Annotated in this window: 40 protein-coding genes and 1 pseudogene; 24 read left to right on the forward strand and 17 right to left on the reverse strand. The window is 58.9% G+C overall.

Annotation, left to right across the window (positions count from 1 at the left end):
- On the forward strand, positions 1-250 hold a 250-nt coding region (locus Q5H31_RS03915), incomplete at its 5' end, for a hypothetical protein (protein ID WP_302457523.1).
- 81 nt (positions 251-331) lie between these two features.
- Complete coding sequence (locus Q5H31_RS03920; RefSeq protein ID WP_055680710.1) at positions 332-1,093, forward strand: Sir2 family NAD-dependent protein deacetylase; 762 nt, start codon at positions 332-334, stop codon at positions 1,091-1,093.
- Positions 1,094-1,193: 100 nt separating this feature from the next.
- Here the strand turns inward: Q5H31_RS03920 and ilvA are convergent, their stop codons facing one another.
- The 5 genes from ilvA to Q5H31_RS03945 all read right to left on the reverse strand — a co-directional run bounded on the left by ilvA (position 1,194) and on the right by Q5H31_RS03945 (position 7,909).
- A complete protein-coding gene (gene ilvA, locus Q5H31_RS03925) occupies positions 1,194-2,459 on the reverse strand; it encodes a threonine ammonia-lyase (RefSeq protein WP_302457524.1) in 1,266 nt (421 codons plus the stop codon).
- Between the two features lie 160 nt (positions 2,460-2,619).
- The gene (locus Q5H31_RS03930) at positions 2,620-4,440 is read right to left on the reverse strand and encodes an alpha-glucosidase (protein ID WP_151913348.1); all 1,821 of its coding nucleotides are present in this window, start codon (positions 4,438-4,440) and stop codon (positions 2,620-2,622) included.
- A gap of 320 nt (positions 4,441-4,760) precedes the next feature.
- Positions 4,761-5,651, reverse strand: coding sequence for a carbohydrate ABC transporter permease (locus Q5H31_RS03935; RefSeq protein WP_003806499.1), 891 nt, complete (start codon positions 5,649-5,651; stop codon positions 4,761-4,763).
- Positions 5,652-5,669: 18 nt separating this feature from the next.
- Complete coding sequence (locus tag Q5H31_RS03940; RefSeq protein WP_003806502.1) at positions 5,670-6,602, reverse strand: carbohydrate ABC transporter permease; 933 nt, start codon at positions 6,600-6,602, stop codon at positions 5,670-5,672.
- A 14-nt stretch (positions 6,603-6,616) separates the two neighbouring features.
- Positions 6,617-7,909: an ABC transporter substrate-binding protein gene (locus Q5H31_RS03945; protein WP_070122888.1), complete on the reverse strand. Its 1,293-nt coding sequence runs from the start codon at positions 7,907-7,909 to the stop codon at positions 6,617-6,619.
- A 185-nt stretch (positions 7,910-8,094) separates the two neighbouring features.
- On the opposite strand from Q5H31_RS03945, the gene Q5H31_RS03950 reads away from it, so the two are divergent.
- Positions 8,095-9,333, forward strand: a complete 1,239-nt coding sequence (locus Q5H31_RS03950; protein WP_070122887.1) for an ROK family protein — start codon at positions 8,095-8,097, stop codon at positions 9,331-9,333.
- 119 nt (positions 9,334-9,452) lie between these two features.
- Here the strand turns inward: Q5H31_RS03950 and Q5H31_RS03955 are convergent, their stop codons facing one another.
- Together Q5H31_RS03955 and Q5H31_RS03960 are read right to left on the reverse strand one after the other, a co-directional pair.
- Positions 9,453-11,747, reverse strand: coding sequence for an alpha-galactosidase (locus tag Q5H31_RS03955; RefSeq protein ID WP_302457525.1), 2,295 nt, complete (start codon positions 11,745-11,747; stop codon positions 9,453-9,455).
- 105 nt (positions 11,748-11,852) lie between these two features.
- The gene (locus Q5H31_RS03960) at positions 11,853-12,302 is read right to left on the reverse strand and encodes a nucleoside deaminase (RefSeq protein ID WP_046999744.1); all 450 of its coding nucleotides are present in this window, start codon (positions 12,300-12,302) and stop codon (positions 11,853-11,855) included.
- A 180-nt stretch (positions 12,303-12,482) separates the two neighbouring features.
- Here Q5H31_RS03960 and Q5H31_RS03965 point away from each other — a divergent pair, with 180 nt between their 5' ends.
- The 3 genes from Q5H31_RS03965 (at position 12,483) to Q5H31_RS03975 (ending at position 16,704) form a co-directional block, all read left to right on the forward strand.
- Positions 12,483-14,567: a sodium:proton antiporter gene (locus tag Q5H31_RS03965; RefSeq protein ID WP_151912695.1), complete on the forward strand. Its 2,085-nt coding sequence runs from the start codon at positions 12,483-12,485 to the stop codon at positions 14,565-14,567.
- Between the two features lie 447 nt (positions 14,568-15,014).
- Positions 15,015-15,548: a hypothetical protein gene (locus Q5H31_RS03970; RefSeq protein ID WP_117779990.1), complete on the forward strand. Its 534-nt coding sequence runs from the start codon at positions 15,015-15,017 to the stop codon at positions 15,546-15,548.
- Between the two features lie 376 nt (positions 15,549-15,924).
- On the forward strand, positions 15,925-16,704 hold the full coding sequence (locus Q5H31_RS03975) for an alpha/beta hydrolase (RefSeq protein ID WP_055309305.1): 780 nt from the start codon (positions 15,925-15,927) through the stop codon (positions 16,702-16,704).
- Between the two features lie 25 nt (positions 16,705-16,729).
- Here the strand turns inward: Q5H31_RS03975 and dcd are convergent, their stop codons facing one another.
- Positions 16,730-17,311 (reverse strand): dCTP deaminase, encoded by a 582-nt coding sequence (gene dcd, locus Q5H31_RS03980; RefSeq protein ID WP_011743875.1) that lies wholly within the window; start codon positions 17,309-17,311, stop codon positions 16,730-16,732.
- 192 nt (positions 17,312-17,503) lie between these two features.
- Positions 17,504-20,581 carry a cation-translocating P-type ATPase gene (locus Q5H31_RS03985; protein ID WP_302457526.1) on the reverse strand — a complete coding sequence of 1,026 codons (3,078 nt, stop codon included), beginning with the start codon at positions 20,579-20,581 and terminating at the stop codon, positions 17,504-17,506.
- A gap of 355 nt (positions 20,582-20,936) precedes the next feature.
- Between Q5H31_RS03985 and bgaC the strand changes: the two genes are divergently transcribed.
- The 8 genes from bgaC (at position 20,937) to Q5H31_RS04025 (ending at position 31,708) form a co-directional block, all read left to right on the forward strand.
- Positions 20,937-24,086: a beta-galactosidase BgaC gene (bgaC, locus tag Q5H31_RS03990; protein WP_302457527.1), complete on the forward strand. Its 3,150-nt coding sequence runs from the start codon at positions 20,937-20,939 to the stop codon at positions 24,084-24,086.
- 178 nt (positions 24,087-24,264) lie between these two features.
- A complete protein-coding gene (locus Q5H31_RS03995) occupies positions 24,265-25,122 on the forward strand; it encodes an HdeD family acid-resistance protein (protein ID WP_229027879.1) in 858 nt (285 codons plus the stop codon).
- A gap of 160 nt (positions 25,123-25,282) precedes the next feature.
- Positions 25,283-26,314 carry a LacI family DNA-binding transcriptional regulator gene (locus tag Q5H31_RS04000; protein WP_055055051.1) on the forward strand — a complete coding sequence of 344 codons (1,032 nt, stop codon included), beginning with the start codon at positions 25,283-25,285 and terminating at the stop codon, positions 26,312-26,314.
- A gap of 254 nt (positions 26,315-26,568) precedes the next feature.
- Positions 26,569-27,876, forward strand: coding sequence for an ABC transporter substrate-binding protein (locus Q5H31_RS04005; RefSeq protein ID WP_003806526.1), 1,308 nt, complete (start codon positions 26,569-26,571; stop codon positions 27,874-27,876).
- A gap of 180 nt (positions 27,877-28,056) precedes the next feature.
- On the forward strand, positions 28,057-28,992 hold the full coding sequence (locus Q5H31_RS04010; RefSeq protein ID WP_302457528.1) for a carbohydrate ABC transporter permease: 936 nt from the start codon (positions 28,057-28,059) through the stop codon (positions 28,990-28,992).
- Positions 28,993-29,053: 61 nt separating this feature from the next.
- Positions 29,054-29,932 carry a carbohydrate ABC transporter permease gene (locus tag Q5H31_RS04015; RefSeq protein WP_003806530.1) on the forward strand — a complete coding sequence of 293 codons (879 nt, stop codon included), beginning with the start codon at positions 29,054-29,056 and terminating at the stop codon, positions 29,930-29,932.
- A 186-nt stretch (positions 29,933-30,118) separates the two neighbouring features.
- Complete coding sequence (locus tag Q5H31_RS04020; RefSeq protein WP_003806531.1) at positions 30,119-31,249, forward strand: glycoside hydrolase family 172 protein; 1,131 nt, start codon at positions 30,119-30,121, stop codon at positions 31,247-31,249.
- Positions 31,250-31,582: 333 nt separating this feature from the next.
- Complete coding sequence (locus tag Q5H31_RS04025; RefSeq protein WP_256134736.1) at positions 31,583-31,708, forward strand: hypothetical protein; 126 nt, start codon at positions 31,583-31,585, stop codon at positions 31,706-31,708.
- 384 nt (positions 31,709-32,092) lie between these two features.
- Here Q5H31_RS04025 and Q5H31_RS04030 read toward each other — a convergent pair whose 3' ends face one another.
- Positions 32,093-33,391, reverse strand: coding sequence for an MFS transporter (locus tag Q5H31_RS04030; RefSeq protein WP_055680701.1), 1,299 nt, complete (start codon positions 33,389-33,391; stop codon positions 32,093-32,095).
- Positions 33,392-33,469: 78 nt separating this feature from the next.
- Between Q5H31_RS04030 and rlmB the strand changes: the two genes are divergently transcribed.
- Positions 33,470-34,462 carry a 23S rRNA (guanosine(2251)-2'-O)-methyltransferase RlmB gene (rlmB, locus tag Q5H31_RS04035; RefSeq protein ID WP_021913545.1) on the forward strand — a complete coding sequence of 331 codons (993 nt, stop codon included), beginning with the start codon at positions 33,470-33,472 and terminating at the stop codon, positions 34,460-34,462.
- Between the two features lie 69 nt (positions 34,463-34,531).
- Here rlmB and Q5H31_RS04040 read toward each other — a convergent pair whose 3' ends face one another.
- Positions 34,532-35,941, reverse strand: coding sequence for a DUF4032 domain-containing protein (locus Q5H31_RS04040; RefSeq protein WP_033500195.1), 1,410 nt, complete (start codon positions 35,939-35,941; stop codon positions 34,532-34,534).
- Between the two features lie 246 nt (positions 35,942-36,187).
- On the reverse strand, positions 36,188-37,315 hold the full coding sequence (locus tag Q5H31_RS04045; protein WP_003806539.1) for an ABC transporter ATP-binding protein: 1,128 nt from the start codon (positions 37,313-37,315) through the stop codon (positions 36,188-36,190).
- Positions 37,316-37,641: 326 nt separating this feature from the next.
- On the opposite strand from Q5H31_RS04045, the gene Q5H31_RS04050 reads away from it, so the two are divergent.
- Positions 37,642-38,358, forward strand: a complete 717-nt coding sequence (locus Q5H31_RS04050; protein WP_236836844.1) for a LytTR family DNA-binding domain-containing protein — start codon at positions 37,642-37,644, stop codon at positions 38,356-38,358.
- Positions 38,359-38,441: 83 nt separating this feature from the next.
- Positions 38,442-39,809: an ATP-binding protein gene (locus Q5H31_RS04055; protein WP_302457529.1), complete on the forward strand. Its 1,368-nt coding sequence runs from the start codon at positions 38,442-38,444 to the stop codon at positions 39,807-39,809.
- A 42-nt stretch (positions 39,810-39,851) separates the two neighbouring features.
- On the opposite strand, the gene Q5H31_RS04060 is transcribed toward Q5H31_RS04055, so the two are convergent.
- On the reverse strand, positions 39,852-41,162 hold the full coding sequence (locus Q5H31_RS04060; protein WP_302457530.1) for a chloride channel protein: 1,311 nt from the start codon (positions 41,160-41,162) through the stop codon (positions 39,852-39,854).
- A gap of 397 nt (positions 41,163-41,559) precedes the next feature.
- On the opposite strand from Q5H31_RS04060, the pseudogene Q5H31_RS04065 reads away from it, so the two are divergent.
- From Q5H31_RS04065 to Q5H31_RS04075, 3 genes and pseudogenes are all read left to right on the forward strand, one after another.
- Positions 41,560-41,688, forward strand: a pseudogene (locus Q5H31_RS04065) (pyridoxal phosphate-dependent aminotransferase); the annotation flags it as partial.
- Between the two features lie 357 nt (positions 41,689-42,045).
- Positions 42,046-42,975: an alpha/beta hydrolase gene (locus tag Q5H31_RS04070; protein WP_195570379.1), complete on the forward strand. Its 930-nt coding sequence runs from the start codon at positions 42,046-42,048 to the stop codon at positions 42,973-42,975.
- Between the two features lie 20 nt (positions 42,976-42,995).
- The gene (locus Q5H31_RS04075; protein ID WP_227561805.1) at positions 42,996-44,237 is read left to right on the forward strand and encodes an MFS transporter; all 1,242 of its coding nucleotides are present in this window, start codon (positions 42,996-42,998) and stop codon (positions 44,235-44,237) included.
- On the opposite strand, the gene Q5H31_RS04080 is transcribed toward Q5H31_RS04075, so the two are convergent.
- Entirely contained in the window at positions 44,234-45,205 is a 972-nt protein-coding gene (locus Q5H31_RS04080; RefSeq protein WP_003806552.1) for a sugar-binding transcriptional regulator, read from the reverse strand. The genes Q5H31_RS04075 and Q5H31_RS04080 overlap by 4 nt on opposite strands.
- 238 nt (positions 45,206-45,443) lie before the next feature.
- Here Q5H31_RS04080 and Q5H31_RS04085 point away from each other — a divergent pair, with 238 nt between their 5' ends.
- The gene (locus Q5H31_RS04085) at positions 45,444-47,369 is read left to right on the forward strand and encodes an alpha/beta hydrolase (protein WP_171025003.1); all 1,926 of its coding nucleotides are present in this window, start codon (positions 45,444-45,446) and stop codon (positions 47,367-47,369) included.
- Positions 47,370-47,536: 167 nt separating this feature from the next.
- Here Q5H31_RS04085 and Q5H31_RS04090 read toward each other — a convergent pair whose 3' ends face one another.
- Together Q5H31_RS04090 and Q5H31_RS04095 are read right to left on the reverse strand one after the other, a co-directional pair.
- Positions 47,537-48,127, reverse strand: a complete 591-nt coding sequence (locus Q5H31_RS04090) for a GtrA family protein (RefSeq protein WP_003806555.1) — start codon at positions 48,125-48,127, stop codon at positions 47,537-47,539.
- Positions 48,120-50,555 (reverse strand): glycoside hydrolase family 3 C-terminal domain-containing protein, encoded by a 2,436-nt coding sequence (locus Q5H31_RS04095; protein WP_039776019.1) that lies wholly within the window; start codon positions 50,553-50,555, stop codon positions 48,120-48,122. Before Q5H31_RS04095 ends, Q5H31_RS04090 begins: the two co-directional genes overlap by 8 nt.
- A gap of 479 nt (positions 50,556-51,034) precedes the next feature.
- On the opposite strand from Q5H31_RS04095, the gene Q5H31_RS04100 reads away from it, so the two are divergent.
- Positions 51,035-52,327: an MFS transporter gene (locus tag Q5H31_RS04100; protein ID WP_085347024.1), complete on the forward strand. Its 1,293-nt coding sequence runs from the start codon at positions 51,035-51,037 to the stop codon at positions 52,325-52,327.
- Between the two features lie 84 nt (positions 52,328-52,411).
- Positions 52,412-54,937: a glycoside hydrolase family 31 protein gene (locus tag Q5H31_RS04105; RefSeq protein WP_085347025.1), complete on the forward strand. Its 2,526-nt coding sequence runs from the start codon at positions 52,412-52,414 to the stop codon at positions 54,935-54,937.
- 300 nt (positions 54,938-55,237) lie between these two features.
- On the opposite strand, the gene Q5H31_RS04110 is transcribed toward Q5H31_RS04105, so the two are convergent.
- Positions 55,238-55,939, reverse strand: coding sequence for a phosphatase PAP2 family protein (locus tag Q5H31_RS04110; protein ID WP_117320310.1), 702 nt, complete (start codon positions 55,937-55,939; stop codon positions 55,238-55,240).
- A gap of 213 nt (positions 55,940-56,152) precedes the next feature.
- On the opposite strand from Q5H31_RS04110, the gene Q5H31_RS04115 reads away from it, so the two are divergent.
- On the forward strand, positions 56,153-56,590 hold the full coding sequence (locus Q5H31_RS04115) for a GNAT family N-acetyltransferase (RefSeq protein ID WP_117320311.1): 438 nt from the start codon (positions 56,153-56,155) through the stop codon (positions 56,588-56,590).
- The last annotated feature ends 1,081 nt before the right edge of the window (positions 56,591-57,671 follow it).

Below are 57,671 nucleotides of genomic sequence, written 5' to 3' on the forward strand. Positions count from 1 at the left end.
ACTCACCCACCTCGCAATCCGGAACCATCCGGACCACTCGCTGAGCGGCAGCAAGGGATTAACTTACACGAACCCGTCCACTTGCGCAAATCGGCATTCCGCAAACCCCGTAAAAACCCTTGCGGCGCAACGCATTCATCGGCGTGTCGAAAACCGCCTATCGCACGCCACATCATCGCAGAAATGCTTCAAACAAGCCTCAAAACGGCCTGAAATTCATCAGAAAAACCTGTCTACGGGCGTGTCGTGAGCCTGCAACGGTTTCCAAATACGGTCGGAAAGCCGAAAAAGACGCATACGGAGGAAACCGCGCGGTGGTATGTATGGAGGTATGAGCAAAAAAATCGCAGTATTAACGGGCGCAGGCATCTCCACGTCCGCAGGCATCCCTGACTTCCGTGGACCGGACGGCGTCTGGACCAAACATCCCGAGCAAATGAACGTGTACGACATCGACGCGTTCCTAGCCAATAAGGAAGACCGCGAGTATTCCTGGCGCTGGCAAAAGGAATCGCCAGTATGGAACGCGCAGCCGGGCACCGCACACAAAGCGCTCGTCAAGCTGGAACAGGCAGGGCTGCTGACGCTGCTCGCCACGCAGAATTTCGACGCACTCCATGAAAAAGCAGGCAACAGCAGCAACGTCATCGTCAATCTGCACGGAACCATCGGCACCTCGCACTGCATGAAGTGCCACGCGAAATACGACACCGCCGAAATCATGGCGAACCTCAACAACGAGCCGGATCCGCACTGCCATCGCAAGCTGCCATACAGCGGCAATATGCCATGCAATGGGCTGATCAAAACCGACGTCGTCTACTTTGGCGAAGCGCTGCCGGATGGTGCGATTGAAAAGTCATACCGTCTGGCGGCGCAGGCCGACGAATTGTGGGTGATCGGCTCCACGCTGGAAGTGATGCCGGCGGCGAGCATTGTGCCGGTCGCGGCACAGGCGGGCGTGCCGATCACCATCATGAACATGGGACGCACGCAATACGATCGCTTGGCCACACGGCTTATCCGCGACGATATTGCGATTGCGCTGCCGCAGTTGGTCGACGAGACAATCGCCGCGGAACAGGGCAAATAACACCGAATGAACAAGCAAGGCTCCTCAACCTGATTGGGTTTGAGGAGCCTTCTTTGATGCGGAAGATATGCGAGAATCCGCGCTTATCCACCGTGGGAAATCAGTAGATGCGCTTGGGCCGGAAACCGGCCGCGCGCATCGCGTCAAGGATGCGGTCGATGTGCTCAGGGCCGTTGGTTTCAACGGTGACGCCCAAGGAAACCGAATCAGTGTAATGGCTGGAAGCCTTGAACTGGTCGTGATCGAGTGCGATGACGTTAGCGCGCTGTTCGGCCAGGATCGTGGCCACCTTGACCAGCTGGCCCGGAGTATCCGGAAGCTCCACCTCGAAGTTCATGATGCGGCCGCGCGCGATCATGCCCTTCTGAATCACCGCGCTGATGGAGACCGTGTCCTCGTTGCCGCCGGAAAGAATCGGCACCACCACATGCGGGCCCTGCGCCTCAGCGAACTTGCGAGAACGCAGATTCAGATGCTCGAGCGCAGCCAAGGACACGGCACCAGCAGCCTCAACCACCAGCTTGTGCTTCTCCAGCATGAGCAGAATCATCTCGTTGATGTCACGCTCGGTGACGGTGACCAGGTCATCAAGGAATTCGTTGAGCAGCGCGAACGTGAGATCGCCCGGGCGCTTCACGGCAACGCCTTCGGCCGACGTGCGCACCTGATCCGCAGCCACCACATGACCTGCGGCCAGCGAGTTCTTCCAAGCGGGGCTTCCCTCCGGAATGGCGCCGATCACACGCACTTCCGGCTTGAATGTCTTGATGGCGAGCGCCACGCCGGCGCCCAGACCGCCGCCGCCCAAGGGCACGACCACGTCGGTGACGTTCGGCACGTCTTCGAGGATCTCAAGACCGATGGTGCCTTGGCCGCACAGCACCTCATAATCATCGAACGGGGGCACGTAGATCATGCCTTCGTTGTCGCTCAGTTCCTGCGCGTGGGCGGCGGATTCGTCGAACACCTCGCCGCACAGCACCACGTCCGCGCCGTACGCTTTGGTGGCATCCACCTTCAGCGGCGGAGTGATCTGCGGCATGCAGATGGTGGCCTTCGCGCCACGTTCACGGGCCGCGTACGCCACACCCTGCGCATGGTTGCCTGCGGAAGCGGTGACGATGCCATGCGCAAGCTGCTCGTCGGACAACGATGCGATCTTGTTATACGCGCCACGAATCTTGAATGACCCAGTGACCTGGAGATTCTCCGGCTTGAGCAGAATCTCATGTCCGGTCATCTCGGACAGCACCGGGGACGGAATAATCTCCGTGTGGCGTGCGGTGCCCTTCAGTCGTTCGGCGGCCAGTTTCAATTCAGCGGCATGATCACGCCGCAATGCTTTGAGCACCTCGTTTTGTTCCATGGACGTTATTGTAAGCGCACGTCTGCCGAAAATGCCGTGCGATTGCCGAATCGCAATCGAATCCCGGCCGTGCCTCAGAATCGCACGGAAAAAGAAACGTCCGACAGGTTTCGTGATGAACCTGCCGGACGTTCCGCAGAGAGTTATAGGGAAAGATCGATCAGAGCTGAATCACGACTCCCTCCCAGCGAGCGAGCTCGCCACGAGCGATCGATTTAACACTATGCATAGCATCATAGGTGCTGAGCAGTACTTGCGGATCGGACACGCCGTCGGAAAGCAGCTCCGCCACGTCCGAAGGCAGCGCCGCGGACCTGTCGGTGAGGTTGACCACGACAAGAATCGTGTCGTCGCCATTGGTGCGCGTGAAAGCATACACCTGATCGCTGTCGGCGGCGAGCAGATGCCATTCGCCAGTGGAGATGGTGGCGCTGTTGTGCCGCATGGCGATGAGCTTCTTGTAGAACGTGTACACGGAATCCGGATCGTCGAATTCCTCGGCCGCGTTGATTTCCACATGATTCGGGTTGACGCTGATCCATGGTTCGACGGGCGCGTCTGGCGCGGTGAAGCCGGCGTATTTGGAGGCGTCCCACTGCATGGGGGTGCGCGCGTTGTCGCGGCCGATGAGGGCGAGGGCGGCCATCATGGATTCGGACGACTGGCACTTGGCTTCCTCCACGCGCTGGCGATAGCCATTGAGGGCCTCCAAATCGCGGTACTGTTCCAGCTTGGTGAAGTGGGCGTTGGTCATACCCAGCTCCTCGCCTTCGTAAATGTACGGAGTGCCACGATGCATGTGCAGCACCATGCCGAACGCCTTGGCGCTCAGCTCGCGCGAATCGCGGTCGGAGTCGTTGCCCCAACGGGAGACCACGCGCGGCTGGTCATGATTGCAGAAGAACAGGCTGGCCCAACCGGCCTTCCTCACGGCCTCCTGCTGCTCGGTCATACGGTCGCGCAGGTTTTTGACCTCGAACGGCACGGTATTCCACTTGGAGCCTTCCTGGTCGATGCCGACATGGTCGAACAGGAATAGCATGTCAAGTTCCTTGTTGGCCGGATCGGTGACGTGCTCGTTACGGGCCGGGGTGATGCCCGGAGCCTCGCCCACGTTGATGTAGCCTTCACGGCCTTCGAATACCTCACGGCGCATTTCGGCGAGGAACTCGTCGATGCGCGGACCGTCGGAGCAGAACGGGAACGGGCTGGAATAGCCTTCCTCGCCGACCGGCAGATCGGCGATTTCGGAACCGTCCTCGCCCGGCAGCCTGCCGTTCTTGTCGACGGTCTTGGAGATCTGGGTGATCACGTCCATGCGGAAGCCGTCGATGCCGCGATCCATCCACCAATTCATCATCTTGTAGACGGCCTTGCGCACCTCGGGATTCTCCCAGTTGAGGTCGGGCTGCTTCTTGGAGTACTGGTGGAAGAAGTATTCGCCGCGCTTCGGGTCGTACTCCCATGCGGAGCCGCCGAAGTAGGAGCCCCACTGGTTCGGCTCGGCGCCCGGAGTGCCCGGCTCATGGCCCGGCTTGGCGGGACGCCACCAATACCAATCCGCATGAGGATCGTTCTTGTCGCGGGAAGCCTGGAACCAGGCGTGCTCGTCGGACGTGTGGTTCACGACCAGGTCCATGATGACCTTCAGGCCGCGCTTGTGCGCTTCGGCAAGCAGCTCGTCCATATCGGCCATCGTGCCGAACAGCGGATCGATGTCCTGGTAGTCGGAGATGTCGTAGCCGTTGTCGTCCTGCGGGGACTTGAAGACCGGGGACAGCCACAGCACGTCCACGCCAAGGTCGGCAAGATAGTCGAGGCGGCTGGTGATGCCCTTCAGATCGCCGATGCCGTCGCCATTGGAATCCTGGAAGGAACGGGGATAGATCTGGTAGACCACCGCGTTGGCCCACCATGGATTCGGGGTGGCGCCATTCGAACGGACGTTGTCAGGAAGAGTGGAACGATTGAAATTCGTCATCGCGATTGAGCTCCTTTGCCTAAGTGGAATGGATGAACTTTGCTATATCCCATGGTACGTAAAGCGTTTTTTCTTTCTTGCCTGCGGCGCGTTTTGCAAAGCAGGAAATGAAAGATATATTGCAAGCGGGATGCGCCCTTCGGAATCACATCAATGCATACGAAAAGCAGGAATCCTCGAAAAAGGGGAAACGAGGATTCCCGCTCGGCGCTGTGAAGAAGTTTTACTTCACAAGCAGACGGCCTACGGCCGCGTTGTTCCTGCCTTCGCTCGCCTATCGGCTCGCTCAGGAGGAACCTATGAACAGTCCACAGGACTGTTCACTTAACGGCTCCTCTCATCACACCACCGACGACCCACTTTTGGGCGAAGATGTAGACGATGAGGACCGGGGCCATGGCCATCAGGTAGGAGGCGAAAGCCATCGGGTAGTTCGACGTGAACTGGCTCTGGAACACGTACTGTGCCAACGGAATCGTCTGGTTGCTCTGATCGGTCAGCGTGATCAACGGCAGAAGGAAGTCGTTCCACGCCCACAGCGCGGTCAGAATCGCAATCGTCGCGTTAATCGGGCCCATCAACGGGAAAATAATCGTCCAGAAAATGCGCCAGGTCGAAGCGCCGTCGATGCGCGCCGCCTCTTCCAACGAAATCGGAATCGAACGGATGAAGCCGATCGCGATGAACAGGTTCGTGCCGATGCCGAGAATCGTGTACAGAATGATCAGACCGAGCTGGTTGTCCAGGTGCAGGGTGCCCATTTCCTTGGCGATCGGCAGCATGACGACGGTGAACGGCACGAACATCATGGCCAGGAAGAAGTAGTACAGGAAGCGGAAGAACCGCTTATCCATGTTCCTTGCCACGGCGTACGCGACGAACGTGTTCGTCAGCAGCGTCAGCACCACAGCGCACACGGTGATGATCGCGGAATTGAGCGCGGCCTTCGGATAGTTCACCTTGTTCCACGCGTCCGCGAAATTATGCCATTCCCACGTGGTCGGCAGGCTGAACGTGCCCGCTTCGCCCGGCGTCTTCAGCGCGGTGACGACGGCGAAGTATAGCGGCACGAGCACCGTCAGGCTCAGCACGGCGACGGCCGCCGTCAGCCACCAGTTGATGCTGTGGTCCTTGCGGATCTTCTCCGGCTTCGCTTGCGATTGTCCGCTTTGCGCGGCGGCCGGCTTGGTTGCAACAGTTGCGCTAGTCATGATTTCTTCCCCTTACTCTCAGACCTTTTCCTTGCCGCTGAAGAACTTCAGCTGCACGAATGCGAGGATTGCCAGCACGATGAAGAACGTGACCGCGTTCGCCATCTGGTAGGAGTATTCGCCGTTGCCCAGGCCGTTCTGGAAGATCAGGTAGGAGACGGTTTCGGTCTTGGAATCCGGACCGCCCTTGGTCAATGCCATGACCTGGTCGAACGCGCCGAGCGAGTTCTTGAGGCTCAGCACCATGTTGATGGTGAAGAACGGGCCAATCAGCGGGAACGTGATCTGCCAGAAGTTCTGCCAGGCGTTCACGCCGTCGATGGACGCGGCCTCATAGATTTCGTTGTCGATGGTCTGCAGACCCGCCAAGTACAGCAGCGTGGAGTAGGCCACACCCTGCCAGATGGACAGGAACACGATCGGGAACCATGCCAGATCCGGATTGGAGATCATGGACGTGGACAGCCAATCGATGTGCAGCGCCTGGCCGAGAGCCGGCAGCGGGGTCATGAAGATGTACTTGAACACGTAGCCGATGACCAGCACCGACAGGGTGTACGGAATGAAGAAGATGGCTCGGAAGCCGTTCTTGAAGGCGATTTTGGAGTTCAGCAGCACCGCCAGGAACATGCCGAGGATGTTCGTGCCGAGCGTGATCAGAATCGCGATGAAAATCGTGAACAGATACGCGTGGCCGACGCGTGCGTCCTGGAACATCGCGATGTAGTTCTTGAAGCCGATGAACTTGTAATCACCGTAACCCTGCGAATTGGTGAACGAGTACATCGCGCCCTGCAGGAACGGCAGGTACAGGAAGATGCACACGAGAATCATCGCGGGAATGGTCATCCAGTAGAACGCCGGATCGACCTTGCGCTTGGAGTATTTCGAAACCTTCTTCGGCTTCTTTGCGGCGGCCTTGTCAGCCTTGGCCGAGATATTGCCAGTCATTGTCGTTCCTCCCCTCACCTAAAGTTCCTGGCTTCGATCTTGTCGTATTCCGACTGCATGCTGTTCAGGAATCGTTTAGTATTGCCCGACTGCACCAACGTCTGCAGGAAACCGGCGAGGTTGATGCTTGCCGGCACGTAGTGGTCACAGAAATCAGCCAGCTTGCCGGCCTTGTAGAAGTCGAGCACGCCATTCAACGCTTCATCGCCGACGTACGTATCCTTGTACGGGGTGAACGCAGACTGCTGCTTGGAGTAGTCCTTCACGTTCTCCTCGCTCATCAGGAAGTCGACGAATTCGCGAGCCTCGGTGTAATGCTTCGTATGCGCGCCGATCGTCAGCATCACGTCGTCGCCGGCGGTCAGCTGCTGTTCCTTGACGTTGTCGGTGGCCGGCATCTGCGCGAACCGCAGATTGGCGTCCTTGTTGATCAGACGGATCTGCGGAATCGCGTACGTGCCGAGCGGCAGAATCGCGGCCTTGCCGGAAGCGATGTCCTGCGTAGCCTGCTGGTAGGTGACGGCCGGATTCTTCTGCGTGTAGTTCTGGTAAATTTCAATCAGCTTGCCGCTGACGGGCGTCCACAAGTCGGAGAAGGTCTTGCTGCCGTCCTTGAGATACGCGTATTCCGATTCCGGCACCAGCGTCGAATTCAGCGATGCAAGCGGCGCCTGCAACGTCCACGGATCGGCGGTGCTCGCCTCAACCGGCGTGACGCCCTTGGCCTTGAGCCGCTTGAGCAGCGCGATGAATTCGCTCCACGTCTGCGGCGGATTGTCCGGATCCTCGCCGGCCTGCTTCCACACATCGGCGTTGATGATGTAGCCGCTTGCGTTGCCCGCGTACGGAATACCGTACAGACGCTTCTTGGACTTGTCGGTGGTCTGCACGAGGCTCTTCGCGATGTTCACCATGCCCGGATTGAGCTCGTCGACGATCTCGTCGTCGGTGAAATCGTGGAAGACGCCCGCTTCGGCGAGCATGCCGTAATTGATGTCGCCGTTGATGGTGATGACGTCGGGTTCGCGGTTCTTCACCAGTCGCGTGCGCAGATCGGTGGTGGCGTCCGACGAATTGTTGACATTGACTTTGATGTTGGAATGGGTTTTCTCGAATTCACGCGCCTTGGCGGTGAACCAATCCGCCGCCTCGGACTTGAATTGGAAGAAATCCAAGGTGACCGTGCCGGCGGTGCTGTTGCCGCAGCCCGCGAGCCCAACCGTCAGCACAATCGCGCATGCAGCCGTAATAGCACGGCCCGCGATCCGCCTGAAGGTGCCTGTGTTGGCATTGGAATCAGGTTTCATTCTCTCGACTCCTTTGTATTTTCCTTTTTCACGGCAGGCCGGCTTCATTACCAGCCTCCGTTGCTTTTTAATTGTAGAATCGGCTTGTTTTCATTCCCAGTTTCCGCGCGCCCGCACTGTACGGAAATAAAAAACGGTTATTTTGTTATTCTTGGAAAGAAAATAGACGGTAAGGACGGTCCGATATGGCGATTTCCCCGATTCCACACTGGTTTGAAGGCTCGGAGTACACGCATAAGGTTGCGGCCTGCATTATGAAGTACGGTCCGATTTCGCGCATCACGCTGGCACAGATCCTTGGCCTTTCGCAAGGCGCGGTATCGCGCATCACCAGTGATTTGATTTACGCTGGCGTGATCGAAGAGACGCCGATGGCACCGGGACAGGGCGGCAGGCTGCCGAAGGATTTCGTACGGAAAAATTCCCAAAAAGCGGCGCAGAAGTCGGGACAGAAAGAAAATACGGAACGCCGCGGCCGCCCGCAGACCGGATTGCGCATCGTGGCCAACGCACGCACGTTCGTCGGTATGAAAATCAACACCACCCATATCACCGCCGTGGCCGTGAACGCGATCGGACAGATCGTGACCGGCTGCCATGACCTGCCGCTCGACGACGATTCGCCGGAATCGGTGGTCGACGTCATCAAACAGCTGACCATGGATTGCGCCGACGAGGCGGTCATGTCGGGCCTGCCCGCACCGTGCGCGGTCGGCGTCTCATTGGGCGGACATATCACGGACGATTCGGTGACGACGTTCGCACCGTTCCTGCACTGGTCGAAGCCGGTGGAATTTTCGGCGATGATTCGCAAGGCGACCGGCCTGCCGACCGGCATTTACAACGATATCGATTCGTTGGCGGTGGACGCATGCCTGTTCGGCTCGGGCGTCGGATTGAACAGTTTCGCCGTGGTGACGATCGGCATCGGCGTAGGCTACTCGCTCACCGTGAACGGCGAGCCTGTCAACAATCCCGATAAAAGCTACGGACTGGTCGGGCACATTCTTGTCGATCCGGACGGACCGCGCTGCATTTCCGGACATAAGGGATGCGCGACGTGCCTGACTGACAATTCGATCGCAACGGAATATTCGAAGATAATCGGCCGGCCGGCCACATTCGACGAATTCGCGGCCGCCGCGCGCGCCAGCAAAACACAGGCCACGAATCTGGTGAACCGCACCTGCTTCCGGTTGGGCACGCTGATCGCGACCATCGCCAATCTTGCCATGCCCGACAAAATCATGATCGCCGGCGAATCGTCGTTCATCGCGAAACTCGGCGTGGGCGACCTGCGCAACGGCATCAATATGTACCGGCACAGCCAGGCGGCGCCGGTCGATTTCGAAATCGCCGACCACGACTGGGCGATGTGGGGCAAAGCCGCCGCCGCGCAGGCGATTCGGCAGTATGTGGGCTGACTACGCAGACCGATACAGCCGATACATAGGCTGATTACACGATTTGCCGGCGCTGAAGGGGGTCAGTGCCGGCAAATCAAAAATAAATCGGAAGCGAATCAGAAAGTAAACCAGTTACTTCAGACGCGCACCACCTTGAACAGGACGGCTTGCGCCGGATGAATTGCCGGCGGACGGATGCCGTAGGTGGCGAGCGCGCGGCCGGTCATCTTCACACCGTCGGCGGTCCACCAGCCGAGCGGGCTCTGGCCGTTGCCGATGTCCTGCTTGGCCAGGTCGAGGCTCACGTCGAGCGGGGATACCTCGTATACGGCGTCCGGATCGAGGCCGGGCAGCTTCACGGGAGCGGCCGGGTAGGTCTGCGACGTGGTCAGCTGCGTGAAGCGGTAGATCGCGGCAGCCTTGTTCGGCATGACGCAGCCGTCCACGCGCACGGCCGGATCGGCGGCGTCGGAATGCACCGCGGTGTCGACGGCGAACCATTCGCGATGCTTTTTGAATTCGGCCGTCCATTCGGCGAGCTTGTCGATGTCCTCCTGCGGTTCCTTGAGCAGATTCCATTCGATGCCCATGTGGCCGAAGAAGGCCATGGCCATGCGCATCTCCTGGGAGGTGGCGCGGTGCGTGGAATGCGCCGGGGAAGCGCCCACGTGCTCTCCGATCATCTCCGGCGGCACGAGCAGCGACGTGTAGCGCTGGATGTCGGCGCGTTCCACCGGGTCGACGCAGTCGGAACCCCAGATACGATCGGCGACTTCGAGGATACCGAGGTCGACGCGGCCGCCGCCGGACGAGCAGCTTTCGATTTCCAGACCGGGATGGGCCGCTTTCAGGTCGGTGAAGATCCGATACACGGCGAGCGTCTGGTTGTGCACGGCGGGACGTCCGGTGCGCGGCGACACCGCTTCGGTGACGTATTTGTTGTGATCCCATTTGATGTAGTCGATGCCGAGTTCGCCGACGAGCTTGTCCATGGCGCCGTAGATGTACGCGTACGCGTCAGGATTGGTGAGATCGACGACCTGCTGAGTGCGCCCCTGCATCGGCAGACGGTTGGCGGTGGGCTTCAGCACCCAGTCCGGGTGGGCGCGGAACATATCGGAGTCCGGGTTGACCATTTCCGGCTCGAACCACAGGCCGAATTCGAGGCCCTTGCCGTGCACGTAGTCGGCGAGCGCCTTCAGGGACTTGTCTCCGTCGGGCCAGACGTCCTGTGAGATCTGCCAATCGCCCAGACCGGCGGTGTCGTCTCGGCGGGCACCGAACCAGCCATCATCCACGACGAAGCGTTCCACGCCGCTTTCCACGGCCTTGTCTGCGAGCGCGGTCAGGGTGTCGTAATCGTGGTTGAAGTAGACGGCTTCCCATGTGTTGAGGATGACCGGACGCGGTTTGGGCGCGATGCCATGGTCCACGAGCCAGTCGCGGTGCACGCGGCGGATGTAACCGTGGAAGCGTGAGGCGACTTCGTTGAGCCCCTCGCCGTAAGAGCCGACGAGCCATGGCGTGGTGTAGCTTTCACCGTGTTCCAGACCGACTTCGCCGCCGAAGAGCACTTCGCCGCCACCGATCACGCCAGTGGTGTAGGGCAGTCGTTCCGCGGACAGCACGCTGTTGCCGCTCCATGCCACGTGCGCGGAGTAGACGTTGCCGTGGGTGAAACCGAAGCCGTGTTCGCCAACGCTGAGCAGCAGGGTGGCGTCGAAGTCGGGGCGGCCGATCATGGAGGATTTGGCGAAGCGCCCTATGGTGAAGTCCTGGCGCTGTGGGGAACGCTCACGCAGATGGTGACCGGTGGTGGTGAGGATCTCGTTGGCGTCGGCGGGCACGCTGAATGCAAGTTCGATCTTGCCGATCTCGAGTCGTCCCTCGCCGGTGTTCGTCACCTCCGCATGCTGGCGGATGAGGCCGGTTTCATCGAGCTCACAGGTCCACGTAAGTTTCACGCATTGTTCCACGTCCTCGGCAGTGACGGTGACGGTAGGCGTCTGCTTGGGCTCGGAGGCCACGCTCCAGCTGGGGTAGCCGTCTTTTTCGGCCATGGTGTAGGTTTTGCCGGCGGCCACGGTTTCGGCTTTGATGTCGGTGACCTGGAACTTGCAGAACAGTTCCACGCCGTCACGGCGCACGTCGAAACGGTCAGAGCCGGACCACGCTTCGGACTGTGTCGGCAGCACGCTCGGCCATGCGGTGTAGTCGAGGGCTCCGGAAACACGCTGCGGAGCGAGCGCGTCGAACGTGTTGATCACGGTTTCCGGTGCGGTGAGCGGGCGACCCCAATGCACGAATCTCGGCAAATCGCTGCCGGGGAACACCAGAGCAAAAGCTGCGGCGGCAGCCGGCTGCTCGGCATACACGGCGGTAAGGGGTGTGCCGTTGGAAGCGGTGCCGTGGAAAGTCTGAATGAGCGTCATTGCAGCATCCTTTTCTTGCGATTCTTGGTTGGTATGACGCTTTGATGATACTGCATACCGCTTTTCTTCCCATCGCCCTGCGTGTTTGTTTCTTTCGGAAAGTAATTAGCGTCGGCGCGCGAAGAAATCGGTCATCAATCGCCCGCATTCCGCTTCGCGCACACCGCCAATCACTTCCGGTACAAGTCCGACGTGCGGATCGCGGGGAATATCCCATACCGAACCGCATGCACCCAACTTGGCATCCCACGCACCGAACACAATACGTCCGATATGCGTCTGCAGACAGGCACCGGCGCACATAGGGCACGGCTCCAACGTAACGACAAGCGTGCAATCAGCGAGATTCCAAGTGTCAAGCGAGGCGGCCGCTTCAGCCATCGCCTTGACTTCGGCGTGGGCAAGCGGATCGGCATACGTCTCACGCAGGTTCCGCCCGCGGCCAATCACTCGGCCGTCAGCGGCAAGCACGACGGCACCGACCGGCACCTCGCCATCCGCGGCGGCTTCGCGGGCCAGCGCGATCGCCGGTTCCATATCATCGTCCCATCGCATACGCCACAGTGTAGCGGCGGCCATACGACCGCTCCGCACGACTGGTCCGCACGTCCGACCTGCATGCCCGACCTGCGCACCCAACCGAAGCGGCACGAACGTCAGCCCATGGCGAAACACGCTCATAACCGCCTCTTGGTAGGCTGGAAAAGGTTGGGAAATACGCGCGAAGGAGGCACGTTGGCGGTATTCGAGTTGATTCTATGCATCATCGCTGCCGTCGTATTATCCTCCTTCTTAAGTCGTTTCATACCCAAGGTCTCCACGCCGCTCGTGCAGATCGCGTTGGGCGCGCTGGCGTCACAGCTGCCGTTCTTTCCGGACGTGACGCTCAGCCCTGAACTGTTCATGGTGCTGTTCATCGCGCCGCTGCTGTATTTGGAAGCGCATGAGATTGACAAAACCGAGCTACTGAAATCCGTCAAACTGTCATTGTCGCTGGCGATCGGCCTGGCGATCGCGACCATGGTGGCGGTCGGTTTCGCATTGCACACCGTCTGGCCGGCGATTCCGCTCGCTGCGGCACTTGCGCTCGGTGCCGCGCTCGGGCCGACCGATGCGGTCGCAGTGTCGTCGCTCGGCAAGGAGGCGGCGCTGACCGAACGCCAAACGAGCGTACTGAAGGGTGAATCGTTGTTCAACGACGCTTCCGGTATCGTCGGCTTCCAGTTCGCCATCGCGGCGGCGGTCAGCGGCGTGTTCGAAGTGGGCGAATCGGCCGCGCAATTCGTGATCTCGTTCTTCGGCGGCGCGATCTTCGGCCTTGTGGTGGGCACCATGGCCGACCTGCTGTTCGAATCACTGCGCTCCCTCGGCTGGGAAACGACTACCAGCCGCATTCTCATGGAGCTATTCCTGCCGTTCATCCTGTATCTGGGTGCAGAGGCGGTCCACGTCTCCGGCATTCTGTCGGTCGTGGCCGCGGGCCTGATCATCCGATTCGACCGCACCGGCATCGGACCGAATGTGGCACGCACGAACATCGTATCGTCAAGCGTGTGGGGCGTGCTGTCGTTCTCGCTCAACGGCACAGTGTTCATCCTGCTCGGCATGCTGCTGCCGAACGCGATGTCGGCCAGCTGGGATGATCCGCACATCAGCAACGGCCTGCTGATGTGCGCGATCCTCACCGTCTCCGCCGTGGTGATCGCCATGCGGTTCCTGTGGATCTCGCTGATGCTCCGGCTCGCGCGCGACACCACCACCGGCAAGCGGCGCAAAATGACGGCGCAGCGCTGGCGTTCCGCCGCGGTCATGACATTCGGCGGACCGAAGGGCACCATCACGCTGTCGTTGATGTTCACGATCCCCTACACGCTGGCGGCCGGCGCGAACTTCCCGATGCGCGACGAACTGATCTTTATAGCCGCCGGCGTGATCGTGGTGACGCTGCTGCTGGCGAATTTCCTGCTGCCGCTGCTCGCGCCGAATCGCGACAAGGACACGTCGACGGAAATGACGGAGATCACCATCGAAGTGCTGCGGCGGACGGTCGAAGAGCTGTCGGGCCGTGTCACGCCGGACAACCGTCGGGCGGTGCTTATGGTCATCGATTCCTATACGAAACGCATCACGCGGTTGAAACAGCGCACCGGCGAAATCGATCCGCAGGGGTATATGCAGCTGCAGATCGACGCGCTCAACTGGGAGAAGGAGTACGTCAAGAACCGTCTGGCGGGCGTGCGCGCGGCAATCAAGGCGAATCCCGCCGAGAACCGCGCCGCGAACGATCTGGAGGCCGAGGCCTGCGAGCGCCTGCTCGACCAGATCATGAGCTCGCTGCGCCACATCGAAACCGCACACAATTCAGGCCGTATGATCTGGCGCGTCAAAGGCCGGTACAAGGCGCTGCAGCGGCGCATGGGCACGTTGGCGAAACGCGTGAACAGCCGTATCCGGCGCACGACCCCGCTGTTCAGCGACGATGAGCTGTTCGCGCATACGCGTGTGGTGCAGGTGGATGCGATCGAACATGTGATCGACCGACTGTATGAGGAGATGGGCGGCGACACGTACAACACCGAGCACTGCTCCGGCCTGCTGTTGGACTACCGACGCAGCGAATCCGCGTTGAGGGCGCGTCCGAATATGGGCATCAGCGCCGAAGCGCAGGAACAGGCCGAGGAGGTCAAGCGCGAAAGCTACGGCATCGAGCTGGGCGTGATCCAGGACATGTATGAGGCCGGCGACATCACGCGTGCGCAAAGCAAGCAGCTGCGACGCAACGTGTATGTGATGAGCGTGGATGCGGACGCGCAGATCTGACCCGGGTTGCGCGCTCAGGATACACGTTTCCCTCGCACGTTCATCGTGCTTAGCGGCCACGGCATATACCTGTATTACCAGCGCGAACAGCCAATCCCATGTATCCCTCCTACCGAGGAAAAATACCTCAAGGAACGGAAGAGCAGGGATCACGCGTCCGCATCCGAAAATCATCGGAACAGAACCCAAGAGCGCTTTTAAAACTTTTGCATATGATAACGCATGAATATTTGAGACAAAGTAGGTATCTTGGAATAAAGATGAGGTTTTTCACTTCATCCGGTCGGAAATAAGCCGAAGTGAAAACAATGTGGATAACTCTGCAAAGATGAGAATTATCTGTTTCATTTAGACACGAATGCTCCTTTCGAAAAGATGATTGACAAATACCCCTAATAGCCTATTGTTTAGTCATGCTTCATCGGCATTGTAAAGAAAGGGGATTGAATGAAAATAGTCAAGAGAATATCTGCCCTTTTCATTGGTCTAGCACTTATGGTGGCTCTGCCTGTCACCGCTCATGCGTCTACAAACGATGATCAGCAAGACATCGCATCATTGGATATGTCCGTCATCGACGTGCAAATACAATCACGCGGCGTTATGACCGCGGAAGATCTGTACGACTTCCTCCAATCCGATGCAGAGAAAACTGTTGACATCGATGCTGAAACAGGGAAAATTACCGCCGTGAGCGAAGGTATAACGAAGCCTAGGATTGCGGTCAACAATATTTGCAATGGCCGTGACTCATGCCTTGTCCACAGTCGTGTTCCTTATGCGGACTTCGGATTTAGCGGGACCGGAACGAAGACCGGGAATTGGCCCTACCGCATCTCTTGGGAGACTGGTTCTCATACGGCAAAAGCTTGGTACAGACATGGCTATGACGTTGTTGGATGGGGCACTAAGTTCGGACCTCACACCAAGGCCAATATGAACGCTCCTGTCACGGCTGTTCAAGTCACCAATTACTCGTGATCCTGCATGAGTTTCTGGCGCAGAAGATAAAGACGGCTCATCAGAATTCTGATCCGCCTGGACATATGCCGCCGAATTCTCAGGAAGTTTTCAGAAAACACCAGACATGCGCTCAGCATCGAATGGTTATATATGAACTGTCAGCACAACGAGCCGACCAGGAACACAAGAGTTCCCGACAATTGAACCCTTTCTTCTTCTCTCTCCTTTCTCTCCCCGGCGGCCAATCCCGCCGGGGTCTTCTTTTTTCGCCGCTTGCTTCGCCTCCCTTTCCCAGCTTGTTTCACGGCTTGTTTCACGGCTTGTTTCACGTCCCTTTTCACGGATCTTTTCGCACTGCGAGCGTACGCCACAATCGCACGCTATATTGGAAATCATGAGCGACGCAATCGAAAACACAACAGGCAGCGCAGACAGCAATAATAAGACCAAGCTGATCGGCCGCGAATCGGACGTGGTGCCGGGACGTTTCGGTGAACCGCTGCAAATCACGCATGTGCAGTATTCGCGCGGCGGCGGCAACACCGCGCCGAAACGACCGTTGTTCCTGTGTCTGCACGGCTGGGGGTCGAACGAGACGGACTTGGCCGACATGATGCGCTACGTCGCGCCATACAACGATTTCGCCTCGTTGCGCGCGCCGCTGACGTTGCAGCCGGCTGGCCGCTTTGCACCCGGCGCGTACTCGTGGCTGCATGATTGTGTGGATACCGGCGAGGATTTGGACCGTGACGCATTCGCCGCAGCGAAAGCAATCGACGATTGGGTTTCGGCGAACATTCCCGACGACCGTGCCGTGGTGCCGATTGGTTTTTCGCAGGGCGGTCTGCTGGCGATTCACTTGCTGCGCGTGCACCCGGAACGCTACGCGGCGACGATTTCGTTGTCCGGTTTTCTTGCGCCCGGCACTGTTGCGGGAACCGCGCCGGCGGACGATCGCGTGGCTGAACTCAACATTCCGACGTTCTTCGGCTATGGCAAGAACGATACCGTGATTCCCATGCCGGAACTGTTCGCGACCGCCGCGTGGCTGGACGAGCACACGTTCCTTACGGAGAAAAGCTATCGTGGGCTCGACCATTCCGTAAGTATGGAGGAGTTCAGCGATTTGCGCGATTGGCTTGCCGCGCACAACATCGCGCCGGGCATCCTGTAGATCCGGGTCAGTTAGAACAGTCGGATTAGTCGGTGATGTCGGCCTTGTAGAAGTTCACGTAGGAACGGCTCGGGGTCGGACCGCGCTGGCCCTGATAGTGCGAACCGGTCGTGGCGGAACCGTACGGATGCTCGGCCGGCGAGCTCAGCTGGAAGAAGCACATCTGGCCGATCTTCATGCCCGGCCACAGCTTCACCGGCAGTGTCGACACGTTGGACAATTCCAGCGTGATATGACCTTCAAAGCCAGGGTCGATGAAGCCCGCGGTGGAGTGGGTAAGGATGCCGAGACGACCGAGCGAGCTTTTGCCTTCAAGACGAGCCGCGATGGATGCATCGAGCTTCACATACTCCCATGTGGACCCGAGCGCGAACTCGCCCGGGTGCAGGATCCACGGTTCGTCCGGTTTGACTTCGAACTGTTCGGTCAGCTCGCCCTGATTCTCAGCCGGATCCACGTACGTGTACGCATGATTGTTAAACAAACGGAAGAAACGGTCCAATCGCACGTCAATCGATGCCGGCTGCACCATCTCCGGGGTCCACGGATCGAGTGAGATATGACCGTCGGCCTGTGCGGCGAGAATGTCGCGATCGGACAGCAGCATCGAAATTCCTCCAAAAAAACGCCGGAACAATCGTCATACGAACGGACGCGCAACCAATGCGCGCCCGCCAATCGCAATCCAGTCTAGCGCGGCGGCGCTATAAGACGGACGCAACGAGCACCCATCCGCATTTTGCCGCTGCAACGGCTCACGACACAGCAAAATGCGGATTGGAGGCCGGAAAACGACAGGCTACTCACGCATCGCACGTAGAACGCACTTACGCAACTCGGACGCGACGAGCACGACCATCGCCAATCCAAGGCATTCGACCCACGCGCCGGCGGACAGAGGCATCGTGCCGAACGCGGTGTTGAGGAACGGCACGTAAATCACCACCACCTGCAACAGCGCAGACAACGCAATCGCACCCCACAGCCATTTGTTAGCGAACAGTCCAACGAACACCGATTGGTCGTGCGAGCGAGAGCACAGCGCGTTGAGCATCTGCGCAAACACAAGGATGGTGAAGCCCATCGTGCGCGCCTCAGTCATTTGCGCATCATGTCCGACAGCATCCACGGAACGGTCCGTGAACAGACCTCCGGCGAGGTGCATGTCCATGCCAATCAGCGTGACGGCAGCCATAATCAAACCGATGAAAATGATGTCGCCCCACATCTGTCCGTCGATCACGCGATCGGTGAGTTTGCGCGGTTTGCGTGCCATCACGTCGTCGGTGGACGGGTCGACACCCATGGCGAGCGCCGGAGCTGCGTCGGTAAGCAGGTTGATCCACAGCAGCTGCGTGGCGAGCAGCGGCACGGTGACACCTTGGCTGCCAGGCTGGGTGATGCCGAGGAATCCGGCGAGCATCACACCGCCGAAGACGGTGAACACCTCGCCGACGTTGGAGCTCAGCAGATAGCGCAGGAACTTACGGATGTTGTCGAAAATGCCACGGCCTTCGCGCACCGCCTCGACGATGGTGCTGAAGTTGTCGTCGGCGAGGATCATCTTGGCACTCTGCTTGGTAACTTCGGTACCGGTGATGCCCATCGCGACGCCGATGTCCGCGGTTTTGACGGCGGGCGCGTCGTTCACGCCGTCGCCGGTCATGGCCACGATATTGCCTTGCCGTTGCAGCGATTCGACGATTTTCAGCTTGTGTTCCGGCGCAACGCGCGCGTACACGGAGATTTCGCGGGTGGCCTTGTCGAACGCTTGCTCATCCGGCAGCTCGTCGAGTTGAACGCCGGTGAGCACTTTGCTACTAAGGTCGGCGCTGCCGACCGAGCTGCTGTCTCCGTCCGTTTCAATAATGCCCAGATCGCTGGCGATGCGTGCCGCGGTAAGCGGATGGTCACCGGTAATCATGACGGTGCGGATGCCGGCGCGATGCGCTTCGGCGACGGAATCGCGCACTTCGGTACGCGGCGGATCGATGATGCCGACCATGCCGACCCAGATCAAGTCGCTTTCCAGCACATCGCTTTGGTCGGCGATGTCGGCGACGTGACCGGCGGCGTTGATGCGCACGCCCGGCACTGCGGCGAGCGACGCGGTGCCGAGTGGCCGGTACGCCTGGCCCAGCGTACGATACGCTTCGGCGGACAGGCGTTCCACGGCGGCGAGGATCTGCTGGCGATCGCCTTGCGTCATCGGTCGTACGGCACCGTTGACCGCGATGCGGCTGCAGTAGCCGAGCAGTACATCGGGGGCACCCTTGGCGAAGACGGTGAGACGCCCGGCATCGGCGTTGTCCTGCGCGACGACGGCCATGCGTTTGCGGTCGGAGGTGAATGGAATCTCGCCGATGCGCGTGTAGTTGGCGTATTTGCGATCGGCCTTCACCTTACGTGCGGCGACGATAAGCGACACTTCGGTCGGGTCGCCGACGGCTTCCCACGTTATGTCGGAAGCAGCGGAACCATCGCCGGCACCTGTGTTTTCGCGCAGTTCGCCGTCGTTGGCCAGCGCGCCCACTGCGAGCGTGGCGACGGCTTCAAGCTGTGCCGCTTCCTGCGCGAGCGACGGGGTGGATGTAAGCCCGGCATCGGAAATCGCAATCATTCTGCCTTCTGGCGCATAGCCGGTGCCGGTCAGCTGCACCTCACCGCTCGGCGTGACCACGCGTTCCACCGTCATCTCGTTGCGGGTGAGCGTGCCGGTTTTGTCGGAGCAGATCACCGACGCGGAACCGAGCGTTTCCACGGAATGCAGTTTCTTGACGATCGCATGATGTTCGGCCATACGGCGCACGCCGAGCGCGAGCACGACTGTCAGAATCGCGGCGAGCCCTTCCGGCACGGCCGCGACGGCCAGCGAAACGGATAGCAGCAGCGAATCGATTACGTCGTGGATGTCGTTGAAGCCTTCGGTCAGCGCAAGCGCCACCAGCACGACCGCCGCGATAATGCACACCGCGATGCCGAGAATCTTGGAAACGTAGTTCATTTCCTTCTGCAGCGGACTGTCATCATCATCCGTGGCCTGCAGAAGGTCCGCGATTTTACCGACCTGCGTGCGCATGCCGGTGCTCGTCACGATTGCGCGGCCGGTGCCTTGCGTCACGGACGTGCCGTTGAACACCATATTGGCGCGATCACCCAAGGCCTTGGCTTCGGCAAGTGTGTCGACGTTTTTGCCGACCGGTACGCTTTCACCGGTCAGGCTCGCTTCCGCCACGCGCAGGCTGGCGGCGGCGAGCAGACGTCCGTCGGCGGGAATGGAGTCGCCTTCACCGAGCACGACCATGTCTCCCGGCACCACGTCGACGGTGTTGATGCGTGCGATTTTGCCGTCGCGTAGCACGTTGGTTTGCGGCGCGGTCATTTGGGAGAGCGCTTCGACGGCTTCTTCCGCTTTCGATTCCTGAATGTAGCCGAGTACCGCGTTGACGATAAGGATAAGCACAATGACGATGGCGTCGAACGGCAGTATTTCGCCGCCTTCCGCGCCTGGCGCAGCGTTGGCTTTTTCGATGAACCATGCGATGAGCGAGATGCCGGTGGCAGCGAGCAGCAGGTAGACGAGGGGGTCTTTGAACTGCGCCAGGAACTTCTTCCATTTTGGCACGGGTGGTGCGGATGCGAGCTCGTTCGGCCCGTATTGCGCAAGTCGGCGTTCAGCTTCGGCTTGGCTCAGACCGGTGTTCGGATCGACGCCGAGCGATGCGGCCACGGCTTGCGCGTCGGCAAGCGACGGGTCGATTTGTGGCGGCTGCTGGTTTTGCTGATCCTGCCGAATCTGCGTGCGATCGCCCGTAGCGGAATCGCCGTCAAAATTGGCATGGGACTGGATGGACTGATCTTTCTTGCGATCATCCATGGTGATCTCCTTGGGAGCGCCGCGGAGTAGTCAGCTCTCCCCCGTCTTACGTATGCCTCGAATCGCGGAAATCGAAAATCCGCGGAATCGCAAGCATTTTGCAAAGGCGAGGCAACGCTGCGCGGTTGTGGGCACCGGGCGGACGCCATCGGCGCATCCTGTTATTATCGCACATCCTCGGCGTGTGAAAAATGGACATGTGGCGGAACGATGCATGGCACGCGACGGGTGCACGATACCATGAAGTGTGATATATTATCGGTAGTTAGTAAAATTCATTACTAAACGGTCGTGCAACATCGCACGGCGCAACCGCAACGATGCAGTGACATCAAGTAATACAGGGGGATGCAAGATGGCAGATACAGCCGAACTCGCAATCGTACATGCAACCACGGCAAGTGCAAGCTGGCTCACCGATCCGACGGTGTTCGCAGCGAACCGCAAGCCGGCACATTCCAGCCACCGATATGTCATCGGCGAGACGAGCGAGCCGAAGCAGAACCTCGACGGCGAATGGAAGGTTCGTATCGAACAAGCGCGCAACGTGGACGTGGAAAGCGCTCCGTTCGCGGCCGTCGATTTCGAGGATGGCGATTTCGGCGCGATCGAGGTGCCGGGCCACTTGCAGATGGCCGGCTATCTCAAGAACAAGTACGTCAACATCCAATATCCGTGGGACGGTCACGAGGATCCGCAGGCGCCAAATATTCCGGAAAACAACCATGTGGCGATCTACCGCCGTCGATTCGCGCTCGACGCGCAGCTTGCGCGCACGCTGGAAAACGACGGCACGGTCAGCCTCACCTTCCACGGTGCCGCCACCGCGATCTACGTATGGCTTGACGGCACGTTCGTGGGTTACGGCGAGGACGGATTCACGCCGAGCGAATTCGATGTGACGGAAGCGCTGCGAAACGGCAATGGCAACGCCGCCGATTCCCCCGAAGCCGAGCATACGCTCACCGTCGCCTGCTACGAATATTCGAGCGCCTCTTGGCTGGAAGACCAGGATTTCTGGCGACTGCACGGCCTGTTCCGCACCGTCGAGCTCGCCGCCCAGCCGCATACGCACGTCGAAACCGTGCAGCTTGAAGCCGACTACACCGCAGCCGACACCGCCGGTACGGCCGACACCGCCGAACTCAACGCGGCACTCACCTTGCGCAACCCCGCCGACGCGATGACTATCGAAAGCACGCTGCGCGACGGCGACGGAAATGTCGTATGGGAATCAACGCAGGCCTGCAACGGCGAAATCGCCCTTAATTCCGGCAAAATGACGAACATCGCGCCGTGGAGCGCGGAATCGCCGACGCTGTACACGCTGACCGTACGCGTCGTCGGACATGACGGCGCCATCATCGAAACCGTGACGCAGAAGATCGGCTTCCGCACATTCCGCATCGAAAACGGCATTATGACGCTCAATGGCAAGCGCATCGTGTTCAAGGGCGCGGACCGCCACGAATTCGACGCGAAGCGCGGGCGTGCGATCACCCGCGAGGACATGCTTTCCGACGTGGTCTTCTGCAAGCGGCACAACATCAACGCCATCCGCACCTCCCACTACCCCAACCAGGAGTATTGGTACGACCTGTGCGACGAGTACGGTCTGTATCTGATCGACGAGACGAATATGGAGACGCACGGCACGTGGGTGGCAAACAATGTCGAGCGTCCTGAAGACGGCATCCCCGGCAGCCGCCCCGAATGGGAGGGCGCGTGCGTGGACCGCATCAACAGCATGATGCGCCGCGATTACAATCATCCGAGCGTGCTGATCTGGTCGCTTGGCAACGAGTCGAGCGCGGGCGAGGTTTTTCGTGCGATGTATCGCCACGCGCACACGATTGATCCGAATCGTCCGGTACATTACGAGGGTTCCGTGCACATGCGCGAATTCGAGGATGTGACGGACATCGAAAGCCGTATGTACGCGCATGCTGACGAAATCGAACGCTATCTGAACGACGGCAGCCCGGCACATACGGACGGTCCAAAGAAGCCGTACATTTCCTGCGAATACATGCACGCAATGGGCAATTCGTGCGGCAATATGGACGAATACACGGCGTTGGAACGCTACCCGATGTACCAGGGCGGTTTCATTTGGGATTTCATCGACCAGGCAATCGAGACCAAGCTGCCCGACGGCACGACACGCATGTGCTACGGCGGCGATTTCGGCGATCGTCCAAGCGATTACGAATTCTCCGGCGACGGCCTGCTGTTCGCAGACCGCACCCCCTCGCCGAAAGCGCAGGAAGTCAAGCAGCTGTATGCGAACGTGAAAATTGCGGTTTCGGTCGATGAAGCGCGTATTACGAACGACAATCTGTTCGTGTCTACGGGCGATTATCGCTTCGTGCTGCGGATTTTGGCCGACGGCAAGCCGGTATGGTCGACTACGCGCCGTTTCGACGTGGCCGCCGGCGAGAGCGCTTCATTCGAAGTCGATTGGCCGGTTGATGACTACCGCAGCAACGCCGAAGAGCTGGTTTTGGAGGTATCGCAGCAGCTTGGCAACGCTTGCGATTGGGCACCGGCCGGCTACGAGCTGGCGTTCGGCCAGTGCGTGGTGGCAGGTGCGAAGACCACCGCAGATGCCGTTGACGCGGCCGGAGCTCCGGCCGACGGCACCGTCACCCTTGGCCGCTGGAACGCCGGCGTGCGCGGACAGGGTCGTGAAGCACTGTTCTCCCGCACACAAGGGGGTATGGTTTCATATACGTTCGGCGAGCGCGAATTCGTGCTGCGCCGCCCGTCGATCACCACGTTCCGTCCGCTGACGGACAACGATCGCGGTGCTGGACACGCTTTCGAACGTGCCGCGTGGGCGGTCGCAGGAAAGTATGCGCGTTGCGTCGACTGCGCGATCGCAAATCGTGGAGAAAATGCCGTGGAAGCCACGTATACGTACGAATTGGCGATTCCGCAGCGCACGAAAGTGACGGTCCGTTACGTTGCCGACACGGCCGGCCTCGTTTCGCTCGACGTCGAGTATCCAGGCGAGAAGAACGGCGATCTGCCAACGATTCCGGCGTTCGGTATCGAATGGGCGCTGCCGGTGGAATATGCGAACCTGCGATTCTACGGCGCCGGTCCGGAAGAGACGTACGCCGACCGCAGGCACGCGAAGCTGGGTGTATGGAGCACGACGGCTGGCGATGATTGCGCGCCGTACCTGCTGCCGCAGGAAACCGGCAATCATGAGGATGTGCGTTGGGCGGAGATCACGGACGATTCCGGCCACGGTGTGCGCGTGAAGCGCGGTGCCGGCGCAAAGCCGTTCGCGATGAGCCTACTGCCGTATTCGAGCACGATGCTGGAAGAGGCGCTGCATCAGGATGAGCTGCCGAAGCCGCGTCACATGTTCCTGCGTCTGCTGGCCGCGCAGATGGGCGTCGGCGGCGACGATTCGTGGATGTCGCCGGTGCACGCGCAGTACCAGCTGCCCGCCGACCAGCCGCTCAGCCTCAACGTTCAGCTCAAGCTGTTCTAAGCTAAGCCAGCTTCAGCCTCAAGCATAACCGCCGATTCGCGGCATAATTCCGGCCGACTTGCCAATAGGCAGGCCGGCCGATTCTGTTGATGGCTGAAAACAGGCAGGGTGCCTAAAATGAAAGCACGTCTTTGAAGCAAACGACGCCTCAAAGCATGTTTTTCTGAAGGAGGGCATCATGAGCTATCCAAATATGAATCCCGGCAATCCCAACGACCCCAGTCAACCACCGCAGCCGGGATACGGCGCCTATGCACCGAACCAGCAAGCGCAGCAATCGCAACAGCAGGACGGTCCACAAAGCGGCGGACCAGATGCCGAGCAGACCCCTCGCTATTCCGGCAATCCATATGGCAACCCCTACGGCAATCCGTATGGATATCCGTACGGTAATCCGTATGGTTACGACCCGAATAGCCATAGCAACGACAGTGGCGAGTGGGAGCCGGTAAGCCCGTTCAAGTTGGTGGAATCGTGGCTGCCGCAACGCGCGAAGAATGCCATTCGCGGTGTGTACGGCGTGCTCGGCGTGATGGCGATTGTGCTCGGCATTGCGCTACTCATCTGGCCGGGGGTGACGCTGAAGATCGCCGCGGTTGCGTTGGGCGCGTATTTCGTGATTTCCGGGGTGATCCGTATCGTCACCGCAATTGTGGAGCTCGGTCTGCCGGGAGGCTGGCGCGTGCTTGACATTCTGGTCGGCCTGTTGCTGACAGTCGGTGGCGTGGTCATGCTGAAGAATGCGACCCTGTCCGGCGCCATGCTGGCAGTGCTCGTCACTATGGTGGTGGGCCTCGGCTGGATGATGGAAGGCGTGATGGCGCTGGTTGAGTCGTGGCATATGCCAAGTTCCGCATGGGCTGTGATTTACGCGCTGATTTCGATTGTGGCCGGCTGCATCATGCTGTTCAGCCCGCTGGCCTCCACCGGTTGGCTGATTCTGTTTGGCGGATGCGCGTTGGTTGCACTTGGCATTGTGGCGATCGTCCGCGCGTTCACGTTTGGCAAGGTCGGCAAGTCCGGCAAGAAGCGCTAACTACGCGTAGTTCTCCCGTATAGGCGATAAACCCATACGGGAGAACGCGACGTGCCGTACGATTGACATGATTTTATAGTCGCGCTATGCTAAGTGAAACGTTTCGACGAAACGATTCGATAAATAGCGGATAGAACGGCACAAGAGGGAGGCGAGACGCATGGCAGGCATCAAAGACGTGGCCCGCGAAGCGGGAGTTTCCGCCAGCACCGTCTCCTATGTACTATCCGGCAAGCGTTCAATCTCTGCGAAAACCACCGACAAAGTCATGGCCGCCGTAGAGAAGCTCGGTTACACTCCGGACGCCAGCGCCCGTAAGATGCGCGGCATGCGCAACCAGATCATCGCGTTGAGCGCCCCGATTCGAGGCGACATCAACCAGGCCAGGTACAACGCCTACTTCCTGCGCACCGCATGGGCCGCAAGGAATGCAGGGTATGACGTGATGTTGCTGACCGGTCCGGATGCAGTGAAGGATATCCGCCGCGTGACGCAAAGCAATCTTGCGGATGGCATCGTGCTGCTCGACGTGGAGCAGGATGACGAGCGCGCCGCTCAATCCGGCACTTTTTCCAAGCCGTGCGTGGCTATCGGCTATCCGTCGTCGCACGCCGGCTGCGCCTGCGTGGACATCGATTTCGCGCTGATGGGCCGCAAGGCCGTCGACTTCCTGTACGAGAAGGGACACCGCACCGTCGTGTTCCTGCGCAACAACGAATCCGACTACAACCGCCATTCCGGTTACGTCGTCATCTTCCGCGAAAGCCTGCTGGCGCACGCGAAGGAGCTCGGCATGACGGTCATCGAATCCGAGCATTACGAAGCGGACAGCTTCGACGCGCAGCACTTCGTCAGCACCGTCTTCGCGCACCCCGACCGCCCGACCGCCATCATCAACCAGGCGAACGCAAGCGTCCTCAGCCAGGTGCTGATGGCGTTGCACGACGCGGGCATGTCGATTCCGCAGGACGTTTCGGTCCTGTCGTGCGGCACGTATTTCGAAGGCGAGCCGACGCGCTTCCCCATCACCGAAATGCCGGTCATGCCGGAGGAGCTGTGCGCCGAAGCCATGAACCTGTTGGTCTCCGCCATCGAGGAGCACACCGACATCAAAGGTTCCGTGGAACTCATCGAACCCGCGCTGAAGCGACGCGGATCCGTTGCGGAAGCGGGGTCCGGCGGAACAATATAGATTTTCCTGCGATTACCGGAAGGCAGAGCGGCCGGACGGAATCGCAAGGCAACATAATTTCATACGGATAATCGAAACGTTTCAATGATGATACAACGGTCTCCGAAGAAACCGAACAAACGAACAAGCCGGGCGAAATCCGGCGAATCCAAACGGACCGCGGAATCGCACGCACGTCATCGAAACGTTTCAATACAACCAGATGTGAGCCGTGCCGCAGGGCGCGCCTCAAGAAGGAAACAAGGAGAATAGCAATGAACATCAAACGAGGACTGGCCACGCTGGCCATCGCAGCACTGTCGCTGACCTCCCTCGCCGCATGTGGTAGCGATACCGCACAGGACGAGGAAAAGCCGGACAGCCTGTCGTTCTGGTATTACGAAGAGGACGACGCAGGCCAGACTCAGGCTTGGCGTCGCGCGGCCAAGGCCTTCGAAAAAGAGACCGGCGTCAAGATCAACTTCGAGCGCAAGTCCTTCACCCAGATCGCGCAGAACGGCAGCCAATTCCTGAACTCCGACGAAGCGCCAGACCTCATGGAATCCAACCGCGGCAACGGCTCCGCCGGCGTGCTCTCCACCATGGGCCTGCTCACCGACCTCGGCGACTATGTCAAGCAGTACGGCTGGGACAAGAAGGTGACCGGCGCAAACGCAGCAGTCGCCAAGTACGACGAGAACGGCATCATGGACGGCGATACCTGGTACGGTATGACCAGCTACGCTGAATTCCAGCGCGTCTACTACAACAAGGACCTGTTCGCCAAGTACAACATCAAGATTCCGACCACCTACGACGAGTTCGTGGACGCCTGCCAGAAGTTCGTGGACGCCGGCGTGACCCCGATTGCAGCCGACGCGCAGGAATACGGCGTGATGTGGCTGTGGTGGCAGCTCGTTTCCAAGAATGCCGACTCCAAGTTCATCGACAACTGGCAGCTGTACAGGGGTGACGTCGACTGGAATTCCAAAGTGCTGACCAACTCCGTCAAGACCATCAACGAGTGGCTTGACAAGGGCTTCATCTCCCGCAACGCCACTGGCATGAAGGCCGAGGACACCACGCAGGCCTTCATCAAGGGCGAATATCCGATCTACCAGACTGGTACTTGGAACCAGGGCCGTTTCGTCAAGCAGATCAAGTCGTTCGATTGGGACGCGGCCGTCATGCCGGAATCCAACTACGCAGTCGGCTGCGCAGGCAACCTGCTGGTGATTCCCGAGAAGTCGCACCACAAGGATCTGTCCGCCAAGTTCATCGACTACGTCCTCTCCGATGATGTGCAGAACTTCCTCGGCAACGCAGGCGGCATTCCGGTAGCGGCAGACACCAGCAAGATCACCGACGCGAAGAGCAAGGCCATGATCGAGGAATACGATTCCTACGCCAAGGACGGCAAGCTCAGCTACTACCCGGATTACGCGGCCTCCAACCTCACCGACGCGGTTCCAGCGGAGTTCCAGGAGCTGGTCAACGGCACCAAGAAGCCGGCAGACGTGCTCAAGAACATCCACGAGAAGTACGACACCGGCGTCGAGGATATGGGCGTCAAGAACAACTAAAAACAACCGATCCTTCCTTTCCATTCCAACTCCAATAATGGTGCGGCCCGCCTTCGGGCGGACCGCACCAACCCTTTCCTCCCCCATACATTCCGCACGTCGCATCGCGCCAAATCGTGCGTCATCACAGAACAATCCATCGGAAATCCCTCGGATCATCAACATTTCAAAGGACTTGCAATGTCTCAAAAGACCAAGCACGAAGCCTCCATGTCGAGACTTCCCGGCAACCGCTCCGCGAAATTCGTTCCATACCTCATCCCCGGCCTCATCGGCCTGTTCGCGGTAGTTGTTGTTCCGTTCATCTGGAACATCTACCTGAGCTTCACCCGCTGGCGTGGCGTCGGTCCCGTCAAGTGGGTCGGCCTGAAAAACTGGAAACGCCTGTTCTCCGATTCGACGTTCTGGATTTCCTTCGCTAACTCGTTCTGGATCATCGTGGCTATCGTGGTCATCCCTACCATCCTCGGCCTGTTCATCTCGTCTCTGCTCACCGACGTGATCCAAAAGAAGTTCGGCGGCCAAACCGCTTCCTTCCTGCGCGCGCTGTTCTATTTGCCGCAGCTGCTTCCGGTGGCCGTCGCCGCAATCATCATGGGCTGGATCTTCCGCCCGGAGGACGGTGCCGTCAACGCACTGCTCGCCAAGATCGGCTTGGGTGCATTGCAGCACAACTGGCTGGGCAGCCCTGACAGCGCACTGCCGATCCTCATGTTCATCCTGGTGTGGATCCAGCTCGGCTACCCGATCGTCATCTTCATGTCGGGCCTGCAGCGCGTCGATCCGGAACTCTACGAGGCCGCAGGTCTTGACGGCGCCAACTGGTGGCAGAAGTTCCGCGTGGTCACCCTGCCGTCCATCATCCCTGAACTGCTGGTGGTCATCCTCACCGCAACCATCGGCGCACTGAAGACCTTCGCTCCGGTCTACCTGCTCACCAAGGGCGGTCCGGGCACCTCCACCACGGTTCCGTCGTACTACTCCTACAACCAGTTCTTCCAGGTACAGCAGGTGGGCTACGGTGCCGCAATCTCCACAGCGCTGACTGTGGTAATCATCGTCTTCTCCATCGTGTTCACCCTCGTGCAGAAGCACGTCGAGAAGGAACTCGTCTGAGAGAAAACCCGAAAAACAATCGCAAGAACATACTAAAAATCCGAAAAGCAAAGGTGCCATCATGACTTATTCCATGTCCACGGCCGCCGCGCGCAAGGCCTCGAAGAAAACGCAGCACGTGCGTTCCGCAGGTGACTGGATCACCCTGATCCTGCTCGTCGCCGGAGCTCTGCTCGTCCTGTTCCCGCTGCTCGTCCTGACCGTCAACGCGTTCAAGACCTCCGCCGATTACAACGCCACCGGCCCGCTCTCCCTGCCGAAGCACTTCACCATGGAGGGCATCATCTCCTTCTGGACTACCACCAACTTCCCGCTGAAGTTCTGGAACAGCTTCATCATCTCCCTAGTGGTGGCTGTCGCGGCGGTCGTGCTGTCGGTGCTCAACTCCTTCGCGCTCGGCATCGGCAAGGTCAAGGGCAACACCTGGATCGTGCTCGGCATCATGCTCGCCAACATGATGCCGCAGGAAGCGCTGCTCTACCCGCTGTACACCATGTTCAAGCAGGTCGGTCTGTACAACACCAAACTCGCGATCATCATCATCTTCACCATCATCCAAAGCGCCTACGGCACCTATCTGCTGTCCTCCGTATACGGCACGTTCCCGCAGGCCATCCTTGAGGCCGCGGCCATCGACGGCGCCTCTCGCTGGCAAATCCTGCGCAAGGTGGTGCTGCCAATTTCTTGGCCGACCATCAGCGTGCTGTTCGTGTTCTTCTTCGTGTGGACGTGGAACGAATACATGATTCCGATGGCGTTCCTCATGAGCGATGACGTACAGACCATTCCGCTGGCACTCGCCACCCTGCAGGGCCAGCGCACCATGGAAGCGACCACGCTGGCATCGGCTTCGCTGCTGAGCATCATCCCGACCATCATCTTCTTCATCATCTTCCAGCGCAAGCTGTCGCAGGGTATCACCGCCGGTGCAGTGAAGTAACGCGACCCAACAACGCTGGGATGTTGTGAAATAACGCAAAAACAGATACAACCGGCCGCGGCGGCTTTCAGCACCGTGGCCGGCATTATCGACGCGCCCACCGCAAGGGGGATCTACGATAGTCGGCAGTGGTAGGCGGCGCACCCATTTCCGCGTTTCCCAAGCTGTTTAACAAAGGAGAGAACAATGAATACTATGGCGACTTCCGGTTTCGGCAACGGTGCCCTCGATTCGCTAGCAATCGCGACGGACCACGGCCATACACGTTGCGTCAACGCCGAAAACCCGACCGGCGGCAAGGGCACTGCAGCCACCGCCGCCAGCGCGCTCGGCCCGTCACGTAAGGGCAGCCCTTGCATCCAGACGATCAAGGCGGGCGATTCGGTCACGCTGATGGACGTCGATGGCCCGGGCGTGATTCGCCACATTTGGATGACGGTCACCGACCGCACTTCCCCGACCGGTCCGAACGTACTGCGCAATCTCATCCTCGAATTCTATTGGGATGGCGAGGATACGCCGTCCGTGCAGTGCCCGATCGGCGATTTCTTCTGCTGCGGTCACGCACAGGCCTGCCGTATCAATTCCATCCCGATCATGGTGGTGCCAAATCGAGGTTTCAACTGCTATTTCGCCATGCCGTTCGAGCACGCGCGCATTGTGCTGCGCAACGATCACAACGAGGACGTGCCGGCCTTCTTCTACCAAATCGACTACACGGAATACGACGCGCTGCCAGCCGATGCGATGCGCTTCCATGCGCAGTGGCGCCGCGAACGCGTCACCGAAATTGCCCGTGACTACACGATTCTCGACAATGTGCACGGCCATGGCGCGTACATCGGCACCTACCTTGCGCTGACCGCGCTGGAAAGCCGCTGGTGGGGCGAAGGCGAAGTCAAAATGTACATCGACGGCGATGAACAGTACCCGACGTGGTGCAGCACCGGAGCGGAAGACTACTTCGGCGGCGCGTGGAGTTTCGCCGACTTCGACGAGCATGGCCGCATGCGCGAGAACACGTTCACCGGACCGTACCTAGGATTCCCGTTCTATTCGCAGCGTCTTGCCGCGCACCGCGAAAGCGACTACTGGGATGTGGCCACACCCGTCATGCGCGGCCTGTACCGCTGGCACATTCCGGATCCGATTTATTTCGATTCTGACCTGCGCGTCACCTGGCAGCAGATCGGCACCGAGGAAGCCGGCAATTTCGAGCGGCAGGACGACGTCGCGTCGGTGGCGTACTGGTACCAGCTTGAACCGCACACGCCGTTCGATCCAATCGGTGACCGTCACTTCCGTCAGCCTCGCTGATTTACGATTATTCCGCTGATTTACGCCGATATCGCCGTATCGTGCGTTGACATGGGAATGGATATGTTCCGTCTCGTGTCAGCGTACGATACGGCGATTGTGTTGTTATGCGGGCACAGTAATCACATTTTCTTCAAGATAACCCGATGATTTTACAATAGAAATGACGATTGCGGCATGCCAGACGCATACCGACGTGCGTATAGTAAAGGCACAACAGAAAAACAACAGAAGAACGAAGAACAAGAAAAACAACACAATAGCGACGCACCGCACGATGTAGAGAAGAAAAAAAGAAGCAAGAAACCAGGCGGTCGTCCGAAAGGAAACATCATGAAGAACAACGACACTTTCAACCAGATCCTCAACTCCAACCTCGCTTCCATCGATCCGGGCTTCGGCCAGTTCGCACTTGCCAAGGCTTCCGCTGATCTGATGAAGAAGGTCCTCAACAAGTAAGACCTTCAAGCAGGAAGGCAAGCCGAACCGCGTCAGGCCATCTCTTTGAAACAGACCGCGTGAGGCAAGGCACCGCCGCAGCGAACGCTGCGGCACCGATTCTCTTCTTTCCGATTTTTTAAATCGCATAGCGGGAGGCCGCGATTCCAACCGAATCGCGGCCTCCCGCTTTTTCATACGCGCACATGCACCCCTGTCTTGCCGGCAATGTCCATTATTTGTGCCACACAATCACGCCAATACATCGCTTTCCGTCAACTTCGCACGAACTTAACAGCAACTTACCAGCGAACTTAACAGATGCGAAGTTGCCGTTAAGTTATGTTAAGTTGTCTGGCAAGTTCGGTGGCGTATCTACCGCACGCCACCTGCGCAGCGCAACCGCTACAGTTCCTCCATCGCAAGATTGCGGGCTGCGGCGCGTTCGCGGGGGCCGCGCGTCACGTAGAAACCAATCGCCACGATGACGAACATCACCGTGCAGCAGGTCCACAGCACGTGACTGCCGAACGCGTTCAAAATCCAGCCTCCGACAAGCGGCGAAAACGCGTTGGATAGCGACCACACCAGGTTGTACAAGCCCTGATACGTGCCGCGTACATCCTTCGGCGCGATATTCGCCACCGTCGTAGCGGCAATCGGGAATGTGCCAAGCTCGCCGAGCGTCCACAGCACGGTCGCAATCGCGAACGTCACCCACGAATCGGCGCCGATTTGGAACGCATAGCCAACCGCGGTAATGGACATGCCCAGCACCAGCACACGGGTGTTGCTCATCCGCTGGAACAGCGCGATCGCAGGAATCTGCAGCAAACACAGAATGCCTCCGTTGATGGTCAGCAGGCTGGAATATTCGTCCGTACCAAGCCCAATCTGCGTCATCGAAATCGGAAGTCCGCTGACGATCTGGTAATACGCCAGCGTGTACAGGAACATCAGCACCACCATCGACATGAGCGCTTTGTCGGTGCAGGCACGACGATAGCTGCGCCAAATGGAGAATTTCGATTGCTGCGATTGAGCCGTTTGCGCAGTGCCAGAACGTTCCACAGGTTGTTCCACGGAACGTTCCACGGAGCGTTTCACAGACCGTCCGACACCGTGCACGCCCAGCCCGGCCTCTTTGAAGAATGCCATCATCAGCAACGTAGCGAATACCAACACAGCCGCTTCCGCATAGAACATCAGCGAATAGGAGATTTTGACAAGCTGGTTGGCGATGATCGGGCCGATAGCGAAGCCGAAATTCGCAGCCCATGTTTGCAGCGAATACGCACGCTTCTGCTTGCGAAACGGCACCACGTCGGAAACGTAAGCCGCGACCGCAGGCGTCGGCATAGATGAAATCGCACCGTATATCAGCAACGTAATCGCCATAATCCAAGGATTGCCGATACAAGCCAACAAAACCAGCATCACCGCGGAACCGAGATTGCCGATAACAATCATCGCGGGGCGCCCGAATCGGTCAGACAGCGCACCACCGTACAGGCAGCCGAAAATACCGCCGAAACCGTACATGGAGACGATAGTGCCAGCCACGCCCGCGCTCACATGCATGTCGGAGACGAGGTACATGGAAAGAAACGACGTGACGAAACGGCCCATCCACAGGATGAGCAGCGTGACCCACAAGCCCCAGAACATGACGGGCAAACCGAAAATCTCTTTGTTCTTCTCCATTCTTGCCATCATATCGAGCAATATCGAGCAGACGCGAAGCCGCCGCCTTTTCCCGGGGTGCTGGGACAATGGACAACTATGGCAATGAAAAAAGGACCGACCAAGGGGTCGGGCGGAAAGCATCGTAACGCGCTGAAGGGCAAGGGGCCGACCCCCAAGGCCGAAGATCGCGTATATCACAAGGCTTACAAGGCGAAGAAGGCGGCGGATCGCCGCAAGATGGCCGATCCACGACTGGCCGCACGCCGTCGAGCGGCGAAGTTCACGTCGGAATCCGACGATCTGGTCATCGGTCGTAACGCGGTGCTTGAGGCGCTGCGTTGTGGCGTGCCGGCAACCACGCTGTATGTGGCGGCACGTATCGAGCATGACGATCGCACGCGCGAAATCGTGCGTCTCGCCGGCATCCACGGACTGCATCTGCTGGAAGCCGACAGGCTTGAAATGGACCGTATCGCACGCTCGTCGAACCATCAGGGCGTGGTGCTGAAAGCCCAGCCATTCCAGTATTCCTCGCTGGCGGAACTTGTGGATCGTGCGGACAAGAAGGCGCGCGCCATGGAAGCAGCCGATTCGGAAAGCGCGCGCATCGCGGCACGTCCGCTGTTCATCGCGCTCGACGGCGTCACCGATCCGCAGAACCTCGGCGCGGTCATCCGTTCCGCGGCCGCATTCGGCGCGAACGGCGTGATTCTGCCGGAACGTCGTTCCGCTTCGGTCACCGCCGCCGCATGGAAGGTGTCCGCGGGCGCCGCAGCGCATATGCCGGTGGCTCGCGTGGTGAACCTGACCAAGGCGATCGAAAGCCTGAAGGAACGCGGCTACTACAGCGTCGGTCTTGACGGCGGCGGCGACGCGCTCGTCGGCGAAACCGGCTTCGAAACCGATCCGCTGGTGGTTGTGCTCGGCTCGGAAGGCAACGGCCTGAGCCGTCTGGTACGCGAGGCGTGCGATTCGATCGCCGGCATTCCGATGTCGAATATGGTCGAGTCGCTGAACGCGTCCGTCGCGGCCGGCATCACGTTGTATGCCGTGGCACGCGCCCGTCGCGAGGCCGCAGCAGCCAAGTAATCGTTTATTACGATATTTATGAAAAAGCTCAAGCCTTATGGCTTGAGCTTTTTCATATGCCATTAACGGCTAATGGCTCCACACCGCAGCGTCCGGATCATCGTCCGGGTTGTAGCCGTCCTCGTCGGTGCCGTAAGTGTATTCGTCATCGATCACGCCGGAATCGGCCTCGGCGTTCAGCGCGTCGACATCCTTCGAATCGAGCTTGTACTGCGGCAGCACGTTCTCCACATAGCTCTTCACGGCTTCGGTCATGGACACGTCGTGGCCGGCCTTCTCCGCAAGGAACCAACGATGGTCGAGTACCTCATGGAAGAACTGCGCCGGCTCGATCTGGGAGCGGTATTCGCGCGGAATCATGCGCACGGTCGGCTCGAACACCTCGCGCATCCAGTCGGTGGCCACGATTTCGAGATCCTCGCCATCACGCCACGTGGAGGTGCGGTAGGCGTCCAGATCGTTGAGCAGACGGCGGGCCTGGTTCTCCTGCACGTCAAGACCGGTCAGTCGCAGCAGCTTGCGGTTGGCGTAGCCGGCGTCCACCACGCGCGGACGCACCAGCACGCGCTTGCCGTCCTCGGCGGTCTTCATTTCCAGCTCGTCCACGTCGAAGCCCAGTTCGTTGAGCTTATTGACGCGCTTTTCGATCTTCCACATCTCGTCCGGGCTGAACTTGTCGGTGTCGGTCAGCGCGCTCCACAGCGAATGGTAGCGGTCCACCAGGCGGTTTCCGATTTCGATTTCGTCCACGTTGCTCGGCAGCAATGCGCCGGAAGACAGATCCATCAGTTCGCCGATGATGTTCGTACGGGCCAAATCCACATCGTATTCACGCTGGCCTTCGGTGAGGTTCACCTGCAGATCGCCGGTTTCGGCGTCCACCAGGAACGCGGAGAAAGCGTCGGCGTCACGCAGGAACAGCACGTTAGACAGGGACACATCGCCCCAATAGAAGCCGGCCAGGTGCAGACGCACCATCAGCACGGCAAGCGCGTCGATGAGTCGTTCGGCGGTGTCGGGACGCAGGTTGCGGGCGAACAGCGCGCGGTACGGCAGCGAGAATTTCAGATGCTTGGTGACCAGGATGGCTTCCAGCGGCTCACCTTGCGCATTATGGCGGCCGGTGACCACGGCGATCGGCTGCACGGTAGGCAGTTCCAGCTTCTGCAGTCGGCGCAGCAGCTCGTATTCGCGTTCCGCCACGTTGCGTGTGATTTCCTTCATGGCGTAGACTTCGTCGCCCACGTGCACGAAACGCACCACGTGCCTGGAGATGCCTCGCGGCAGGTTGACCAGCAGGTCCTCAGGCCATGTTGCCAGCGGCTTCTCCCACGGCAGCGTGAACATCTTCGGATTCGAACTCGCGGCGGTGATCTTCAACGCCTGCGGCTCCGGGCTCTGCGCTGCGGGGTCCTCGGCCTTCACGGAAGTGGCCTTAAGCACACGGGGATCCATCTGTGGCAATTCATGTGATTCCATAGCTCTTCAATTTACCCGCTGACCTACCCACGGCAGGCGGCAAAGGGACTACGAGTGTCACGATGAGAACAGCGGGAAAAGAAAAGCCCCGCACCAACGCGGGGCTTTTCCAACGAGACAATAAGAGAGGAAAGAGAATGTCTCGTTTAATGGTTGACGGACGTTTGCACATCCGCCAAGTATTGGTTCAACCACCCGCCAAGCGTTCCATAAGGAACGCCCGACGGTTGGTTACTCGTTATCGTCTCAGTTCAGACGCAGCTCGGTGGACGGAGCGAACAGGTGCATCTTGGACGGGTCGATCTTGATCTTGACGGTATCGCCGACCTTCGGAAGAGCACGCGGGTTCACGCGGATCGTGGTGAGCTTGTTCTGATCGGACATCATGGTGGACGCCTCAGCAGCGGAGCCATCGGTGATGATGTTGCCGTAGATGTAGCCGTCGGAGCCCAGATCCTCAACGTTCATGACCTTGAGGGAGAAGGCGTTGGCCTCATCCGGGGCAGCCAAGGAGGCGTCTTCCGGACGGAAGCCGACCACAATCTGGCCGTTGTCTTCGGCGGTGAGCTTGTTGACGGCCTCAGTCGGCAGATCCACGGTGTCCTCGCCGATCTTTGCCTTGCCGTTGACCACCGGGTGGGTGTTGATGTTCATCGACGGGGAGCCGATGAAGCCAGCGACGAAGACGTTGGCCGGACGATCGTACAGCTCAGTCGGAGCGCCGACCTGCTGCAGAATGCCGAGCTTGATGACGGCGATACGATCACCCATGGTCAGAGCCTCGGTCTGATCGTGGGTCACGTACAGGGTGGTGACACCCAGCTGACGCTGCAGAGCGGCGATCTGGGTACGGGTCTGCACACGGAGCTTGGCGTCGAGGTTGGACAGCGGCTCATCCATGAGGAAGACCTTCGGCTCACGGACGATTGCACGGCCCATAGCCACGCGCTGACGCTGACCGCCAGACAGAGCCTTCGGCTTACGATCGAGGTACTCGGTCAGGTCGAGGATCTCAGCGGCCTTCTCGACGCGCTTGCGGATCTCTTCCTTCGGGGTGCCGGCGATCTTCAGGGCGAAGCCCATGTTGTCGGCGACGGTCATGTGCGGATACAGAGCGTAGTTCTGGAACACCATTGCGATGTCGCGGTCCTTCGGCTGCATCGTGGTGACGTCCTTGCCACCGATGAGGATGCGGCCCTTGTTGACCTCTTCGAGGCCTGCGAGCATACGCAGGGTCGTAGACTTACCGCAACCAGACGGGCCGACCAGCACCAGGAATTCGCCATCCTTGATGTCGAGGTTCAGATCATCCACAGACGGCTTGTCATTGCCCGGGTAGATACGAGTAACATGGTCGAATACGACTTCTGCCATGATTTGTCATCCTTTCAGAGGCAGGTACGTGCCTCACGATCCGTTGTAAAGGGATTTTTGTTCGGTGCCCATCCTCGCGGCTTACTACTTTGACAAAGCCACAATTCAAAGCGTTTACTTATTTGGTTTGGCGAAGATCTCTTCGTTGAGCCATGACCTACTATACACACCCAAACCGAATCGTCAATGCGTGTCGCGGGTTTTCACCGCTCAAAACAGTCTATTAGGGGGTTATCATCCCCTCAAATCGATGGTTTTTCATCACAATATCCTCATTCCGCGAGAGAATGGACGGTAGTCTGAACGGTGAGACGTGGAGGTTCATCGTGCGCAATATCCGAATCGGAGTCGTCGAGGACGACCCTGCAAGCTGCCAATTGGTACTCGATTACCTCAATCGCTACCAAAGCGAGACCGGCGAGCAATTCACCGTCTCCGTATTCGACGACGGCGCGCGCATCGTGGAAAAATACAGCCCCGTCTACGACATTCTGCTGCTCGATATCGAAATGAAGGAAATGGACGGCATGGAAGCCGCCCGTCGCATCCGCGAGCGCGACGACAAGGTGGTGATCATCTTCATCACGGCCGCGCCGCAATACGCCATCAGCGGATATGAGGTGCGCGCGCTGTCGTACCTGCTCAAGCCGCTGCCGTGGTTCGCGTTCTCGCAGGAACTGAAGAAGTCGATCGACATGGTGCGGCGCAATGACGACGATTCGATGCTTATCGACACCGGCAAAGGGCAGATGCGCCTGAATCTGGCGGATATTCTGTATTTGGAGTCGATTCGGCACACCATCGTCATCCATACGCTTGACGGCAAGCTGTCCATCAACGGCACGCTCAAGGATATGGAAGCTAAGCTTGCCGACTACCATTTCTTCCGCTCGAACTCCTGTTATCTGGTCAATCTCAAGCATGTGACGGGCGTGGCGGATCAGGATTGCATCATGTCGAACGGCGAGCAGCTGCGCGTGAGCCGGCCGCGCAAGAAAGCGTTTCTGACAGCGCTGACCGATTACATGGGCGGCGGCAGATGATCGGGGCGATCGCAGGCATCGCGCATATCGCAAATATCGTGAATATCGCAGATGCCACAAATGCCGCACACATTGTGCACGTGTTGGCGGCGTCGGTACCGTCGACGGTGCCGGTCACCCACACCTTGCCCGACATTCCCCGTTCGTATACCGCCATCTGCGAATGGGCGGCGTGCATGGTGTACATCGCGGTGCTGTACCGACGTGTGCCGTTGCGTCGTTCCATCATCGTCAGCGCGGTCGGTCTACCCGCGATCGTCGCCGTGCAGTATTTCGACGGCAGTATGCCGATCTGGTTTTGGATCGTCGGCATGCTGCTCGCCTTCGGCTGCATGTACCTGACGATTCTGTTCGGTGCCGGCACCGGCAAGCGCGAAGGGCTGTACATCACGGCACGCGCGTTCGTGCTGGCGGAACTGGTGGCGTCGCTGCATTGGCAGATCGTCGCGTTCATCGGCACACATGACGCTCAAGCCACTTCATACGGTGTGCAGGCCATCGTCATGCTCATCGTCATCTACGCGCTGTGTTTCGGCCTGGCATGGCTGGTGGAACGCGGCAATTTCAGCCAAACCACACCCACGCTACCGACCGCCTCCGCGGCAACCGCGACGGTGGCCATCACCATCGTCACCTTCGCCATGAGCAATCTGAGCTTCGTTTCGACCAATACGCCATTCTCCGGTTCGATGGGCCAGGAAATCTTCTATATCCGCACACTGGTGGATTTCTGCGGATTCGCGATTCTATACGCGCAACAGGAGCAGGCTCGGCGCATTGAAGCGAGCGCGGAAATCGCGTCAATCAACGCGCAGCTGGACAGCCAACATCAGGAGTACCTGCAGTCGAAGGAGAACATCGAATCGCTTGGTCGGCTTGCGCACGATCTGAAGCATCAGATCGCGGCATTGCGCGCCGAAGTCGATCCTGAGCACGCGGCGGCAGGATTCGAGCAGCTGGAGAAGTCGGTGCAGCGCTACAGCGCCCAGCAGCATACCGGCAATCCCGTGCTCGACGTCATCCTCACCACGAAAGAGCGCACTTGTGCCGATCGTGGCATCAGTTTCACCGCCGTGGCGGATGGGTCGCTCTTGTCCAACATGTCGTCGATGGATATCGCATCGCTGTTCGGCAATGCGCTCGACAATGCGATCGAAGCCACGTCGAAGCTGGCCGATCCGGAACAACGGCTCATCAAACTGGCGTTGTTCGAGCAGAATTCCTTCACCGTGGTCCGTGTCGAGAATTATTACGATTCGCGGCTGAAGAAAGATGCCGAAGGCAATCTGCGCACCACGAAGCGCAACGATCAGCATCGGCATGGCTTCGGTGTGAAGTCGATTCGGCACATCGCGCAGCAGTACGGCGGCGAGGTGACGATCCGCACCGACGACCACTGGTTCGTGCTCACCGTGCTGCTTCCCCGCCAGACCGGCCTGATGGCCATGTGAGGATGGCGTCCATGTGAGGATTGCGAGACGGCAATGCGAAAGCTAACGATCTGCAGCTTTCGCCCGCGGTAGATGCCAAGCGGCAAGCGGCTTGGCCAGACGGGAGGCGGTGAACGCGCTGACGGCCACCGCAAGGCCGATCGGCACGAACAGGTTGATCGGAGCGTCAGCCAACTCCATCACTAGGCAGATCGCCATCAGCGGAGCCTGCTGCGAGGCGGCGAGCAGCGCGCACGCACCCAGCAGCGCGTACATGCCGATCGAATTCGTATGGAACATCTGCATCCACAGAATGCCCAGCATCGCACCACCGGACGCGCCCAACGCGATGCCCGGCTGCAGCACGCCGCCGGACGCGCCGGAACGGATCGTCAGCAAGGTGACGATCGCCTTGGCCACAAAAGACAGCAGCAGCACCGGGATGACGGCCAGATCGGCCTTCGAGGAGAAACTCAGCTGCGCGGTGGCGCGACCGTTGCCCATGACCTGCGGCACGGCAATCGCCACAACGCCCGTCAGCAGGCCGGCGAGCGGCATCATCCACAGAATGCCCGCTCCGGATGGCTTGTTTTTCTCCGCCCACTGGGAGCCGCGGCGGAACAGCGCGCCGGCGGCGCCAAGCATCAGTCCGGCAACCAGTGCGAACACCATGTAGTCGGGGGTAAACAGGCCGTCCGCCTCGCCAATCAAATAGAACGTGTGCGTGCCCTTGACCAGGCTCGCCACCCATGAGGCGAGCGCCGAGCAGGCGAACGCGAGCGTGACCGTCTCGAGTGTCACGTCGGCGAGCAGGATCTCCACCGCGAAGAACGTGCCCGCAAGCGGCGCGTTGTAGACGCCCGCGAGACCGGCCGCGGCGGTAATGGCCACCAGCATACGCGTGTCCTTCGCGTCGAGACGCACCCAGCGGGCGAATCGTTGGCCGAACATCGCGCCAAGTTCGCGAGGCGCCACTTCGCGGCCGATCGACATGCCGGTACCGACGATGAAGATCTGCAGCAGCACATGCACGATGGTCTGCCAGACCGGCATGATTGCGCCACCGACGGCTTTCTTGACGGATGGCACTTCTGTGGTACGCGTGCGCAGCAGCCACCACATCACGGCCGCGATGGAGGCGCCGACCGTCACGGAGATCGCACGACGGATGGCGGGCACGTTGAACGGACCGGATTCATGCGCATTCTCGATGTATCCAAGCGCGAAACGTTCGACCTGGTACAGCATGAGCGTCAGCAAACCTGCGGCCGCGCCGATCGCGATGCCGACGACGGCCACCGCCGCGATCAGCGCCGGTATTCTGCCGATTTTCGGCTGCTGTTCCGCCTCGTCCTGCGATTGATCCGACACCATTGCCTCTCTCACGTTGTGTGTACCTCGTCTCCAGTCCGTCTCGTCATACGTGTTACCGCATCACCATCGTTCCACCGACGGCGGATTTATTCGCCAACATCCCCCACCAGAACATGAATTCCAATGTCAGTCACACAACTTGCGTCTGCATAGTGAACGGCCGATCAGGCTCGTCGTCCTCGGCAACAAGGCCGGCCACATCCGCCAAACACCATAAGGCGTACAGCGGCAGATTCATCGGCGGCAAATATATTGGAATATATAGCATTCAAGACACAAGATGCACAAAATAGACAATTTCAAAGGCTTGTTTTTGCACAAAACAGACGATTTCTGCCACAGCCAAAAGCAAGGAACCGGACCTCCACCATACCTTTCACCACCCACTGCCAGTACCGCCGTGGTGCCCGGCGAGGCATTCGGCGAGGAAGGGCAGGGATTCGTGCGATTGTCGTACGCCGGCGATGCGGATGAGTTGCGTAAGGGACTGCGTCGTATGTGCGATTTTGCGGAGAGGAATCGCTGACGCCGTCAGGTGCATGCCCGTCCTTCGTCGCGTTCACCCACTTTATTGTGTATGTTTACGATTTGTATAATCGTAAACATACACAACAAAATCATACGATGAAACGGCGGCACGTTGGACGGGGGATGGACTCCTAGCTATTCGAATGACTAGCCGTGCACAATAGCGCGTGAAGTCGGAGCCCATGACAACATCTACACTGTCATGAGCGCATAGGCAATCCGCCGTTCGACGTACTGACGAAATAGTTGGGATACTTGTCTGAATCGTAGGTTGCACATATGTGCAACTCCTAGACTGTTCGCGCTAGATACAGGCATACAGTATTCGTATCATACGCAACCAAGGTGGTGACATATGCTCAGCGAACCGGTGAAAGCATTATTTGAGTCCAACACCAACGCCCGTCATGCCGGCGACGCAGACAGACTCGCCAAAGAGCATAAGCCGAACGGAGTGCATGTACTGACGGATCTCCCATATGGCATTCCGGACCAACTGCGCAAATTGGACCTGTATCGTCCGGAAACACAACATGAACCTCTTCCGGTCATCATCGACTTCCATGGCGGGGGTCTCTACCATGGCGACAAACAAAATACCATGTGTCGCGATATGTATTTAGCGAAGTATGGGTTCGCCGTGGTCAATGCCAACTATCGGCTGGTCCCGCAAATTGGATTCCAAGGCCAACTACACGATGCGCTTGACGCAATTATCTGGACGAATGAGCACGCGCATGACTATGGCATGGATACGAATGCTCTGTTTCTGATTGGAGATTCCGCGGCCACCCTGCTTATCTTGTACCTCACCGCCGTACTCCATTCACCGGTCGTCGCGTCACAGCTTGGCATGAAGGAAGCCTACGGAACCGCCCGCATCCTCGCCATTGCAGGATGCAGCGGCATGTATCGCTTCGAGGGAGGCGTGCATGGAACTGCAATGGGATACTATGCGGAAGGCTACTTTCCAACGCTGAAGGAACGAATTCGCATCTCCCCCTATCTTGATGTCGATCGCCTTGTAGTTGATGGCAATCTTCCGCCCTTCTATCTGCAGACCAGCACCGAGGATTATCTCGCGGACAACACTCTGGAATTCGCAAGAATCCTGCAATACCGCCATCATGATTATGAACTGCGATTACTCCCGAAAGGTCTTGACCACGCTCTCGTACACGACTTCGCAGTCAAGGAGGTCGGCCTGGAGCATAATGAGGAATCACAGCAAATCGTAAAAGAGGCGGCGACGTTCTTCAAACGGTACCGCCCAACGACCAGCTAGGAAAGGACGCAAAGGACGCTATGGAAGAACGGATTCGCTCCACCCGCTCCTCACTGGCAGTATTCGTAGGCTGCTGCGCCATGTCCTTCATCGGCTTCGCTCTCATCACCAACACTTCAGGGCTGTATTTCGACGCCATCAGCCGTGATTTACATGTGGGTCGAGCCAAGGTCAGCCTAACCGTATCGATTCGATTGATTTGCAGTGCCATCTCCATGGCCGCGTTCAGTCGCTTTTCACATCGCATTCGCTTGCGCCCCACACTTATCGGCTGCATTGGTATCTGCGCCGTGGGATTCCTGCTTTGCAGTCGGGCGTATGCCCTCTGGCAGTTCTATCTCGCATTCGCTGTGATGGGACTCGCCTATGTTATTCCGATAACGCTGATGCCACCCATTCTGCTTGCAGCATGGTTTCCCACTCATTTCGGCACGGTCCTTGGCATAACCGGCTGTTTGTCAGGATTGGGAGGAGCCATATTCAATCCTCTGATTTCGCACGTCATCGCGTCATATGGATGGCGATCGGCATATCTACTGACCGGTGCGATGCTGATGGTGCTGCTACTCCCCTGCTCCTACCTGCTTAAACCATATCCACATGGCAAGCTCGACACTGCGTCTGCCCCAAACGCCAAACCTGCGCATGATACACGGACGAAAAGCGGGCATCTCATCGGCATGCTTCGTTCACCGGCGTTTCTGCTGCTGTCAGCCGCCATGATTTTGTTGCAAATCGTATCCGGCATCAATCAGCACATTCCCGCGTACGGGATTTCCATCGGACTCACGCTTACACAGGCCGCTTGGGTGGTCACGGCCCGCATGATTGGAGCCAGCGTCGGCAAACTTGCCATAGGTTCGACGCTGGACCGTGTCAGACCGCAATTCGCAATCACGCTGTTTGCCGCCATCGGAACCACAGGATGGTTCAGTCTGCTTTTCGGAGCCAATATGGAAGTTGCGATCACTGCAAGTTTTCTGGCGGGAATCGGCCAATGCCTGCTCATGATTGCACTTCCCTGGAGCATACGCCGCGTATTCCCGGGAGATGATTATGCCCGCGCGCTGTCCGTCATCAACGCCACCGGCCAGCTGACCGTAGCCATCGCTACCACAGTTCATGGATTGATTTTCGACATGACCGGCGGATATGGAGCGTCATTGACGCTCAACGTGCTGTTGTACGTGCTGGCAGCAATTGCAATCATCACGGTGGCGCACGGGCATACCCAATCCTTCCAGCATCCTAACGGTGATTAGTCCATATCCAATAACAACTCAGCCATTCCCTGATTGGTAGCGAGTGCCGACATCAGTCCACCGACCAAGCATGCGTGCAGTGCCCGCGCACGCCACGTCTCCCAAGCGACTCCAATGACCAATGGAATGTCACGAAACCGTTCGAAATCGATGCTGATGGTGCGCTCACACAGACTGGTTCGCACATGATTGCCATGCATATCGATATGATGTCCGCAAATATGCCCGACCACTCCCTTTTCCTGCAACTCCCGTGCTACTGCAGCGTCTTCGAACGAATGGAAAATCCTCCCGGAATGCCCCTGCCGAATCGCTCCTACACCGACAATGGCGATATCGGCTCGGTTACCCAAAGCCAAAGTCATGGCAATCAGTTTCTCCGAACGCACAGCCTGCGCAACTTCCGCGGATCCCATAATCAACGGTGCAGGAAGCAACGAGTAAGCGCATCCCAGACGTTCTGCCATCATTCGGCAGATTTCCGGAGAATCAGTCAACGAGTTGGCGGAAGACAACGAACCCAGCATCTGAGTCACATGCGCACGAGGGTAGTCAAGGGGAGGCAAAGCTCTGATTGTCGCCGCCATCGGCGTCCCGGTCGATGTAACGATCAACGAATCCGGTTTGAGGTTTTCCACCAGCAGCTGCGCCGCACATTGAGGCACTAGCGTCGATGCGATGCTGTCATCGTATGAATATGCGACGCGTACCGTTTTCAACCCGTATTTGTTCCGAAGATTCTCCTCAAGGGATTGCAATCGTTGCAATGGGTGCCCGATGGTAATCTGTACGATTCCGGTTTCCCGTGCTTCGGTGAGCATGCGTGACACCGATGACCGCGAATAGCCGACCTCTCCGGCAATCTGCGATTGATTGAGTCCCTCGTCATAATACATCTGTGATACACGAATCAGCTTTTCGATATGCTGTCTGGTCTGCATCGACGAAAGCGCGGAATCTTTGAACATATGTGCATATTATCTCCAGTGTCCATACGAACACGCGCGATAAGCATACGTTTTAAGCCCATCATCAACCGATACTCCGGTAAACCAGCAGTGTGGCGAACTGCACATATTCTCATTCACATCCCAATGTCATTTCATCCTCAAATTAGTCTATAACCGGCTCCAGGAAGAACCGGGCCCCGCGTTACCGAAGGATGATCTTCGGGTGACGCGGAAGGAACAGAGGGAGAAAAATACCATGTCGAAAGTATGGCAATACTTGAAGCAGCATGCGTATGGCGCACTCACCATCGTTACGGTGTTGTTGTGCATTCTGGGCAGCTGCATCGCGAATCTGGCACAGACGGATTTCGGCAACGTCACCAAAGAGAATCTGACCATCGAAACATCATCCGGACATAGGCTCGGCATCAACATGCTCAAGCCCAAGACCGCCACCAACGACAAGCCGGCACCCACCATCGTGTTCGCACATGGCGGCAACGGTCTCAAGGAAAAGTGGGATCTATACCAGATCGAATGGGCACGTCGAGGCTTCGTCGTGTTCTCCTTCGATCTTTACGGACACGGCGACTCCGAGATTCTGAACAACACCGAATGGCTGGTCAACGGCCGTGGCCTGTATGACACGGTAAAGTACGCGACCACACTTCCATTCGTGGACAAGGACCAGATCGCCGTATCCGGCCAGTCCCGCGGAGGCAACACCATTCACGAGACGATCCTTCTTGACAACAAGGCCAAGAAGCAGCTGATCAAGGCCGTGCTGTACGTCAGCCGCGACGCCGTCTACAAAGACAACGAAACTCAGTCGTTCGGCTATGTGCCAGGCAAGACCACTTCAGCCCAGGCCGCCTCCAAGAATAACGGCGAGTACTTTAATTATTACGGCAATCGCAATGTAGGCATCATCGCCGGCAAATTCGACCAGTACTCCTTCAAGGAGACCGACAAGACGACCGGCAAGATGCTGCCGAATCCGGACTATCTCAAGCACAATAACGCCAAATCGTTCCTGAACTTCGGCATCACGCCTGACTCTTCGACTGCGGACGGCGTCAGCGGCAAGTACTATACGAAGAAGGTCGATGGCAAGGAAGCATTCCGTGTCATCTATCTGGAAAACGGCTTCCACACTTCGCAGCTCTTCCAGTCGTCTTCTACCGCAGCTGCCATGGAGTTCATGGTCAAAGCCTTCAATATGAACACCTCGTTGCAGTCGGGCGACCAGATCTACCAGTGGCGTATGATCGGCAGCACCATCGGTTTCATCGGCATGTTCATGTTCGCCGTGTTCTTCGCTCTGTGGCTCTCCCAGATGCCGCTCTTCAGGGGAACTTCTCGTGGCAATGCCGTCATGCGTATCGCGGAATCGCATCCGGGAACCAAGGCTTGGGCATGGGGCTGCCTTATCGTCAACACCCTGTTCGCCACCGTCAGCACGTTGTTCCTGTACTACAACGGCGTCGACACCCATATCGGCACATTCTTCAGGCAGGGGCAGGCACTGTTCGCAGGCTCCATGCTGGCGATTTCCTCTGTGTTCACCGCCATTGTCACCTACATCTGGTACCGCTGCTTCGCTAAGAAGAATGGTATGAACATCGATGAAATCGATTTGAAGACATCTGCTTTCAGCGTGTTCAAGACCATCATGCTGGCTCTCACCGTCACCGGCGGCACTCTGCTGTTGGTCTGGGGAGCGCAGTACTTCTTCAAGACGAACTTCTCGTTCCTGTACTGGGGCATCATGCCATTCGGCTCCTTCAAGATCGTGGACATGCTTAAGGTACTCCCGATCTTCCTGATTGGCTACGTGATTTCCTCCATCTTCATCAACTGCATGAACTACAACACTTCCTATGGCAAGAACAAGATCGTGAACATCCTGGTACTCGCTCTCGTCACCGCCGCCGTGCCGGCACTGGTGTCCGGCGCAGGCTGGGCCAAGTTCATGCTCACCGGTGTCAATGACCTGTTCGGTGCGGCCTACACCCGCATTCCGGACAGCATGTTCCTCACCGTATTCCTGCTGTTTATCACTCCGCTGACGGCTCGCGGCATCTATTCCAAGACCCGCAATCCGTACCTCGGTGGCATCATCAACGCGATTTTGGCCATGGTAATCACCTGCGTGAATTGCCAGGTCGTTTTCCCGGCCTGATCGCTAGATAGCACGGCATGACAAAGGGTGGTGGCTCATCGACTGAGTCACCACCCTTCTTATTTGCAAGGTACGCTACGCCTTCCAACGACATCAGGCGCGAAGCAGGCATGGAAAACCCGCCCGGAAAATCCGGGCGGGCAGGAAGAAAGGAATTCAGAATAGGGCTACTTGGCGGCCTCCTCGCTCTTGGCCGTCTCCTTGGACCCGCTCTTCGGCATGACCCAGAACTTGAGCAGCGGATAGCTGACGATCACGGCAAGCAAGGTGTTGACCACGGATGCGATCGTGCCTGCGATGCCGGCGTTCATGCCCCATCCCTGGCACAGACCGGTCACGTAGCCCGGCAGCACAAGGTTCACTACCACGATGATCACGGCGAGGATCACATACTTCCAAGCGGCGTCCTTGAAGCTGGAGTCGGACTTGAACACCCACTTCATCTGCACGAAGAAGTTCACCACCTGCGCAAGCACCTCGGCCAGCAGGAAGGTGAGGAATCCGCCCAGGCCGTTGCCCTTGGTGTCATAGTTGAAGATCAGGAAGTGGAACGGCTGCGTGAGACCCAGACCCGTGATGAAGATGGCGGTACCGATCCACGTCACCACGAAGCGGGTGATGGTGGAGATGTTCGACAGCACGTTGAACAGGATGAACTCCCAGATGTTCGGATGATCCTTGATCCACTGGCGGATCGGGCCGACCTTCTTCTCGCCGGCACCGGTTTCAGCCGGCTTCGCAGCATTGTTGTCAGTCATGGTTCAGCTCCTTTGCAGTGTGCTTGTTTGCGGATTGGTTGCGGAAGAAGCCGGCGATCACGCCGCCCAATCCGCGGAAGGTATGGCCGTTCGCGATCTTCACGATGGCGTCGACCATCGCCGAATCGACCATGCCCTGGGTCATCTTGCTCATGGCGCGAGGCGGCATATTCAGAATGAACAGGGTGTTCAGATCCGGCGAACCGGTCTTCTGGCGAATCTTCGCTTCGCGCTTGGTCAGCGTCCTGGCAACAGTGCGCGCCGCGAATCCCCTGGAATCCACCCACGACATGATCGGATCGTTGACACCGAACGTCGTCGGTTTGCCGGGAGCAAGCACCTCATGGCCGAACAGCACGGCCATTTCGGCATCGGTCACGTCCTTGACCTGTCCGGTCAGATAGTGGCCGAGCGCGGGGTCTGCGGCGCATTCAGCGGGCGTGCAATCGCCGGCAACGGTGTGCGGAATCGAAAGCGGCAGATGCTCGGCATTGTCGCCGATCATCAGCGTCCATTCGCCGCTTTCCGTCTTCCATGCATTGGCGGCAACATCGAAATGGCGGAACGTGTAGCGGTCGAAATCGATGTGCACGCTCTTGCTTTCATGCGCGGCCAACTCAATTTTGGCGAAGCCCTTCAGCTCGCGATCAGGATGGAGCACGCCACCCTGCGGCGCACGCACATACAACTGGGCCACGGTGGAGCCGGCGATATCGGAATCATTGGTGACGACGAAATCGACGCCGGTCGCGGTGGCGGTGATCGCGCTGTACGTGAACGTGGAATAACTCAGACCGTAGCCGAACGGGAAGCACACAGGCACGCCCACGGTCTCGTAATAGCGGTAGCCGACGAACGGGCCTTCACGGTAGATCGCGTCGCGTCCGATGGCCGGATACCAGCCGAAGCTCGGGCAATCCTCGTACCGCTTCGGCCAGGTTTCGGCCAAATGGCCGGACGGGTTGACTTCGCCGGTCAGCGCGCGCACGGTGGCGGAGGCGCCGGCCTGGCCGGACAATCCTACGTACAGCATGGCGGCAACGTCGTCGAACCACGGCAGTTCCACCGGAGAGCCCGCGACGAGCACGATCACCACCGGCTTGCCGGTCTTCGTCAACGCTTCGACGAGCGCGTTCTGCACCTGCGGAATCGCCATGGTGGAGCGGTCAAGGCCTTCGGATTCGCTGCGTTCGTCGAGACCGACGACGGCCAGCACCACATCCACGGTGTCCTTCTTGGCGAGCGCCACGGCATCGTTCAGCAGCACCTGGTCCGGCTGGCCCTGACGGTCATAGCCCTGTTCATAGCCGGCCAGCACGAGCCCTTCGGTGTGCTTGACCTCGTCGAGGATGTTTTCCTCCTTGGTGGCGTTCACCTTGGACGAGCCGGAGCCCTGGTAGCGCGCGGTCGCTGCCATGTCGCCGATGACGGCCACGCGGGTGCCCTGCTTGAGCGGCAGCGTGGCAGCGTCGTTCTTCAACAGCACGCTGGAATGTTCGGCGACCGTTCTGGCGATATTGTGGTGCGCTTTCGCGATGTCGTCCTTGAGCAGGTCGTTGCGTCCGACGCCGACGAGTTTGGTCGCGGCGGCGATTTTGGCGACTTCGGCGGCGCGCTTGTTGATGTCCGCTTCGGACAGCGTTCCCGCCTTGACCGCGCCTTCCAGCTCGCGCACGGAAGTGAAGCCCGGCGACGGCATTTCCAGCGAGCCGCCGGCCTTGACGGCGGCGACGGCGGAGTTGGAGCCGCCCCAATCGGAGACGACCATGCCGTCGAAGCCCCATTCGTCGCGCAGGATCTCCTGCAGCAGATGCTTGTTTTCGTGGGCGTAGACGCCGTTGATCTCGTTGTAGGAGGTCATGATGGTCATCGGATGAGCTTCGCGCACGGCGATTTCGAAACCGGTCAGGTACAGTTCGCGCATGGTGCGCTCGTCCACAACGGAGTTGCTGGCCTGGCGGCGCAATTCCTGGCTGTTGACCGCGAAATGCTTCGGGCATGCGGAGATGCCGTTGCTTTGGATGCCGCGGATCAGACCGGCGGCCATGCGGCCGGCGACGATCGGATCCTCTGAATAGTACTCGAAGTTGCGTCCGCACAACGGGTTGCGCTTGATGTTCATGCCCGGGCCGAGCAGCACGTTCACGTCGAGATCGTGCGCTTCCTTGCCCAGCGCCTTGCCCATTTCCTCGGCGAGCGCCGGATCCCAGGAGTTGGCCACGGTTCCCGCGGTCGGGAAGCAGGTGGCCGGCTTGGATGCGCCGAGGCCGAGATGGTCGCCCTCGCCAAGCTGGCGACGCACGCCGTGCGGACCATCGCTCATGACGAAGCTGGGAATGTCGGCGCGATCGTTGCCGCGCGAATCCCATTCGGATCCGCCGGACAGCATCGCCGCCTTTTCAACGATCGAAAGATCTTCAAGTTCCATGGGTTCTCCCTCGCACTAGGTGTTGCCAAAACCTGCTTTGCCGAGCCTGCCCTGTCCGCTCCGCCCGACTGCGCTGTTTTCTTGCGATTTCCCGCTGCCGTACCGCGCTGCATCGCACCGTGCCGCACGCGGGATTTCGCCGCTAGTTTGATTGAACCAGCTTTTGCGATGCCGTCACCGCCGTATTACACAACCTGTCGTTTTGCTCGCACAATCGGCATATGGGCGCGGTGAAGAGGGTACGCGGTGGCGCAGAACGCGCATAAAATCGCATCGTTCCATTTTGCAATCGATGGCAAGCGTTTCGATATGCGCATATCGTTGCAATTTCAAGCGACTCGCCGATATTGATACCTTTTTGCGCAAGCGCTATCATACTTAACGAAAGTAAGTTTTACTAACTTTTCTTCAATGCGGAACATGCTTTGATCACTCAACGCGGAGAGCGATGTTTCGCAGCGCACAGAAAGGATAATGAGATGCGCGACCAGCAAAGCAGCGACACGAGCATCGCCCTGGACGCCAATACGGACGTCCAGCAGGAGGCCGATAAACCGGCAGTCAAGTGGAGGTACCTCTTCGGCTTCCTCGCCTGGACCGTGCTTAACGCCATCGCCTTCTACATGACCGCCTCCATCATGATTCCGCAGAGGCTCAAGGACATCGGCGTGGCCAACCCTGACGCCACCCTCGGCGCCATCAACGCGGCCGGCGCAATCCTGTCCATCTTCTACGCCGTGTTCATCGGCGCCTTCTCCGACAGGACTCGTTCCCGCTTCGGCCGCCGTACCCCGTGGATCCTCGGCGGCGCAGTGCTGTACGGCGTGGCCATCTGGGTCATCAGCCTGCCGACTTCCGGTCTGACCATCGGCATCGCCTACTGCATCGGCCTCATCGGCCTGAACGCGGTGCAGGCGCCGCTGCTGACCATCATCTCCGATCGCGTACCTGAAGACTTCCGTGCTACCGCATCCGCAGCCGTCGGTGGCGGCGGGGTCGCCGGCCAGGCCATCGGCATGCTCATCGCTTCCCTGTTCATCAACCATGTCGAAATCGGCTTCATCGTGGCGGCTGTGTTCGCACTGCTTTCCGGCGTGCTGAGCATCATCATCTTCCCCCGCGAGCCTTCGAACGTCGACATGCCGCGCGAAGAGACCAGCGTCGGACAGATCCTCATCCACACGCTCACGCCGCCAACCAAGGGTGCAAGCGACTTCTGGAAGGCATTCATCTGCCGTACCTGCCTGATCGTCGCCTACCAGATGATCACCTCGTACCAGCTGTACATCCTGCAGGACCACATCGGCCTGAGCAACACCGACGCGGCGAAGGCCATCTCCGTCATGGCCATCATCACCATGATCGTCTCGTTCATCGCAGCAATCATCTCCGGCCCGCTGTCTGACGCCATCAAGCGCCGTAAGCCGCCGATCCTCGTGGCCTGCATCCTGTACGCCATCGGTATCGCCATGCCGTGGTTCATCCCCAGCGTCGCTGGCATGTTCCTGTTCGCCGGCATCGCGGGCTTCGGCTACGGCATGTACAGCGCGGTCGATCAGGCACTGAACGTCGACGTACTGCCGAACAAGAAGGACGCGGGCAAGGATCTCGGCATCCTCAACATCGCGACCTGCGCCGGCCAGGCCATCGGCTCGTTCGTCACGTCCAGCATCGTCACGATGACCCACAACTACAATCTCGTGTTCCCCACCGCCATCGTCATCGCACTGTGCGCTGGCGCGTCGGTCTTGACCATCAAGCGCATCAAGTAATTCAAACAGGACCGTACCGTCGCATATGATGACACGGTCCCAATCCAGTTCTCCCGATTTTTCCCACACTCAAAGGAGCCCCACATGGTAGACAGCACACTGTTCTCGCTGGCCACGCTCAACGCCCATCCGGCAATGAATCCGGATTCGGTGATCCAGGGCGATCATTGGCGCATCGGCCTCATCACGGACGCGCTCGTCCGTTTCGAATGGTCCGACAGCGGCCGTTTCGTGGATGACGCCACGCAGATGGCGATGGTCCGTGATTTCGGCGAAAAGCCTGAATTCACCGTCACCGAACGTAATGGCTGGCTGGAAATCGACACCCCGTCGCTGCATATCTCCTACAACCAGCGCAAGTTCTCTCCGGAAGGCCTGTACGCAACCGTCAAGCACGTCAACGCCATCGAAAACACTTGGCATTACGGCGACGTGCAGCGCAGGAACCTCGGCGGCACCTACCGTACGCTCGACGAGGCGAACGGCCGCATCCCCGTCGATCCGGGCGTCAACAGCACCGACGGTTGGGCGATCATCGACGATTCCAAGTCGAACGTCATCCGCGAAACCGCCGAAGTGAACGGCAACCACAACGATTTCGGCACGTGGGTGACCCCGAAGGAAGAGCCGACCACCGACCTGTACCTGTTCGGCTACGGCCACCGCTACCGTGAGGCCGTGCACGCCCTGTACCGCCTGACCGGCCCGACCCCGCTGCTGCCGCGCTTCGTGCTGGGCAACTGGTGGAGCCGCTACCACCGCTATACCGAAACCGAATACCGTCAGCTCGTCGAACGTTTCGAAAAGGAAGGCATCCCGTTCACCACGGCCGTCATCGATATGGACTGGCACCTGGTTGACGACGTCGACCCGAAGTACGGCTCCGGCTGGACCGGCTACACGTGGAACAAGGACTTCTTCCCGGATCCGAAGCGCTTCCTCAACTGGCTGCACGAGCATGGCATGAAGGCCACGCTCAACGTCCACCCGAGGGACGGCGTGCGCGCGTTCGAAGAGCTGTATCCGCAGGTCGCCAAGGCCATGAACATCGATCCGGAAAGCGGCGAGGCCGTGCAGTTCGACCTGACCGATCCGAAGTTCATGGAGGTCTACTTCGACCAGCTCCACCACCCGATGGAGGAAGATGGCGTCGACTTCTGGTGGATTGACTGGCAGCAGGGCGGCCTGACGCGGCAGCCGGGCCTCGACCCGCTGTGGGGCCTGAACCACCTGCATTACCTCGATTCCGCCCGCAACGACGGCAGCGACTACAGCGAACGCAACCCGCGCCCGCTCACCTTCTCGCGTTACGCCGGCCCGGGCTCGCACCGCTACCCGATCGGCTTCTCCGGCGACACCGTCGTGACGTGGGAGTCGCTGAAGTTCCAGCCGGAATTCACCGCCTGCGCTTCCAACATCGGCTACGGCTGGTGGAGCCACGACATCGGCGGCCACATGTTCGGCTACCGTGACGAGGAGCTGGAGGTCCGCTGGTACCAGCTGGGCGCGTTCAGCCCGATCAACCGTCTGCATTCCACCGATTCGCCGTTCAACGGCAAGGAGCCGTGGAACTTCCACGGCGATGCGGAACGTGCGATGACGTCCGCGCTGCGCCTGCGCCATGCGATGATCCCGTACCTGTACACGATGAACCGTCGCGCCGCATTCGACAACGAGCCGCTCGTGCAGCCGCTGTACTGGGACTATCCGGAAATCGAAGCCGCATACAAGCTCACCGACGAATTCCGTTTCGGCACCGAGCTGCTGGTCGCGCCGATCGTCGATCCAGCCGAGCGTTCCGTGCAGCGTGCGAAGGCCGACGTGTGGCTGCCGCAGGGCGAATGGTTCGATTTCTTCGACGGTCGCCATTACACGTCTCGTCCGGCCGAAGGCCGCCGTCTGGAGGCTTGGCGCGATCTCGACCGCATGCCGGTGTTCGCTAAGCCCGGCGCGATCGTGCCGCTGCAGATGCCCGCCGAGGGTGAGGCGCTCAACTCCGTGGCCAACCCGCGCGCACTGCAGGTAGTGGTGTTCCCGGGTGCCGAAAACAGCTTCACGCTGTGGGAGGATGACGGTGCCGCACAGAGCAAGGATCGTTGGGCATCCACCGAAATGGCGCTGCGTTTTGAGGGCGATTCCGCACAGTTCTCGATCGCCCCTGCGGAAGGTGCGACGGACGTCATTCCGGCTTCCCGCGATTGGACGGTCACGTTCCGTGGCATCGCTCCGGAAGCGATGCACGCCGTCCGCGCGACCGTCGACGGCTCTGCCGCCGCTCCGGAAGTCGCGTACGATGCGGAAACGCTGAGCCTGACCGTCACGCTGCGTGACGTGCCGACGAGCGCCGCAATCGCCATCGATTTCGCCGACGGTCTTGCCGTTGCGGACGATCCGGTTGAAGCCGACGCGTTCGCCGTGATGAAGGATGCGCAGATGCTGTACATGACCAAGGAGCACGCATACCGCGCGATCCGCGAGCTGGGCAAGGATGCGCTGCCGGCACTGAGCACGCTGGAGGATCTGCACGGCGTTGGCGCGCAGACCAAATACCAGTCCCACATGCCGCAGCCGGTCATCCAGGCCCTGGCCGAAGTGCTGACCCGCAACTGACCTCATCGCAATAATTCAAAATAAAACGCGTGCGCGTCCGGATGGTTTCCGCCCGGACGCACACGCGTTTTGTTTTATGTACGAAATTAGTATGACTCGACATTCCGCACGCAGGTTTTCGCCGCTAGTTTGATTGAACCAGCTTTTGTCACACCACCACTGCCGTATTACACAACCTGTCGTTTTGCACGCAAAATCGGATATCCCCAAACTGATTTCAGAATCAAAGGAACTCACATGGCAGATAGCACTCTGTTTGGAATTGGCATCTGATCGACGACGTCGACCCAGCGTACGATTTTACCGCTCCCCCGCGCTTTCGCATGCGTTCCATACACACCACACGGCGTAGGAAATGAGTGGGCAGATGGTGGCGGAAATAATCACGTCGGTCGGATAGTGCAAGCCGAGCAGTAGTCGCGAACAGGCAACCGCCACGACAAGCGCGACAGCGCCAATGATCGCCCTGCGGAGGAATACCCGTCTTCGGTTTGCACGCCCGTCATCTTCTCCGTCGGGGAAGCATTTGCGCGCGAAATTACGTACGGTAAGAATCATCATGACCGATACGATCACCGCGGCCGCCGTGTGGCCACTCGGAAAACTTGGATCGCCAGGCAACAGACCACTGCCGGCGGACGTGACCGGACGAGGACGTTCGACCAGCCATTTGACGCCGGTTACGTACAGTATTGGCGCCGCCGACACGACGACATCGCGGATGACGACGCGCCTGCTGCCGGTAATACGCAAATCGACAGCGGCAAGCGCGGCGACGATTGCGATGCAGCCTACCGTTGAAAATAGGTACGCAAGTACCGTGGAGCAGTCGCGCAACCCTTCTGGCAGCGTCGCTAAAGTCTGCAAAATATTGGTTTCACGCGTTGTTGCGATTGCCGAATTGCGCAGTGCGACGCCAATCATAGGCACAATGCCGCACAATATGGCGGTTGCGATTACCACAGCCGCCGCTCTCGCGATCCTTCTGTTCTTCATATGCATAATTCCAGTTAAGCATAGTTCACCGTGCCGTTGCCATGTGTTCACATCCGGTGTATCCCCGAAAAACGACGGATTGTCCTTCAAGGCACTTCCACGGCTTCCCCGACACGCACGCCACGAACGGCCGTGCAACGCAAATATGGCATACCCGCACAGAAAATACCGGAACGATGCGAGAATCGAAGTTGGCGTTCAAAAAGAAAGGCAAGAAATATGACCGAACCGACAGCACTGACCATACGCCATATGAAAATCGAGGATTATCCGCTGGTATACGGACTGTGGACGCGATGCACAGGTTTCACTATGAGGGATATAGACGATTGCAAGGATGCAATAAAGACGTTTCTCAAACGCAATCCCGACACCTGTTTCGTAGCCGAGGACGATGGAGGAAGAATCATTGGCGCGATTCTTGCCGGCCACGACGGAAGACGGTCGCGCATCTACCACACGGCGGTTGACCCCGACGCGCGCGGTAGGGGCATTGGCTCGATGTTGGTGGGCCGTGTGGTTGAAGCGCTTCGTGCGATCGGCCTGCCGAAAGTCGCCGTCGGTGTGCCCGCAGACAACGATGCCGGCAACGATTTCTGGGAGCATCAGGGGTTTGCGGTCCGTGACGATTTGGTCTATCGGGAACTACCTCTCTAATACAAGCCGTCCGACAACGAACCGTCCAATACGCTCGCACTTTGTCTCTATAAGCCCGGTTCCGCACTTGCAGCCCGCAACAAATATGTTCTGTATATCAAACGTGTTCAAAGACCATGCAATGGAATATCAGACGGAGGAAGACCCGTTCGGAGCGCTTAAGAGAGACGAGCTGCTGTGACGAATGGCGATACGGTGATGTGGTCATCGCTGACCTTGCCATCGTTTTCTCTGAAACATCCGGCATCCTCATCTCACACTTTTATGAGCGAGTTTTTGCCCTTCCGTAACATTTCATGAGGGAGAGCCACCCTTCCATGGCCACCTGCGCACCCTATGCACCCCTTAAAAAACGGCGCCATTCCGCCATGAAATCACCCCCTTCATCCGAGCATGGCATTGCGCACCCCGTCAAAACATGGCCGTCATCCCTGGTTTCCCGATTTCCGCACTTTTCCGGATACCGAGCGGCACTGTTCCGACCGCGCGACTGCATCAAACGCCGATTCCGACGATTCTACAGATTAACGGTAAAACGTCGCGCGGCGACCCGGCCGGCTTGCGGAATGGAGGTCAGGCTTATTCCGCGGCGCCCTTCAACAGCATCGCGCCAATGCCCTCACCTTGGTGACGCAGGTCTATGGCGAGCCTGCCGTCCCCATCCATGGTCACAATGGTCCGCACGGCCGATCCTTCGCCAAACGCCGGCGACATATGAACATATTTTTAGGAAACGACTGTTCAGCGCTTGCCATCCGCTTCATTCAGATACCGATATACAGTGGATTGCCCAACGCCCATCATCACCGCAATTTGACCGACCGTACCATTACCCGTCAAAGGCATAGAGTTTCGGAACGTTGATTACGGGACGGGTTTTGAGACACTTTCCGCCGGAGTGTCGGAGACAACTCCCCAGTCCGGTTTACGCTCCGAAAACGTCCGTTTTCGAAATGGTCCAAGACGCATTCCGATGGTCCTAGTCGGATTCACCAAGTGTTGCATGTTGCATTCGGTACAACATTTAAGAATTCACAGGACCACACTCATCCAACAACGAACCGATTTCGCGACATGGCGA

Origin of the sequence: uncultured Bifidobacterium sp. (genome assembly GCF_959020155.1) — a bacterium.
Lineage (GTDB): Bacteria > Actinomycetota > Actinomycetes > Actinomycetales > Bifidobacteriaceae > Bifidobacterium.

Coding starts and splice junctions, on each gene's coding strand:
- Q5H31_RS04095 (WP_039776019.1), bottom strand. CDS start 50,555: ATGGAACTTGAAGATCTTTCGATCGTTGAAAAGGCGGCGATGCTGTCC.
- Q5H31_RS04015 (WP_003806530.1), top strand. CDS start 29,054: ATGACTTATTCCATGTCCACGGCCGCCGCGCGCAAGGCCTCGAAGAAA.
- Q5H31_RS04040 (WP_033500195.1), bottom strand. CDS start 35,941: ATGGAATCACATGAATTGCCACAGATGGATCCCCGTGTGCTTAAGGCC.
- dcd (WP_011743875.1), bottom strand. CDS start 17,311: ATGCTGCTGTCCGATCGCGACATTCTCGCCGCACAGGCCGACGGTCAT.
- Q5H31_RS03930 (WP_151913348.1), bottom strand. CDS start 4,440: ATGACGAATTTCAATCGTTCCACTCTTCCTGACAACGTCCGTTCGAAT.
- Q5H31_RS04075 (WP_227561805.1), top strand. CDS start 42,996: ATGGAAGAACGGATTCGCTCCACCCGCTCCTCACTGGCAGTATTCGTA.
- Q5H31_RS03995 (WP_229027879.1), top strand. CDS start 24,265: ATGAGCTATCCAAATATGAATCCCGGCAATCCCAACGACCCCAGTCAA.
- Q5H31_RS04060 (WP_302457530.1), bottom strand. CDS start 41,162: ATGGTGTCGGATCAATCGCAGGACGAGGCGGAACAGCAGCCGAAAATC.
- Q5H31_RS03940 (WP_003806502.1), bottom strand. CDS start 6,602: ATGACTGGCAATATCTCGGCCAAGGCTGACAAGGCCGCCGCAAAGAAG.
- Q5H31_RS04080 (WP_003806552.1), bottom strand. CDS start 45,205: ATGTTCAAAGATTCCGCGCTTTCGTCGATGCAGACCAGACAGCATATC.
- Q5H31_RS04005 (WP_003806526.1), top strand. CDS start 26,569: ATGAACATCAAACGAGGACTGGCCACGCTGGCCATCGCAGCACTGTCG.
- Q5H31_RS04010 (WP_302457528.1), top strand. CDS start 28,057: ATGTCTCAAAAGACCAAGCACGAAGCCTCCATGTCGAGACTTCCCGGC.
- Q5H31_RS03935 (WP_003806499.1), bottom strand. CDS start 5,651: ATGACTAGCGCAACTGTTGCAACCAAGCCGGCCGCCGCGCAAAGCGGA.
- Q5H31_RS04090 (WP_003806555.1), bottom strand. CDS start 48,127: ATGACTGACAACAATGCTGCGAAGCCGGCTGAAACCGGTGCCGGCGAG.
- Q5H31_RS04100 (WP_085347024.1), top strand. CDS start 51,035: ATGCGCGACCAGCAAAGCAGCGACACGAGCATCGCCCTGGACGCCAAT.
- Q5H31_RS04110 (WP_117320310.1), bottom strand. CDS start 55,939: ATGCATATGAAGAACAGAAGGATCGCGAGAGCGGCGGCTGTGGTAATC.
- Q5H31_RS03950 (WP_070122887.1), top strand. CDS start 8,095: ATGGCGATTTCCCCGATTCCACACTGGTTTGAAGGCTCGGAGTACACG.
- Q5H31_RS04115 (WP_117320311.1), top strand. CDS start 56,153: ATGACCGAACCGACAGCACTGACCATACGCCATATGAAAATCGAGGAT.
- Q5H31_RS03975 (WP_055309305.1), top strand. CDS start 15,925: ATGAGCGACGCAATCGAAAACACAACAGGCAGCGCAGACAGCAATAAT.
- Q5H31_RS04030 (WP_055680701.1), bottom strand. CDS start 33,391: ATGGAGAAGAACAAAGAGATTTTCGGTTTGCCCGTCATGTTCTGGGGC.
- Q5H31_RS04020 (WP_003806531.1), top strand. CDS start 30,119: ATGAATACTATGGCGACTTCCGGTTTCGGCAACGGTGCCCTCGATTCG.
- rlmB (WP_021913545.1), top strand. CDS start 33,470: ATGGCAATGAAAAAAGGACCGACCAAGGGGTCGGGCGGAAAGCATCGT.
- Q5H31_RS04070 (WP_195570379.1), top strand. CDS start 42,046: ATGCTCAGCGAACCGGTGAAAGCATTATTTGAGTCCAACACCAACGCC.
- Q5H31_RS04085 (WP_171025003.1), top strand. CDS start 45,444: ATGTCGAAAGTATGGCAATACTTGAAGCAGCATGCGTATGGCGCACTC.
- Q5H31_RS03945 (WP_070122888.1), bottom strand. CDS start 7,909: ATGAAACCTGATTCCAATGCCAACACAGGCACCTTCAGGCGGATCGCG.
- ilvA (WP_302457524.1), bottom strand. CDS start 2,459: ATGGAACAAAACGAGGTGCTCAAAGCATTGCGGCGTGATCATGCCGCT.
- Q5H31_RS03920 (WP_055680710.1), top strand. CDS start 332: ATGAGCAAAAAAATCGCAGTATTAACGGGCGCAGGCATCTCCACGTCC.
- Q5H31_RS03985 (WP_302457526.1), bottom strand. CDS start 20,581: ATGGATGATCGCAAGAAAGATCAGTCCATCCAGTCCCATGCCAATTTT.
- Q5H31_RS04045 (WP_003806539.1), bottom strand. CDS start 37,315: ATGGCAGAAGTCGTATTCGACCATGTTACTCGTATCTACCCGGGCAAT.
- Q5H31_RS04105 (WP_085347025.1), top strand. CDS start 52,412: ATGGTAGACAGCACACTGTTCTCGCTGGCCACGCTCAACGCCCATCCG.
- Q5H31_RS03960 (WP_046999744.1), bottom strand. CDS start 12,302: ATGCGATGGGACGATGATATGGAACCGGCGATCGCGCTGGCCCGCGAA.
- Q5H31_RS04000 (WP_055055051.1), top strand. CDS start 25,283: ATGGCAGGCATCAAAGACGTGGCCCGCGAAGCGGGAGTTTCCGCCAGC.
- Q5H31_RS04025 (WP_256134736.1), top strand. CDS start 31,583: ATGAAGAACAACGACACTTTCAACCAGATCCTCAACTCCAACCTCGCT.
- Q5H31_RS03955 (WP_302457525.1), bottom strand. CDS start 11,747: ATGACGCTCATTCAGACTTTCCACGGCACCGCTTCCAACGGCACACCC.
- Q5H31_RS03970 (WP_117779990.1), top strand. CDS start 15,015: ATGAAAATAGTCAAGAGAATATCTGCCCTTTTCATTGGTCTAGCACTT.
- bgaC (WP_302457527.1), top strand. CDS start 20,937: ATGGCAGATACAGCCGAACTCGCAATCGTACATGCAACCACGGCAAGT.